This window comes from Geodermatophilus sp. DF01-2, assembly GCF_004571065.1.
Lineage (GTDB): Bacteria > Actinomycetota > Actinomycetes > Mycobacteriales > Geodermatophilaceae > Geodermatophilus.
Genome location: NZ_SPQN01000031.1, coordinates 1 through 40,739, shown reverse-complemented (window position 1 = coordinate 40,739; position 40,739 = coordinate 1). Strand labels below are relative to the sequence as shown.

Here is a 40,739-nt window from a genome sequence, read left to right as displayed (position 1 = left end):
GCCAGCTGCCGTCCCCGACGACGCGGAGCCCACCCGACCGCTCGTCGGGGACCCTCCGGGCCCCACTCCTCCCGACCACCCCCCGCCAGCTGCCGTCCCCGACGACGCGGAGCCCACCCGACCGCTCGTCGGGGACCCTCCGGGCCCCACTCCTCCCGACCACCCCCCGCCAGCTGCCGTCCCCGACGACGCGGAGCCCACCCGACCGCTCGTCGGGGACCCTCCGGGCCCACTCCTCCCGACCATCGCCCCGGGGCGCGCGCCCGGTGATCATGAGGCACGATTCCTCCCGGTGGGTCCGCTCGTGCCGGGCGGCCCGACAGCCGCCCGTCGACCCCAGGAGGTCCCCCTCGTGGCCCACAGCGCACCGTCGAGCCCGTCCGGGGCACGGAGCACCACCCGTGTGGAGGAACCCTCCGTCGGCGCCCTGGTGCAGAGCGCCATGGCCGACGTCTCGACGCTGATCCGCAGCGAGATCGAGCTGGCCAAGGCCGAGGTCGGGAAGTCGGCGAAGAAGGCCGGCATCGGTGCCGGCGCCTTCGGTGCCGCGGGCGCCCTGCTCTTCTTCTCCGGGATCTTCCTCTTCGTCACCATCGCCGAGTTCCTCACCTGGCTGGGGCTGATCCGCTGGATCTCCTACCTGCTGGTCTGGCTGCTCCTGGTCCTCCTCGCCGGCATCGCCGCGTTGGTGGGCCGGCGGATGATCAAGAAGATCGAGAAGCCCGAGCGCACGATGGAGACCCTGCGCGACCTGCCCGAGGTCATGCACCGCGAGGCCCCGGGCCAGCGCCGCCGCGAGGTGCCGACCGTCACCGACGGCCGGGTGCAGCTGCGCGGCAGCGAGAACTACCGCGTCTGAGCGGCGCGCCGCGCGCGGACCGGTGAGCAGCCCCGAGGAGGAGCCGCCGGACGCCACCAGCGTCCTGCTGCCCGGCCCCTGGACCCACCGCGACCTGTCCGCCAACGGGGTCCGATTGCACGTCGCCGAGGCCGGGGAGGGCCCGCTGGTCCTGCTGCTGCACGGCTTCCCCGAGTTCTGGTGGGCCTGGCGGGCGCAGCTTCCCGCGCTGGCCGCGGCCGGCTTCCGCGCCGTCGCGCCCGACCTGCGGGGCTACGGCGGCAGCGACAAGCCGCCGCGCGGCTACGACCTGCCGACGGCGGCCGCCGACGTCGCCGCGCTGGTGCGGGCGCTGGGCGAGCGGGACGCCGCCGTCATCGGGCACGACTGGGGCGGGCTGGTGGCCTGGACGATGGCCGCGCTGCACCCGCGCAGCGTCCGCCGGCTGGCGGTGCTGTCCATGGCGCACCCGCGGCAGCTGCGCGCCGCGCTGGCCGACCGCGCCCAGCGGAAGGCCCTGCGGCACGTCCTGGGCTTCCAGCTGCCGCGGCTGCCGGAGCGGCGGCTGACCCGGGCCGACGACGACCCGGTGGCCGAGCTGATGCGCCGCTGGGCCGGGCCCGCCTGGACCTCCACGGCCGGCTTCGCCGAGGCGGTGTCCCGGTACCGCTCAGCCGCGCGCATCCCGCAGGCCGCCTACGGCTCGATGGAGTACTTCCGCTGGGCCGGCCGCTCCCAGCTGCGCCCCGACGGGCTGCGCTACGCCCGCCGGATGGCCGCGCCGGTGACCGCGCCGACGCTGCAGCTGCACGGCGGCCTGGACGCCTGCGTGCTCCCGTCGTCAGCCCGCGGCTCGGGGCGCTACGTGGCCGGCGCCTACGACTGGCGCGAGCTGCCCGCCGTCGGGCACTTCCCCCACGAGGAGGTCCCGGAGGAGGTCAACCGGGCGCTGATCGGCTGGGCCCGGTGACGTGCTGGAACGGCCACCCTTCAGGGTCCCGCCGGCCCCGTCCAGGGCACCGCCCCGAGCGTGCGAGGGGTGGGGAGGACGGGGTCCTTCTCCGAGGCGTGGGGGGAAGGCAGTCCTTCTACTCGCAGACGCCCGTCAGCACCGGAGCCGACGAGGCCAGGCCGGCCAGCGCCGCGTCCTCGACCTCCTCGTAGGTGAGGGCGTAGCCGGTCAGCGGGTCGTCGATCGCCGAGGCGAAGACGACGCCCAGCACCTGGCCCTGCGGGTCGAACAGCGGACCGCCGGAGTTGCCGGCGCGGACCTCGCCGCGGAGCGCGTAGACGTCACGGACGACGGTCTGCTCGTTGCGGAAGTCCGGGCCGCTGATGTCGGTACGGTCGCGCACCCGGGCCGGCCCGACGAACAGCTCACCGCCGCCGGGGTAGCCCATGATGATCGCGTCGTCCCCCGACTCGGCCGGCTCCGCGGCGAAGCTCAGCGGAAGCTGCGGCAGCCCGGGGACGGCGAGCACCGCCACGTCGGTCTCCTCGTCCACGTACACCGGGACGGCGTCGTACTCCACGCCCTCCGCGGTCACCACCGGATCGGTGACGCCGGCGAGCACGTGCGCGTTGGTCATCACCCGCTCGTCGGCGTACACGAAGCCGGAGCCGTCGATCTGCCGCGAGCAGGACAGCGCGACCCCGCTGATCTGCACCACCGAGCCCGCCACGTCGTCGACGACCGGGCTGCTCAGCAGGGCCTGGTCCGGCGCGGAGACGTCGGGCACCTGCGTGGGGGTCAGCGGGTCGAGGACGTCGGGCAGCCCTCGCCGGTCGATCGCCTCCCGCAGCGAGTCGTAGACCGCCCGGACGCCGGCCGGGACGCTGCGGTCGACCGCCTGCACCAGCGCCGACTGCCGCACCTGGCCGGCGACCTCGGGGAACGGCGCGGTGGCCAGCGGCGTGGCCACCATCCACGCGACGAGGAGAACCGCGACCGCCGAGAGCACCGCCCCGGCCACCGAGTCGACGACCTTGACCGGCTCCCAGGTGACCCGTTTGCGCACCGCTCGGCCGATCGCCCCGGTCAACAGCTGACCGAGCAACGCCCCGGCGAGGACGACGACCAGCGCGGCGAAGACCCGGGTGCTCGCCGTTCCGTCGAGGCGGTCGGCGATCGGGCCGGACAGCTGCGCGCCGAGGACCGCGCCGCCGAAGAAGCCGAAGAAGGAGGTGGCCGAGACGATGACGCCCTGACGGAACCCGGAGAAGGCGAAGAGGAGCGCCAGCCCGATGAGGACGAGATCGACGAACGACATGGCGGCGCTCAACCGCTGACCGTCATGGTGCCGTACTGCTGCAGCTGGGTGTGGAAGCTGCACTCGAAGGTGTACTCGCCGGGCGCGGTCACGGTGAACTCGATCGTGTCGCTCTCCCCAGGCGCCAGCAGCGAGATCTCGGCGTCGATCGGCTCGGGACCGGCGCCCGGGGTGAAGCGGAGGTTGTGCGCCATCTGCTCGGCGACGTTGACCACGGTCAGCCGCACCCGGCCGGGCGCGACGGTGAACGTGTCGGGGGTGAAGACGTAGTCGTCCTGGGTCTGCAGGGTGACCTCCTGGACGCCGTCGGGCGCCGTGGTCACCGTGCCGAGCGCCGGGCCGGACGACGGCGCCGCCGCCTGCCCGGCCGTCTCCCCGCCGCCCCCGCAACCGACCAGCAGGATCACTGCGGCAGCGGCCACCGCGGCCTTCTTGCAGAGGCCCCGGCTCCGTCCCGGGTCCCGCCCCGAGCGGCCCCGTCCCGAGGCTCCGGCCCCGTCCCGAGGCTCGGGCCCCGTCCCGAGGCTCGCGCCGAGCGTGCGAGGCGTGAGGAGGACGGGGTCCTTCCCCGAGGCGTGAGGAGGACGGGGTCCTTCCCCGAGTGGTGAGGAGGACGGGGTCCTTCCCCTTCTGCCGTTCATCGCGGGGGAACCGTACGCGTCGCGAGGCCGTCGGGCGCGGGGTCGGCCACCGTCGGCGCGGCGGCGTCCTCGTCCTCGGCCGGGTCGAGGGTGCCGGGCAGCTGGGGGCGCCGTGCCCCGAGCGCGGGCAGCGGCCGCACGTCGGTCGCATCCCAGGGGCGGGCGAGCCCCGCGGCCTCGAGGATGGCGTCGAGCAGGCCGGCGGTGAACCCCCAGACGACCATCCCGGCGACGCCGAACGCCGGACCGACGAAGCCCGACGGGTGGCGGGCGCGGAAGCGGTTGGCCGGATCGGCCAGGTCGGCCAGCGGCACCCGCGCCACGCGGGCCACCTCGCGGGGGTCGCCGACGGTGACGTCGCGCGGGTCCTCCCACCAGGCCACGACCGGCACCACGAGGTTGTCCGAGGGGCCGAGGAACAGCTCGGGCAACGTGGCCAGCACCCGCACGCCGTCCGGGTCGATCCCGGCCTCCTCCTCCGCCTCGCGCAGCGCGGTGCCCACGGGGTACTCGTCGCCGGGGTCGGCGCCGCCGCCGGGGAAGGCCGGCTGGCCGGCGTGGGTGCGCAGGTGCGCGGACTTCTCGATGAGCAGGACGTCGGCGCCGCGGGGGCCCTCGCCGAAGAGGATGAGCACCGCGGAGCGGCGGGCGGTCGCGGTCGGCCGGGGCATGCGGTGTCGCAGCGGCAGGTCGTCGCCCGCGTCGAGCAGCCGGCGGAGGTAGCCGGGCAGGTCGTCGTCGGCCGCGGGCGCCCCGGTCACAAGGTCACCCCGAGGTGCTCGGCCACCAGGCCCTCCAGCTGCTCGTACGAGGTCACCGGGCGCAGCTGCAGGTGTGCCACCGAGCCGTCGGCGCGGAGGAAGTAGGTGTAGGGCAGCCCGCGCAGGCCCTGCTCGATGGCCAGCTCGCCCTCGGCGTCGATGCCGGTGGGCATGGTGAGCCCCGCGTCCGCCGCGAAAGCGGCGCCGTTCTCGGCCGTGTCCTGGCTGACCAGTCCGACCACCCGCAGCCGGTCGCCGGCCTCGTCGGCCAGCTGCTGCACGATCGGCAGCTCCTCCCGGCACGGACCGCACCAGCTGGCCCACAGGTTGACCACCGTCGGCAGGCCCTGCGCCCTGCCGAGGGCCAGTCGCCCGCCGCCGAGGCAGTCCACGGTCACGTCGGCGAGCACCTCGCCACCCGAGGCCGCCTCGCCGGGCTGCTCGGGGCAGGGCGCGGTGGTGTTCTCCACCTCCGGTGCCGTGGGAGCGGCCGCGTCGTCCGGGGCACCCACGGCGTCCGACGTGCACCCGGTCAGCACGAGCCCGAGCGCCAGCGCGCCGGCCGCCGTCCTGCTGTGCACGCTCATTCGGTGTCGGAGGCGGCCGGGGTCTTGACCAGCTTCGTGGCGACCTCCGGATCGGTCGGGCCGATGCCGTACGAGGGGCACCAGCGGGCCAGGCCGCACGCGCCGCAGGCCGCCTTCTTGGCGTGGCAGACCCGCCGACCGTGGAAGATCACCCGGTGGCTGAACATGGTCCACTCCCGCTTGGGTACCAGCTCGGCGACCTCGGTCTCGACCTTGACCGGATCCTCCTCCGTCGTCCAGCCGAACCGTCGGACCAGCCGGCCGAAGTGGGTGTCGACGGTGAGCCCGGGGACGCCGAATGCGTTGCCCAGGACGACGTTGGCGGTCTTGCGGCCCACGCCGGGGAGGGTGACCAGGTCGGCCATCCGCGCAGGGACCTCGCCGTCGAAGCGCTCGACCAGCGCCTGCGCCAGCCCGAGCACCGAGTTGGCCTTGGCCCGGAAGAAGCCGGTGGGCTTGAGGATCTCCTCCAGGTCGGCGCGGTCGGCCCCGGCCAGCGTCGCGGCGTCGGGATACTTCGCGAACAGCGTCGGGGTGACCCGGTTGACCATCTTGTCGGTGGTCTGCGCCGAGAGCACGGTGGCGACCAGCAGCTCGAAGGCGTTGGCGAAGTCGAGCTCGCAGTGGGCGTCCGGGTGGATCAGCGCCAGCTCGCGGGCCATCCGCCGGGCCCGCCGGGTGCGTGCCAGCGGCGTCTCCTGCGGGTCGAACGGGGAGCCGCCCCGGGCAGCGGCGCGGCGGGCGCGCGGCGGGACGGGCCGGGCGTAGGCGGGCGAGGACACGCGGTCGAGGGTAGGCGGATCCGCTGACGTTCCAGGGCCCGTGCCATCATCGCAGCCGCCGTCGCCGGCTTTCCGTGCGACGACCCGGGGTACACAGGAGTGCACGCGCGGAGCCGGCCGGCCCGGCCCGCGTCCTGCGACGAGGAGAGAGGAGGAACGGTGGTCGCCCTCAGCGTCATCCTGTTCCCACCCCTGGTCATCGCCTTCCTGCTGGTGATGGAGCGCGTCGAGGAGCCGCTGCGCCGGCCGACCGGACCCCGCGAGGTGGCCGAGTTCCTCTCCACCGCGAGCCCTGGCGAGGTCGACACACTGGCCAACTCCGGCATCCGCCGCGCCATGGCGCGCTGGCGACGCCGCCGCGCCTCCCGTGTCCGTCGTGAGGCCGAGCCGCCCATCGTCTGATCGAGGACCCCCTTGCCCCCCACCACCCGCAAGCTCGCGGCGGGAGGCTGCAAGGGGGCCACCGTCCTGCCCACCCCTTCGCGGGCTCGGGGCGGTGCCGTGGACGGGCCGGCCTCATCCCTTGGAGTCGCGTCGTGTCTCGCCGATCGGGTGATGATCCGCACAGCCCCCTAGACTCATTCCGGACGGCGCCGCGAGGGGCGGATGCCGACCGGGCCCGGTCGCCTGCCGGCCCTCAGGTGGTGTGTGTGCGAGAGGACGCGTAGTGGACGAGGTGCTGGCCCAGTCCGGGCTCTTCCAGGGGCTGTCGGAAGAGGCGGTGGACCCGGTCGCCAGCCGCCTGGAGACCGTGACGCTCCCCCGCGGCCGGGTGGTGTTCAACGAGGGCGAGCCGGGTGAGAGTCTCTACATCGTCATCTCCGGCAAGATCAAGCTCTCCCGCCGCTCTCCGGACGGCCGCGAGAACGTCCTGGCCGTGATGGGTCCCTCGGACCAGTTCGGTGAGCTGTCGGTGTTCGACCCCGGGCCGCGCACCGCGACCGCGACGGCCGTCACCGACGTCAAGCTGGCCCGCATGCCGCAGTCGGTGCTCCGCCCGTGGATCGAGGCCCACCCGGAGGTCGGCGAGCGGCTGTTGCACGTGCTGGCCCGCCGGCTGCGCCGTACCAACGACTCGGTCGCGGACCTGATCTTCACCGACGTCCCGGGCCGGGTCGCCAAGGCGCTGCTGCAGATGGCCGACCGGTTCGGCAGCCGCGAGGGCGAGGGACTGCGGGTCAAGCACGACCTCACCCAGGAGGAGCTGGCCCAGCTGGTCGGCGCCTCTCGCGAGACGGTCAACAAGGCGCTGGCCGACTTCGTGCACCGCGGCTGGATCCAGCTGCAGGGCAAGTCGGTCGTCGTCCTCGACGAGGAGCGTCTGCGCCGCCGCGCACGCTGACACGTCGGCCTACCGGCCGTGGTCGTCCACCGATCGAACGTCAGAGGCCCGGAACCGGTCAGGTTCTGGGCCTCTCGCGTCCGACGCTCACGAAGGGAGTGGCACGACCAACCGGATGCGGGTGCCGTCGGGCAGCACCGCCCAGCGGCCGTCGGGCTCGTCGGCGAAGCTCGGGCTGATCGGGTGCAGCGGCTCGGGCGGCGACCCGGCCAGCGCCGCCGCCACGTCGGCGAACGGCTCGAGCTGGCCCAGCGTGTGGATCGTCGGAGGCAGCATGGGCCGGGCGCCCGCGGTCAGCTCGGCCAGGGCGGCGGTCGGCGTCAGCCAGGCCGCCTCGTCGGCCTCCCCGGTGACGTGCCGAGCCTCCTGCCCGACCGGGAGGGCCGCCGCGAAGAACTTGGTGTCGTACCGCCGCGGCTCGACCGGCGGGGTGATCCAGTGCGCGAAGGGCCGCAGCAGGTCCGACCGCAACGCCAGGCCGCGGTCGGCGAGCAGCTCGGCCAGCGAGAGCTCCCGGGTCAGCAACGCCTGACGTTGGGCCTCCCAGTCATCGCCGGAGACGTCCGGAACGACGTCGCTGCCGTCGGCGGACCCCGCGAGCAGGACGCCGGCCTCCTCGAACGTCTCCCGGACCGCGGCGCAGACCAGTTCCCGCGCCGTGCGCTCGTCGCAGCCGAACGCCTGCGCCCAGCGGTCCGGTGACGGGCCGGCCCAGGCCGTCTGCACGTCGCCGTCCCGCGGGTCGACGCCGCCGCCCGGGTACGCGGTCATCCCGCCGGCGAACGGCATCCCGCGGGTGCGCCGGAGCAGGTAGACCTCGAGCCCGGGGACGCCGTCCCGCAGCAGGAGCACGGTGGCTGCCTGGCGCGGTTCCGCGCTCACCTCAGCTCGACCGTCAGTTCGACCTCGACGGGAGCGCCCAGCGGGAGTTCGGCCACGCCGACCGCGCTGCGGGCGTGTCGGCCGGCTTCACCGAAGACGCGGCCCAGCAGCTCGCTGGCCCCGTTCACCACGCGCGGCTGACCGGTGAACCCCTCGGCGCTGGCCACGTAGCCGACCACCCGGACCACGCGGGCCACCGAGTCCAGGCCGACCAGGTCGTCGATGGCAGCCAGGGCGTTGAGGGCGCACAGCTTGGCGTCGTGCGCGGCGTCCTCCGGATCGACCGAGCCGCCGACCTTGCCGGTGCGGCGCAGCCCGCCGTCGACGAAGGGCAGCTGGCCGGAGGTGTGGACCAGCTGGCCCGTGCGCACCGCCGGGACGTAGGCGGCGACCGGCGCGGCCACCGCCGGCAGCCGGATGCCGAGCTCGGCCAGCCGGGCGTGCCAGCTCTGGGTCTGCGGACCGGTCATGACCGGGTCAGCCGACCGGGCGCTTGAGGTACGCGACGGGCTGGTCGGCACCGCCCGGGCCGGGCAGCACGGTGACCAGCTCCCACCCGTCGACACCCCACGAGTCGAGGATCGCCTTGGTGTTGTGGATCAGCAGCGGGATCGTGGCGTACTCCCACCTCGTGCGGGCCGTTTCGCTCATGGGCGCGACGCTAGCGCAGCCACGTCGCGGCGTGTCGGGGCGCACACGCTCGCGGGAGGCCCAGGTGGCGCGCTGCTCCTACGCTCGATCTCGTGAGCCCCGACCCGTCCTCCGTGCGCTGTCACGTCGTCACCGGCAAGGGCGGGACCGGCAAGACCACCGTCGCCGCGGCCCTCGCGCTCGCCCTCGCCGCCGACGGCCGTCAGGTGCTGCTCGTCGAGACCGAGGGCCGCCAGGGCATCGCGCAGCTGTTCGACACCCCTCCACTGCCCTACGAGGAGCGGCGCGTCGCGGTCACCCGCGGCGGCGGCGAGGTGAAGGCCCTGGCGATCGACGTCGAGGAGGCTCTCCTCGAGTACCTCGAGATGTTCTACAACCTGCGGCGGGCCGGCCGGGCGCTGCGCCGGGTGGGCGCCGTCGACTTCGCCACGACGATCGCCCCGGGCCTGCGCGACGTGCTGCTCACCGGGAAGGTCAAGGAGGCGGTGACCCGTCGCCGCGACGGCCGGCTCGTCTACGACGCCGTCGTCGTCGACGCCCCGCCGACCGGCCGGATCACCCGCTTCCTCAACGTCACCGGCGAGATGGCCGGGCTGACCCGTTCCGGCCCGATCAAGACCCAGAGCGACGGCGTCATGGCCGTGCTGAAGTCGCCGCAGACGGCGGTGCACCTGGTCACCCTGCTCGAGGACATGCCGGTGCAGGAGACCGCCGACGCCATGGCCGAGCTCACCGCGGTCGGGCTGCCGCTGGGCTCGGTGGTCGTCAACATGGCCACCGAGCCGGTGCTGCCCGAGCACGACCTGACCCGCGCCGCCGAAGGCCGGCTGACCGGTGCCGACCTGGCTCCGGCCCTGGCGGCCGCCCAACTGCACGAGGTCCCGGCGCTGGCCGACGCGCTCGCCGCCCAGGCCGTCGAGCACGCCCGGCGCTGGGCCGCCCAGGACGAGCTGCGCGACGAGGTCGAGGCGCTCGACCGGCCGACCGTGGAGCTGCCGCTGCTGCCGGGACCGATGGACCTCGGCGCCCTCTTCGAGCTCGCCGGCCGACTGGAGGAGCACCTGCGGAGCGAGGTGGCGGCATGACGCAGACGGTCGAGCGCTCGCGCCGGCCCGCCCGCCCGGCCGCGCCGCCCGCCCCCGAGGCGCTTCCCCTCGAGCTCGCCGAGCTGGTCACCGATCCGGACACCCGGATCGTGGTGTGCTGCGGCGCCGGCGGTGTGGGCAAGACGACGACGTCGGCCGCCCTGGCGCTGGCCGCGGCGGAGGTCGGCCGCACCGTCGTCGTCCTCACCATCGACCCGGCGCGCCGGCTGGCCCAGTCGCTCGGCCTGCGGGAGCTCGACAACGAGCCCCGGCGGGTCGACGTCCCGGGGGCCGAGGGCGAGCTGCACGCGATGATGCTGGACATGAAGCGCACCTTCGACGACGTCGTCGTGGCGCACTCGACGCCCGAGCGGGCCGAGCAGATCTTCGAGAACCCCTTCTACCAGGCGCTGTCCTCGTCCTTCTCCGGCACGCAGGAGTACATGGCCATGGAGAAGCTGGGCCAGCTGCGGGCCGGCGAGAAGTGGGACCTGATCGTCGTCGACACCCCGCCGTCGCGGTCGGCGCTGGACTTCCTCGACGCCCCCAACCGGCTGGGCCGCTTCCTGGACGGCACGATGATCCGGTTGCTGGTGGCGCCGAGCCGGGCCGGGTTCAAGTTCGCCAGCGCCGGCTTCCTGTTCTTCAGCCGGATCATCTCGAAGATCCTCGGCGGGCAGCTGCTGCGCGACATCTCCTCGTTCGTGGCTGCGCTGGACACCATGTTCGGCGGGTTCCGGGAGCGGGCGAACGCCACCTACGAGCTGCTGCGCCGGCCGGGCACCTGGTTCGTCGTCGTCGCCACCCCCGAGCCGGACGCGCTGCGGGAGGCCTCCTACTTCGTCGACCGGCTCTCTACCGAGCAGATGCCGCTGGCCGGGCTGGTCCTCAACCGCACCCATCCGCCGACCACGACGGCGCTCTCCGCGACCCGCGCCGACGGCGCCGCCGAGGAGGTCCTCGAGGCCGGCGGCGAGGGGGCCGAGCTCGTCGCCGGGGCGCTGCGGGTGCACGCCGAGCGGATGGCGCTGGCCACCCGGGAGCAGCACCTGGCCGACCGGTTCACCAGCGCCCATCCGGAGGTCGCCGTCCGCACCGTGCCGGCCGCCGCCGGCGACGTGCACGACCTCGACGGGCTGCGCGGCATGGCCGACGCGCTGACCGGCCCCGACGCCGACACGCCGACGGCAGTGCCGCGGCGGCGCATCCTGCCCGCGCGCCGTCGCTGAGCGCGACGCGGGAGGCCCGACGCCACGTACATTGGCCCGCGATGTCTGCCGACGCCCCCGCCCGCCCCCGGGTCCTCGCGAAGCTCGCCGCGACGATCGTCCTCGCCGGAGCCCTGGTCGCCGGCCTGCTGCTGCCCTTCGTGGGGGGCACCGGCGTGGTCGCGCGCAACTCCGCGTCCCTGCTCGGCACCTTGCCGACGGAGCTCACCGACGAGACACCGGCGGGCAGCACCCGGGTGCTGGCGGCCGACGGGTCCCTGATCACGATGTTCTACCGGCACAACCGGGCGCCGGTGGCCTCCGACCGGATCGCCGACGTCATGAAGCAGGCGCTGGTCGCCATCGAGGACTCCCGCTTCGAGGAGCACAACGGCCTCGACGTCCAGGGCACGTTGCGGGCGCTGGCGACCAACGTGGCGGCCGGCTCGGTGCAGGAGGGTGGCTCCACGCTGACCCAGCAGCTGGTCAAGCAGACCCTCGCGCAGACCGCCGACACCCCGGAGGAGCGGCTGGCGGCCACCGAGGAGAGCCTGGGCCGCAAGCTGCGGGAGGCGCGGATGGCCCTCGCCCTCGAGGAGGAGTACTCCAAGGACGAGATCCTCACCCGCTACCTGAACCTCGTGTACTTCGGCCAAGGGGCCTACGGCGTCCAGGCCGCGGCACAGCGCTACTTCAGCGTGGACGCAGCCGACCTCACGCTGCCGCAGGCGGCGATGCTGGCCGGTCTGGTGCAGAGCCCGTCCCTCGACGACCCGATCAACAACCCCGAGAACGCGCTGGAGCGCCGCAACCTCGTCCTGCAGCGGATGCTCGACCTCGGGATGATCGACCAGGCCCAGTTCGCCGAGGTCTCGGCCCAGCCGGTGCAGGTGGCGCCCGGCGGCACCCCGCCCAACGGCTGCGTCGACGCGGCGATCGGTGGCTTCTTCTGCGCCTTCGTGCAGCAGTACCTGACCCAGGACCTGGGCATTTCGCAGACCCTGCTGGAAAACGGCGGGTTGACGGTCCAGACGACGCTGCGGCCGGACGTGCAGGCGGCCGGTGACCAGGCCGTGCTCGGCACCCTGGCGATGGGTGACCCCCTGGTCGGTGTCTACACCGTCGTCGAGCCGGGCACCGGCCACGTGCTGGCCATGGCGAGCAACCGCCGCTTCGGCTGCGACGGCCCCGAGTGCGAGTCGGTCAACTTCAACGTCGTCCCCAGCAAGGGCGCCGGGTCGACGTTCAAGGTGTTCACCGCCGCCGCCGCGCTCGAGGCCGGGTTCGCGCCGTCCCACACCATCACGACACCCGAGCCGTACCTCTCGCGCGTCTACCAGGACTGGGACCCCGACCTGGGTCGCCCGAAGCCCTACTCGGTCCAGAACGTCGGGACCAACTACCCCAGCACCCTGACCCTGGAGGAGGCCCTGTACTGGTCGTCCAACACCTACTTCCTGGCACTGGAGGACCAGCTGGGCTCGGTCGAGGGCCCGGTGCGGATGGCCCAGCGGCTGGGGATGCACTTCGATGCCGCCAACCAGTTCCCCGCGGAGACGATCATCTCCGAGAACCGCGGCTCGTTCACCTTCGGCACCGACGCGACCAGTCCCCTCGACCTGGCCAACGCCTTCGCCACGCTGGCCGCCAGCGGCACCCGATGCGAGCCCACCCCGGTCACCGCGGTGCTCGACCGGAACGGGCAGCCGCTGACCGGCGCGGACGGTCAGCCGCTCGCCACCGGGGACCGGTGCACGGAGGCGGCCGTGCCGCCCGCGGTGGCCGACACGATGACGTCGATGCTGCGCAAGGACGTCGAGCCCGGCTTCCGTGGGCAGACCGGCGCACGGGCCTACGTCCCCGGCCACCAGATCGCCGGCAAGACCGGAACCAACCAGGGTCGGGACTCGGTCAGCTTCGTCGGCTACACCCCGCAGTACGCGGCGAGCGTGATGGTGTTCAACCCGCTGGCCAATCGGGACGTCGGGGCGTACGGCGGCGCCCTGGGCGCCGGCATCTGGGGGGACGCGATGACCCCCATCCTGACGGCACAGGCGCCGGTGCCCTTCCCCGCGGCTCCGGTTCCCGCGCCCGCTCCGTCACCGGCCGCGCCCGCCGCGGCGCCGGCCCCGGAGGCGGCTCCGGCGCCCACGCCGGCTCCCGCCGACCCGGCCGCCAGGCAGATGCCGGCCGAGGAGCCGACCCCGGCCGACGGCACCGACGCCGACACCGGTGGTGGGGACGGCACCGGCTGGATCAACTACAACGGCGGCCAGACGCCGTGGAACGGCGGCGGGTGAACCGACCGCCGCAGGAGGCGGTACCCGCGCTGACGGCTACCGACGGCGCTCAGCCGAGCTGGCGACGCACCTCGGCGGCGACGCGGCCACCCTCGGCCCGGCCGGCGACCTCGGCCTGGACCGCGCCCATCACGCGGCCCATGTCCTTCATGCCGCCGGCCCCGGTACGAGTGATGACGTCGGCGACCAGCGCAGCCAGGTCGGCGTCCTCCAGCTGGGCGGGCAGGTAGGCCGAGACCACGCCGCCCTCGGCCCGTTCGCGGTCGGCCTGTTCGGTGCGACCGGCGGTGGCGAACGCCTCCGCGGCCTCCCGGCGCTTCTTCGCCTCCCGGCGCAGCACCGCCTGCACCTCGTCGTCGGTGAGCTCGCGGGCCTCCTTGCCGGCCACCTCCTCGGCGCTGACAGCGGCCAGCACCATCCGCAGCGTCGCGGTGCGCAGCTCGTCGCGGGACTTCATCGCGGTGGTCAGGTCGGCGCGCAGCTGTTCCTTGAGGTCCGGCACGGGTCCAGCCTGGCACGTGCCCCGAACGCGTGCGCCCGTACCCTGGGCTGTCGTGCGCGCGACCACAGCCCTTCCCATCGCCGTCCTCGCCTCGGCGACCGCGGGGATCGCCTACGCCTCGCTCTACGAGCGCAACCGCTGGACGCTGCGCCGCTTCGACGTCCCGGTGCTCGCCCCCGGCTCGGCGCCGCTGCGGGTGCTGCACCTGTCCGACCTGCACATGACCGCCGGGCAGCGGTCGAAGCAGGAGTGGGTGGCCTCGCTCGCTGCGTTGGAGCCGGACCTGGTGGTCGACACCGGTGACAACCTGGCCGGCATGGACGCCGTCCCGGGGACGCTCCGGGCGATGGGGCCGCTGCTGGACCTGCCCGGCGCCTTCGTCCTGGCCAGCAACGACTACTACGCGCCCCGGCCGAAGAACCCGCTCAAGTACTTCTGGCCCGACCACAAGCGGGTGCACGGGGCCGAGCTGCCCTGGCGGGATCTGCGCGACGGGCTCACCCGCCGCGGCTGGCTCGACCTCACCAACGACCGGGGCGAGCTGACCGTCGGCGGACGGCGGATCGTGTTCGCCGGCGTCGACGACTCGCATGCGGGTCGCGACCGCTACGACCGGGTGGCCGGTCCCGCCGACCCGGGCGCGGATCTGCGGATCGGGCTGGCGCACTCCCCCGAGCCGCGGGTGCTCGACCGGTTCGCCGCCGACGGGCACGACCTGCTGCTGAGCGGGCACACGCACGGCGGGCAGCTGCGGGTGCCCTTCTACGGGGCGCTGGTGACCAACTGCGGCATCGACCGCGACCGGGTCCGCTGGCTGCACCGCTGGGCCGAGCCCTCGGCCGGCAACCCGCACGGCACCTGGCTGCACGTATCCGCCGGGCTGGGCACCAGCCCCTACGCTCCGGCCCGGTTCGCCTGCCCGCCGGAGGCGACGCTGCTCAGGCTGACCGCCCGTCAGGACTGAGCCAGGCGTCGGCTAGACTCGGTCCGTACCTCGGGGTGTGGCGCAGCTTGGTAGCGCGCGTCGTTCGGGACGACGAGGTCGCAGGTTCAAATCCTGTCACCCCGACGCTGCTCAGGGGCCGCCGCGAGGCGGCCCCTGAGTCGTTCCGCGGGTCGGGGAGGATGGACGGGTGAGTGCAGAGCCCGCCGCCCCCGGTTCCGCCCCGGACGCCGGAGCGGCCACGCCGCCGGCCCGGTCGCCCGCAACCGCTCTGCCGCCCGAGGTCACCGCCCGCTGGCAGGCTCGCTTCCGCGCGCCCAGGGTGAGCCTGCCCGACTGGGCGCTGGAGGCCCCGCACCGCAGCCTGTACGCCTCCGACGTCAGCGGCGTCGTCGAGCAGTACGCGTGGGACCGTACGACCGACGTCCACCGGCAGGCCACCGACCGGGCCAACGGCACGCTGATCGGCACGCTCAGCCCGGACGGCGAGACGATCTGGTGGTTCGCCGACACCGACGGCGACGAGTTCGGCGTCTGGATGGTGCAGCCCTTCGCCGGCGGGGACGACCGCGTCGCCGTCCCGGAGGTCGGCCCGGCCTATCCGGCGGGGCTGGAGATCGGCACGCGGATGGTGGCGGTCGGCCGCTCCACCGACGACGGCTCCGAGCTGTGGCTGGCCCCGGCCGGCGGCAGCCCGCGCGTGGTCTACCGGCACGAGGACCCGGCGTCGGTCGACGCCCTGACCCACGACGAGGACCTGCTGGCCATCTCGCACTCCGAGCACGGCGACCCGCGCTACCCGGCGCTGCGGGTGCTGCGGACCGAGGACGATGCGGTGGTCGCCGACAAGTGGGACGGCGAGGGCCGGGGACTCCACGCGCTGGAGTTCGCGCCCCTGCCCGGCGACCGGCGGCTGCTGGTCGGCCACGAGCGCCGCGGCCGCGAGGAGCTGCTCATCTGGGACGTCGGGACCGACACCGAGACCGAGGTCGTGCTCGACCTGCCCGGCGACGTCACCGCCGGCTGGTACCCCGACGGCTCGGCGCTGCTGGTCGGGCACGACCACGCCGCCCGCAGCGAGCTCTACCGCTACGACCTGGCCAGCGGCGGGCTGGAGCGGCTGGACACCCCGCGCGGCGTCGTCCGCGGCGCCACCGCCCGCCCGGACGGCACCGTGGAGCTGGCCTGGTCGAACTCGGAGCGGCCGCCGGTGATCCGGCGGGCCGACGGCCCGGTCGTGCTCGCCGCGCCCGGGGAGGAGCCGCCGGCCGCGTACCCGGTGGAGGACCGCTGGGTACCCGGCCCGGGCGGCGACATCCACGCCCTCGTGGTCCGCCCGGCCGGGGAACCGCCGTATGCGACGGCGTTCCTGGTGCACGGCGGCCCGGAGGCGGCCGACGACGACTCCTACCGCGCCCGCCGGGCGGCCTACGTCGACGCCGGATACGCGGTCGTGCACGTCAACTACCGCGGGTCGACCGGCTACGGCAGCGCCTGGCGGGATGCGCTCACCGGCCGCCCGGGGCTCACCGAGCTCGAGGACGTCGCCGCGGTGTACGACGCGCTCGTCGCCGAGGGCCTCGTCGACCCGGGCCGTGCCCTGCTGACCGGGGGCTCCTGGGGCGGTTTCCTCACCCTGCTCGGCCTCGGCACCCAGCCGGAGCGCTGGACGGCCGGGATCGCCGAGGTGCCGGTGGCCGACTACCTGGCCGCCTACGAGGACGAGATGGAGGGCCTGCGGGCCTACGACCGGGCGCTGTTCGGCGGCTCACCGGAGGAGGTGCACGACGTGTACGTGCGCTCCTCGCCGATCACCTACGTCGACGCCGTCGCCGCGCCCGTGCTCGTCGTCGCCGGCGCCAACGACCCCCGCTGCCCGATCCGGCAGATCGACAACTACCTGATCCGCCTGGAGGAACTCGACAAGCCGCACGAGGTGTACCGCTTCGACGCCGGCCACGGCTCGCTGGTCATCGAGGAGACCATCCGCCAGGTCGAGGCGGCCTTGAACTTCGCTCTACGACACGTGAAGCCGTGACACTGTCGGTCTACCGGCCGACACCGCGGCCAGGTGCCGTCCCCGACGTGCGCTGAGCCGGAACCCGCCCGACCTCGGGGGACCTCCGGGCCTCCGCTCGGCCGGACCCGGCTACACCGGTCCGCACCCGTAGGTGGTCGGCTCTCAGGCCTTCCGGCCCGCTGCCACCAACTCCGCGATCTGGATGGTGTTCAACGCCGCGCCCTTGCGCAGGTTGTCGTTGCTCACGAACAGCGCCAGGCCGCGACCGCCCTCCACGCCCGGATCCTGCCGGATGCGGCCGACGTAGCTCGGGTCGCGCCCGGCCGCCTGCTGCGGGGTCGGGACGGCGGACAGCTCCACCCCCGGCGCGGTGGACAGCAGCTCGGTGGCCCGCTCGACAGTGAGCTCACGCTCGAATTCCAGGTTCAGCGAGAGCGAGTGCCCGGTGAAGACCGGCACGCGCACGCAGGTGCCCGACACCCGCAGGTCGGGGATGCCGAGGATCTTGCGGCTCTCGTTGCGGAGCTTCTGCTCCTCGTCGGTCTCGGACGAGCCGTCGTCGACCAGCGAGCCGGCCATGGGCAGCACGTTGAAGGCGATCGGCCGCACGTACTTCGCCGGCTCGGGGAAGGTCACCGCCGACCCGTCCTGGGTGAGCTCGGCGGCCTTGTCGACGACCGCCTTGACCTGGGTGTCGAGCTCCTCGACGCCGGCCAGCCCGCTGCCGGACACCGCCTGGTAGGTGCTGGCGACGATGCGCACCAGCTGGGCCTCGGCGTGCAACGGCGCCAGGACCGGCATCGCGGCCATCGTGGTGCAGTTGGGGTTGGCGATGATGCCCTTGCGCGTCTCGCCGAGGGCGTGCGGGTTCACCTCGGCCACGATCAGCGGGACGTCGGGGTCGCGGCGCCAGGCCGAGCTGTTGTCGATGACGGTCACGCCGGCCTCGGCGAACCGCGGCGCCTGCACCCGCGAGGTGGAGGCACCGGCGGAGAACAGCGCGACGTCCAGGCCGGCCGGGTCGGCGGTCGCGGCGTCCTCGACGGGGATCTCACCGTCCCCCCACGGCAGCGTGCTGCCGGCAGAGCGGGCGGAGGCGAAGAAGCGCAGCTCGCTGATCGGGAAACGACGCTCGGCGAGGATCTGCCGCATGACGCCGCCGACCTGGCCGGTGGCGCCGACGACACCGACCCGCAGCCCGTCGGTCGGAGACGTGGCTCCCTGAGACGTCATCGTCCGGTCCCTCCGTAGACGACCGCCTGCGCCTCCTCGGTGCCGAGGTCGAAGGCGTCGTGCACCGCGCGGACGGCGAGGTCCACGTCGGTGTCCCGGCACACCACGGAGATGCGGATCTCCGAGGTGCTGATCAGCTCCAGGTTGACACCGGCGTCGGCCAGCGCACCGAAGAACCGCGCCGACACGCCGGGGTGCGACCGCATGCCCGCCCCGACCAGCGACACCTTGCCGATGTGCTGGTCGAAGGTGACGTCGGTGTAGCCGACGGTGTGCTTGACCTTCTCCAGCGCGGCGATCGCCGCCGGACCGTCGCTCTTGGGCAGCGTGAAGGAGATGTCGGCGAGCTTGCTGGCCGCGGCCGACACGTTCTGCACGATCATGTCGATGTTGATCTCGGCCTCGGCGAGCACGCGGAAGATCTGCGCGGCCTCGCCGGGCCGGTCGGGCACGCCGTAGACGGTGATCTTGCCTTCGGAGCGGTCGTGCGCGACGCCGGTGATGATGGCCTGTTCCACCGTGAGGTCCTCCATCGAGCCGGTCACGACTGTGCCGGGGAGCTGGGAGTAGGAGCTGCGGACGTGCACCGGGATGCCGTAGCGGCGGGCGTACTCGACGCAGCGCAGCATGAGCACCTTCGCCCCCGAGGCGGCGAGCTCGAGCATCTCCTCGTACGTCACGGTGTCCAGCCGCCGGGCGTTCGGCACGATCCGCGGGTCGGCGGTGAAGACGCCGTCGACGTCGGTGTAGATCTCGCAGACGTCGGCCCGGAGCGCAGCGGCGACAGCGACGGCCGTCGTGTCGGAGCCGCCGCGCCCCAGGGTGGTGACGTCCTTGGTGTCCTGGCTGACGCCCTGGAAACCGGCGACGATGACGATCGAGCCGTCGTCGAGCGCGCTGCGCAGCCGGCCGGGCGTGACGTCGATGATCCGCGCCTTGCCGTGGCTGGAGGTGGTGATCACCCCGGCCTGCGACCCGGTGAACGACCGCGCCTCGTAGCCGTGGGTGTTGATCGCGATGGCCAGCAGGGCCATGGAGATGCGCTCGCCCGCGGTGAGCAGCATGTCGAGCTCGCGGCCGGGCGGGGTATCGGTGATCTGCGCCGCCTGGTCGAGCAGCTCGTCGGTCGTGTCGCCCATCGCGGAGACCACGACGACGACGTCGTCGCCGTCCTTCTTGGCCGCCACGATCCGCTCGGCGACGCGCTTGATGTGCGCGGCGGAGGCGACGGACGAACCGCCGTACTTCTGGACGACGAGGGCCACGGGTCCACAGGCTACCGACGTCCGCGCGGCCGGCGTGGTTGCGTCCCCCGGCACGGCGAGATGTGATCACCCGGTGGACGACCCGGAGCGGTGGCTGCTCAGCGCCGAGGAGCGCGGTAACCCCGCGACGACGCTGCCCGCCTGGACCGCGGGCAACCTCGCCGTCCCGCTCGTGCACGGGGCGGCCTACTTCGACCGCCTGGTGGAGGCCGTGCAGGCCCTGGACGAGGGCGACCACCTCTTCTTCACCGACTGGCGGGGCGACCCGGACGAACAGCTCCGCCCGGGCGGGCCCACGGTCGCGCAGCTGTTCACCGACGCGGTGCGCCGCGGCGTCTGCGTCCGCGGGCTGGTGTGGCGCTCGCACTTCGACTGGCTGTCGTTCAGCAAGGAGGCGAACCGGGCCCTCGACGCCGAGATCGAGGACGGCGGCGGCGAGGTGATCCTCGACCAGCGGGTGCACCGCCTCGGCAGCCACCACCAGAAGTGCGTCGTCCTGCGGCACGACCAGGACCCGACCAGGGACGTCGCCTTCGTCGGCGGCATCGACCTGTGCCACGGCCGCCGGGACGACGCCCGCCACGCCGGCGACCCGCAGCCGCTGGCGATGGCGTCGGCCTACGGGCCCAACCCGCCCTGGCACGACGTGCAGCTCATGGTTCGCGGACCGGCCGTGGGCGTGCTGGACACCGTCTTCCGGGAACGGTGGGACGACCCCACGAGCCCGGACTCGCACAACCCGCTGGCCTACGTGCGCGACCGGTTCCGGCGCGCCGACCTGGTGGCCGCGCCCCTGCCGCCGCAGCTCCCCCCGCCGCCGCCGTGCGGACCGCACCTGGTGCAGAACCTGCGCACCTACCCGGCGATCCGGCCCGGATACGAGTTCGCACCCCGCGGCGAGCGATCCATCGCCCGCGGCTACTCGAAGGCCATCCAGCGGGCCCGCCGGTTGGTCTACCTGGAGGACCAGTACATGTGGTCGGCCGACGTGGCGCGCCTGTTCGCCGAGGCGCTGACTGACCACCCCGAGCTGCACCTGGTCGTCGTCGTCCCGCGGGTGCCCGACCAGGAGACCGCCTTCTCCTCGCGGCCCCAGTACGTCGGCCGCTGGCAGGCGCTGGAGATGTGCCAGCGGGCGGGGCGCGACCGGGTGCACGTGTTCGACGTCGAGAACCACGAGGGGACGCCGGTCTACGTGCACGCCAAGGTCTGCGTCGTCGACGACGTCTGGGCCAGCGTCGGGAGCGACAACTTCAACCGCCGCTCCTGGACCCACGACAGCGAGCTGTCCTGCGTCGTCCTCGACACCGCCCGCGACCCCCGCGAGCCGCGGGACCCCGCCGGCACCGGCGACGGGGCGCGGGTGTTCGCCCGCGACCTGCGGCTGGAACTGGCCCGCGAGCACCTGGACCGTGCCACCGACGGCAGCGAGGACGACGGGCTAGTCGACCCCGAGGAGTTCGTCGCCGCCCTCGAGGAGAGCGCAGCGACGCTGGACGCCTGGCACGCCGGCGGCCGCGGCGGCCCTCGTCCGCCCGGCCGGCTGCGCCCGCACCGCGCCGAGCGGCTCCCGCTGTCCACCCGGCTGTGGGCGACACCGGTCTACCGTCTGATCGACGACCCCGACGGCCGCCCCTGGCGGATGCGCCAGACCCGCAGCTTCTGACCCGCCCGCGCCACTCGGCCCCAGACACCTCCTCCCCGCACGCTCGTGCTCTGCCCAGGACCGTGGGCAGAGCACGACGGCGAGCGGGGCAGTGTCCCCTCTCGGAGAGTTGTGCTCTGCCCAGCACTGTGGGCAGAGCACGAGCTTCCACAGGTGCACATGCCGGGCCCGCGGTGGCCGGCGTCGGCGGGACCCTCGACCCCGTGACCGACCCCGCGCACAGCGGCATGCTGCGCCGCATCCGCCGAGTCGCCGACCTGTCCCAACGGGAACTGGCCGCGCGCATCGGGGTCTCGAAGTCCGCGGTGGCGGCGGCCGAGAGCGGCAGGTCCGGCCTGGACGTCAGGGTGCTCGGGCGAGCGGCCGAGCTGGCCGGCTTGCGGCTGGCGCTGGTGGACGCCGGCGGCCGGGAGGTGCCCGGGATGGACCCGGAGGCGGTCCGGGACAGGGCGGGCCGGTACTACCCGGCCCACCTCGACACCCGCTACGGCGACGAGGAGTGGTGGTACTCGCACCAGGGTCACGGCCACGACCGCGAGCAGCCCTGGTACACCTTCGACCGCGCCCGCTGGGTGCGCGACTGGCACCGGGCGCGGGACGGCACGCCGGACGACCATCAGCTCCCGCAGCCCGGCGACTCGCCGAAGGCCCGCGCCCACGCGCGCCGGGACACGCACTGGCGCGCCGTCGCCGAGGAACGGCAGCGACGGTTCCTCGCCGGCGAGTTCGCGCACGTCGACCCCGGCCTGACCTGCAGCTGTCCGCCGGAGTGCGACGAGGTCGACGACGGCTCGGGTCCGGCCCGGCACGCCACCGTTTGCGCGTGTGGCTGCGACCTGGGCTGACCCGCTGCTACCGTGGTCCTGTGCGCGGCAGCCTCCTGCTTACCCGCCGCGGCGAGGCCCTCTCCTAGGTCGGCCCCCTCGCCGCGGAGATCCTGCCGTGGCCGAGCGCGTCCCCGGCGCCTGCTGACCGCCCCACCGGAGCTGAGTCCAGCCCGCGCCAGAGGAGCGAACCCCCCGTGAGCAGGAACATGAGCGAGAACCACCCGCACGTCCGGAACCCCCAGCAGCCGTCGGGGATGCCGATCCACCGCTACGTCCCCTTCACCCCCGTGGTGCTGCCCGACCGCACCTGGCCGGAGAAGGTCACGACCCAGGCCCCGCGCTGGTGCGCCGTCGACCTGCGCGACGGCAACCAGGCGCTGATCGACCCGATGACGCCCGACCGCAAGCGGCGGATGTTCGAGCTGCTGGTCCGCATGGGCTACAAGGAGATCGAGGTCGGCTTCCCGGCGGCCAGCCAGACCGACTTCGACTTCGTCCGCCAGCTCATCGAGGACGACCTGGTACCCGACGACGTCACCATCCAGGTGCTCACGCAGGCCCGTGACGAGCTGATCGAGCGCACCTTCGAGTCGCTGCGCGGAGCCGACCAGGCCATCGTCCACCTCTACAACTCGACGTCCACCCTGCAGCGGCGGGTCGTGTTCGACTCCGACCGGGCCGGCATCGTCGACATCGCCGTCCACGGCGCGCAGCTGGTCCGCAAGCTGGCCGAGCAGATGCCCGAGACCGAGATCCGGTACCAGTACTCGCCGGAGTCCTTCACCGGCACCGAGCTCGACTTCGCCGTCGAGATCTGCAACGCCGTCACCGACGTGTGGGAGCCGACCCCGGACCGGCCGACGATCGTCAACCTGCCGGCGACCGTCGAGATGGCCGAGCCGACGGTCTACGCCGACCAGATCGAGTGGATGAACCGGAACCTGGGCCGCCGGGACTCCGTCGTCCTGTCCCTGCACCCGCACAACGACCGCGGCACCGCCGTCGCCGCCGCCGAACTGGGCTTCCGGGCCGGGGCCGACCGCATCGAGGGCTGCCTGTTCGGCAACGGCGAGCGCACCGGCAACGTCGACCTGGTGACCCTGGGGCTGAACCTGTTCAGCCAGGGCATCGACCCGCAGGTCGACTTCTCCGACATCGACGAGATCCGCCGCACCGTCGAGTACTGCAACCAGCTGGGTGTGCACGAGCGGCACCCCTACGGCGGTGACCTCGTCTACACCGCCTTCTCCGGCTCGCACCAGGACGCGATCAACAAGGGATTCACGGCTCTCGAGGCCGACGCCGCGGCGGCGGGCAAGCAGGTCGACGAGATGCCGTGGGCGGTCCCGTACCTGCCGATCGACCCCAAGGACGTCGGCCGCAGCTACGAGGCCGTGATCCGGGTGAACAGCCAGTCCGGCAAGGGCGGCGTCGCCTACATCATGAAGACCGAGAACCACCTGGACCTGCCGCGCCGGCTGCAGATCGAGTTCAGCGCGGTCATCCAGCGGCACACCGACGACGAGGGTGGCGAGGTGACCGCCCAGCAGATGTGGGCGGCCTTCTCCAGCGAGTACCTGCCCGACCCGGACGCGCCGTGGGGACGGTTCGCGCTCGCCGGCCACCGGCACCGGGCGCACGGCGACCAGCTCGACGAGATGGTGGTCGAGCTGACCGACGGCGGCGTCCCGGTCACCGTCGAGGGCCGCGGCAATGGCCCGATCGCAGCCTTCGTCGACGCGCTCAGGGGCCTCGACGTCGACGTCCGCGTCCTCGACTACGCCGAGCACGCCATGTCCGCCGGCGGAGACGCGCGCGCCGCGGCCTACGTCGAGTGCGCCGTCGGCGACCGCGTGCTGTGGGGCGTCGGCATCGACCCCAACATCGTGAGCGCGTCGCTGCGCGCGGTCGTCTCGGCGGTGAATCGGGCCCAGCGCTGAGGACCGGACCGTGGGCGGAGCGCCGGACGACGCCCCGCTCACGATCCGGTCGCGACATCATCGGCGCAGGTCCGCCGTACCGCGTCCGCCGGTGCGGCCGGGTGACGCGGTGTCCCTCACCCTCCGGGTGCCCGACGGTGCCCGTGCCCGCGACTGCTACGAGTCGGTGCTGGGCTGGTCGGCGGCTCCGGGCCGCCGACCCGACGGCTGGCAGGTCGAGGGGCCGGTGCCGATGGGCGGCAGAGCCGGCGAGCCCGGCATCGTCCCGATGTACGCGGTCGACGACCTCGAGGTGGCCGTCGCCGGTCCGGACGGCGGGCGGCGAGGCCGGCGAGGTGGAACGGAACAGCAGTCCTCCGGCCGGTCGGCGCTGTGCCGCGACGACCAGGGGCTGCCGTTCCGGCTGGCTCAGCCGGGCTGAAGAAGGACCCCGTCCTCCTCACCCTTCGCGAGCTCGGGGCGAGCCTCGGGACGGGGCCGCGTCGGCGGGCTCGTCACCGCGCGCCTCGCCGGGGCTGCGCGGCGCCACGCCCAGCTCGTCGACCACCATCCGGTCGCGGCGCACGTGTCGGCGACGGTAGGCCACCCGGCTCACCATGTGCGCGCTGATCGGCGCCGTGAGCGTCTGGAAGACCGCGACCAGCAACAGCATCCAGGTGGCCGACCAGCCCTGCAGCCGGATCGCACCGCCGACCATGATCAGCAGGATGCCCAGGACCTGCGGCTTGGTGCCGGCGTGCATGCGGGTGAGCACGTCGGGGAAGCGCACCAGGCCCAGCCCGGCGGTCAGGCACAGCAGCGACCCGAGCAGCAGGCAGGTCGCGGCCACGACGTCGGCGACAACCCCCATCATCCCGCTCACGGGGTACCCCCGGTTCGCTGCTCGGCCGCGTCGGGCAGGCCGGCGTCCTGCCCGCTCCCGCTGGAGTGGACCATCATGCCGCCGATGTAGCGGGCCACGGAGACCGAGCCGACGAAGGCCAGCAGCGAGACGACGACCAGCACCGGCACCAGCGTCGGGTCCCGCGCCAGCGTCGCATGTACGGCCAGGCCGGCGGCAATGATGATCAGCAGCGTGTCGGTGGCCACCACCCGGTCCAGCAGCGACGGTCCGCGCGCGAGCCGGACGAGGGTGAGCAGCGCCCCTCCGCCGAGCAGGACGTTCGCCAGCCAGTAGACGACCGTCACGACGGCCTCCCCGCGGGCTCCGGCGCACGCTGCAACGCGGCGATCTCCTCGGCCGTGCCGAACGCTCGCACCACCCGCTCCTCGGTGAGGAGGACCGACCGCCGCTGCCGGTCGAGGTCCTCGTCGGTGTCCACGCTGAGCACGTGCAGGCCGATCACCCGCGTCTCGCGGTCGATCTCGATGACCATCGAGCCGGGGACCAGGGTCACCGCCTCGGTCACGATGGTCAGCAGCAGGTCGGAGTCGGTGCGCAGCTGGACGCGGAGGATCGCGCTGGACGAGATGCCCCGGCGCCGCACGGTCTGCCAGGCGACCAGCGCGCCGGCGCGGACGAGGTCGACCAGGAAGGTGCCCACGAACACCAGGACGGCGACCGGGCGCACCCGCACTCCCCCGACGACCGCCGGCAGAGGGAGGACGAGGGTGACCACCAGCGCCACGACCACCCCGGAGATCAGGTTCGCCCACGACCAGGTGCCCCACAGCAGGTTCCAGACGGCGACCAGCCAGAGCAGCAGTGGCAGCTGGTGACGCAGCCGGCCCACCGCGCCCGCATCGGCGACGGTGCCGCTCACGGCGTCTCCCCCACATCGCCGAAGACGGCCTCCAGGTACGGGCCACGGCCCCGGAGGTCCTCCGCGGCACGGTCGGCGATCTCGTAGAGCGGACCGGCGAGGGCGGTGAGGGCCACCGTGACCGCGACCATGGCCGCTGTCGAGGCCACCATGACGCTCGGCAGCGGTCTCAGGGGAGGCTCGACCCGGGGGTCACCCATCTGGTCGGCGGGCGGCGTGCTGGCCGTGGCCACCGCCGTGTGCCGGGCCCAGGCCGCGCGCCGGGCCGCAGCGCGGCTCCCGGCGTCGTCAGCGGCCGTGGCCCCGTTCGGCAGCCGGCCGTCGCCGCCGGTCGCCCCGTCCCCGGAGGCCGGGGCACCGACGGGCTCGGGGACGAGGTCGGGCCCGGCCTCGTCGGCCGCGGCCTGGTCGGTGTCCAGCACCGGGGACTGCGTCGGGGGACGCCAGAACGCCCGGGTCCACACCCGGGACACCGCGAGCAGGGTGAGCAGGCTGGTCACCGCCCCGGCCGCGACCAGGGTGAGCGGCAGCCACCCGCCGCCCTGGACACCGGCCTGCAGCAGCCCCAGCTTGCCGATGAACCCGGAGAACGGCGGGATGCCGGCGAGGTTCATCGCGGGCACGAAGAAGAGCACCGCCAGGAGTGGCGAGGCCTTCGCCAGCCCGCCCAGCCGGTCGATCGCCGTCGAGCCGCCCTGCCGTTCCACCAGACCGGCCACGAGGAACAGGGTCGTCTGGATGGCGATGTGGTGGACGACGTAGAAGATGGCACCCGCGAGGCCGGCCGCCGTCGCCAGGGCGATGCCGAACACCATGTAGCCGATGTGGCTGACCAGGGTGAAGGACAGGATCCGGCGGATGTCGGTCTGCGCGATCGCGCCCAGGATGCCGATGAGCATCGTCGCCAGCGCCGCCCACATGAGCACGTCGTCGAGCGCTCCGGTGGGGAACAGCAGCGTCTGCGTGCGGATGATGGCGTAGACGCCCACCTTCGTGAGGAGCCCGGCGAACACGGCGGTCACCGGGGCGGGCGCGGTCGGGTAGCTGTCGGGCAGCCACGCGGACAGCGGGAAGATCGCCGCCTTGATCGCGAAGGCGATGAGCAGCATCGACTGCAGCAGCACCTGGATGCCGGCCGGCAGCTCGGCCAGCCGGCCGGCCAGCTGAGCCATGTTCACCGTGCCGGTGGCCGCGTACACCAGGCCGATCGCGGCCAGGAAGATCAGCGAGCTCATCAGGCTCACCACGATGTAGGTGATCCCCGCTCGGATCCGCGGGGCCGAGCCGCCGAGGGTCAGCAGGACGTAGCTGGCGGTCAGCAGGATCTCGAAGCCGACGTAGAGGTTGAACAGGTCGCCGGCGAGGAAGGCGTTGGCCACACCGGCCATGAGGACCAGGAACGTCGGGTGGAAGATCGACAGCGGGGTCTCCTCGTCGCCGTCGGCCGAGCCCTGCCCCACGGCGAAGACGAGTACGCCCAGCCCGACCGTCGTGGCGACGACGAGCATGAGCGCGGAGAGCCGGTCCACGACCAGCACGATCCCGAGCGGCACCGGCCAGCCCCCGACCGAGATCGCGGCGGCCCCGCCAGCGTCGGCGAGCAGGAGCAGCAGCACCGAGACGGTGAGCACCGCGCTGAGCACCAGGATGCTGAGCGTCCGCTGGGTCCACGGGTGCCGGCCGACCAGCAGCGCGCCGGCCGCGCCCAGGAGAGGCAGCAGCACCGGCAGCGGGGTGAGGACGCTGATCACCGGGCGGCCCCGCGGGTCGGCGGGAGGTCGACGTCGTCCGAGGGGATGCCCGCGTACCGCTCGGCGAGCGCGTGCTCGGCCGCCCGGTCCCCCTCCAGCGAGCTGCTGTGCAGGCTGTCGGCGTGCGCCGCGGAACGGTCCTCGGGCGCGAGGTCGTCGGGGTCGAGCTCGTCGGCGTGGATGCCCTCGCGCCGCGCGACGCGGCGGTCCTCCTCGTCGACGCCGACGACCTCCTGCCGGACCAGGCGCCACGACCGGTAGATCATCGCGAGCAGGAACGCGGCGATGCCGAAGGTGATCACGATCGCGGTCAGCACCAGGGCCTGGGTCAGCGGATCGCTCATCTCCCCGGGCTCGGTGACCCCGATGATCGGCGGTCCACCCGCCGGGCCGCCCGAGGACAGCACCAGCAGATTGGTGGCGTTGCCCAGGAGCAGGAAGCCCAGCAGCACCCGGGTGAGGCTGCGGTCGAGCAGCAGGTACACACCGGCCGCGTAGAGCCCACCGATGATCACGGGCAGGACGACGGTCGGGGTCATCGCAGGACCACCTCCCCGGGTGCCAGGTCGATGGCGTCGTGCTCGTCCTCCTGGCGGTCCAGCTCCGCGCCGAGGCTGCGCAGCACGTCGAGGACCAGCCCGACGACGATCAGGTAGACGCCCATGTCGAAGAACAGCGAGGTCACCAGGTGGATGTCGCCGAGCACCGGCAGGGTGAAGTCGAAGATCGCCGACTGCAGCACCTCGGCACCGAGGATCAGACCGCCCACGCCGGTGGTGCCGGCGACCAGCAGGCCCGCGCCGAGCAGCAGCCCCGGGTCGACCGGCGCCGCCTCGCCCAGCTCGTACCGCCCCCCGGCGAGGTAGCGGAGCACGAGGGCGAGGCCGGCCACCAGGCCGCCGGCGAAGCCGCCCCCGGGCTGGTTGTGCCCGCTGAACAGCAGGAACAGCGAGAAGACGATGATGCTGTGGAACAGGATGCGGGTCAGCACCTCGAGCACGACCGAGCGACGCTCCGGGGCGAGCGCCACGCTGCCGGCCAGCCAGCGCCGCCGCGGCGCCCGCCGCGACCAGCGTTCGGCCCGGACCGCCCGCTGCTCCTGCGCCAGCCGCGCGATCACGCCGGTCCGCCGCCGGAGGAAGACCAGGCTGGCGATGCCGGTCGCGGCCACCACCAGCAGGGAGATCTCGCCGAGGGTGTCCCACGCCCGGATGTCGACCAGCGTGACGTTGACGACGTTCTTCCCACCGCCGAACTCGTAGGCCTGCTCGGGGTAGGCCACCGAGACCGGCGTCGCGGTACGGGCGGCCAGTGCCACGGCGCCCACGCCGGCCATCAGCAGCCCGACGGCCACGGCGATCACCCCGCGGACGGCGCGCTCCCGCGGTCGGTGGCGCTCGGTGATGTCCTTGGGCAGCTTGCGCAGCACCAGCACGAACACGACCAGCGTGAGCGTCTCGACGAGGAACTGGGTGAGCGCGAGGTCGGGGGCGCCCTGCAGCGCGAAGAGGACCGCCAGGCCGTATCCGGTGACGCCGACGACCAGGACGGCGGACAGCCGCTGGTGGATCCGCAGCGCCAGGGCGGCGGCGATGAGCACGACCGCGCCGACCAGCGCCTGCACCGGGGTGTCCCAGGCCCGCCATTCCCCCGGCCACGGCGCGCGGAACACCAGCACGGAGCCCGGCAGGGCCAGGACCACGACGAGTATCGTGCCGAGGTAGGCCGGCAGCGAGCCGCGCTGGGTGGTGCCGGTGACCAGGACGGCGAGCCGGTCGACGGCCTGCAGCGTGTTCCAGTAGCCCTCGTCGGCCGAGGCCCCGACCGCCCACCGGCGCTGCAGCCGGTGCACCGGGCGCCGGGCGGCGAAGATCGCGGCCCCGCCGAGCAGCGTCAGCAGCGACAACGCCAGGGCCGGCTGCCACCCGTGCCAGAGCGCCAGGGGGACGACCTCGGGGGCGAGCAGCGGCAGCGTGTCGGCGTACCCGGCGACCAACGGCTCGAGCAGCGGGCTGGCCGGGCCCAGGACCAGGCCGGTCAGGGTGAGGACGACGGGTGCGGCGAGGAACAGCGCGGTCGGCGGGTGCGCCAGCTCGGCGGGAGCCGTGGGAGGTGACGCCGGCTTGCGGGCGAAGGCCCCCCACACGAAGCGGAGGGTGTACGCGACGGTGAGGACCGAGCCCAGCACCAGGCCGGCGAGGACGACGACGGCGGCGGTCCGGTCGGGCAGCCCGCCGTCCCACAGCGCGGTGAAGGCCGCCTCCTTGCCGACGAACCCCAGCAGCGGAGGCAGGCCGGCCATCGACGCCGCGGCGAGGCCTGCGGCGCCGGCCAGCGCCGGCAGCCGCCGCCCGAGCCCGGAGAGCTCCCGCAGGTCGCGGGTGCCGGTGGCGTGGTCGATGACGCCGACGCCGAGGAAGAGCGTGGACTTGAACAGGGCGTGGGCCAGCGTCATCACCAGCCCGGCAGCCGCCAGCTCGCGGCTGCCGGCCCCGACCAGCGTCATGAGGAAGCCGAGCTGGCTGACCGTGCCGAAGGCCAGCAGCAGCTTGAGGTCGTTCTGCCGCAGCGCCCGGTACCCGCCGACCAGCATCGTGGCCACGCCCAGGCCCAGCACGATCGGGCGCCAGCCGGGCACGTCGGCGAAGCCGGGGGCCAGCCGGGCGACGAGGTAGATGCCGGCCTTCACCATCGCCGCCGCGTGCAGGTAGGCGCTGACCGGCGTCGGCGCCTCCATCGCGGCGGGCAGCCAGAAGTGAAAGGGCACCAGGGCGGACTTGGTCACCGCCCCGGCGAGGACCAGCACGGTGCCGGCCGTCAGCAGCGGCCCGCTGCCGGGGTCGGCGACGACCTCGGAGAGCAGGTAGCTGCCGCTCGCCTCCGCGATCATGATCAGGCCGACGAGCATCGCCAGCCCGCCGGCCGTGGTGAGCACCAGCGCCTGGCTGGCCGCCCGCCGCGCCGCCACCCGCGCTCCGGAGCCCCCGATCAGGAGGAAGGAGAAGACGGTGGTGAGCTCCCAGAACACGTAGAGGAGCAGCAGGTCGTCGGCGAGGACCAGACCGAGCATGGAGCCGGCGAACGCGGTCAGGTTGCCGGCGAACCGGCCGACGCCCTCCTCGTCGGGCTCGAAGTAGCGGGCGCAGTAGACGAGGACGAGCGCGCCCACCCCGGTGACCAGGGCGGCGAACAGCAGGGCCAGGGAATCGAGCCGCAGGGTGACGGCCAGGTCGAGGGCGGGAACCCATGGGACGGCCTCGCGAACCTCGTCACCGCCCACGACGGCGTCCAGCTGGGCCATCGTCCACGCGAAGCCGGCGGCGGGCACCAGGGCGAGCGCGAGGAACGCCTGCCGTCCCCACCACCGCACGAGCACGGGCGCCAGCACGCCGGCGAGCAGGTGGAGGAGCAGCAGTACGAGCATGTGTCTCCGGGAGTCGAGGGGCAGCTCGGGGACACCAGGAACGTCGGTCGACGACGGCCAGCGGTGACTTCCAGCTTACCTGCCGGGCCTGACCAGCCCCCTCTCGTAGGCGAAGGCCACCGCCTGGACCCGGTCCCGCAGGCCCAGTTTGAGCAGTACCCGGCTCACGTGCGTCTTGACCGTCGCCTCGCCCAGGTAGAGCCGGGCGGCGATCTCGGCGTTGGACAGCCCGGCGGCGACCAGCGCCAGCACGTCGGTCTCCCGTTCCGTCAGCTGCGCCAGCGCCCCGGCTCGCTGCGGGCCCGGCGCGGGAGTCGCGGCGAAGGTCTCGATGACCCGCAGCGTCACCGCCGGGTCGAGCAGGCCCTGCCCGGCCGCGACGGTCCGCACCGCGGCGACGAGGTCCTCGGGTGGGGCGACCTTGAGCAGGAAGCCGCTGACCCCGGCGCGCAGCGCCGCGGCCACGTACTCGTCCTCGTCGAAGGTGGTCAGGACGACGACCTTCGTGGGCAGCTCCGCGGCGACGATCCGGCGGGCCGCCTCGAGCCCGTCCACGCCCGGCATGCGGACGTCGAGCAGGACGACGTCCGGACGCTGCTCGGTGACCACCCGGACACCGGCCACCCCGTCGGCCGCCTCGCCGACCACCTCGATGTCGGGCTCGGCGGCGAGCACCATGCGCAGCCCGGTGCGCACCATCGCCTGGTCGTCGACGAGCACCACGCGGATGCTCATGCCGGCACGCCCGTGACCGGGGTGGGGACCCCGACCGGGAAGGTGGCGCGGACCCGGTAGCCGCCCCCGCGGACCGGGCCGACCTCCAGCCGGCCCCCGGCGACGGCGACCCGCTCACGCATGTGCAGCTGCCCGTGCCCGCCTGCGCCGACCGGCGGCTCGCCGGGCACCCGTGGCCGGCCGTCGTCGGTGACCGTGACGGTGACGGCGTCCGGCGCGTACCCGACCGTCACCCGGGTGGCCGCGGCGCCGGCGTGCCGGACGACGTTGGACAGCGCCTCCTGCACCACCCGGACGGCGGAGACGTCGACCAGCTGCGGCAGCTCGACCGGCTGGCCGGTGACGACCAGCTCGACCGGCATGCCGGCGACGCGCAGCTCGCCGAGGACGGCGTCGAGCCGGGACAGCGAGGGCCGGGGCGCGGGCGCGGAAGCAGCCTCCCCGCCCGGCCCCTCGCGCAGGATCCCGACGACCCGGCGCATCTCGTCGACCGACTCCCGGCCCAGCCGCTCCAGGCCGAGCAGCACCTCCTGGGCCTCCGGGTGGTCGGGCAGCAGCCGGCGCAGGCCGCCCATCTGCAGCACCATGACGCTCACCGAGTGGGCGACCGAGTCGTGCACCTCACGGGCGATGCGAGCCCGCTCGGCCACGACCGCCGCGCCGGCGACCGCCTGCTGCTGCTCGGCCAGCAGGTCGACGGCCGGCCAGACGAGGCGGGCGCGGCCGGGCGGTGACCAGGGCATGGCGCGACGCTAGGGCCCGCCGGGCTCGAGGGGGATCCCCCTCACGGCCGAACGCCGGGGGTACCGCCCTCCGTCGCACGACGGAGGCAGGTCGGTGCGCCGCGACGGACGCGCAGGTCCCGGCACCGTTCCTAGCGTTCCGAGCCATGACGACCGACCTCCGCACTCACCCCGCTCCTCCCACCTCCGCCGCCCGCAGCGCCGGCTCGCTCATGCTGCCGATCGCCGGCGGCGCGCTGATCGCCGGCTCGCTGCTCTTCGCCGCCGGCATGGCCCACCGCGCCACCGCAGGACTCCCTCGCCCCGGCCGACTACATCGCCGCGCTGGCCCGCGACGAGGGGCAGACCACGCTGTCGGCGATGCTGCTGCACTACGGCAACCTGGCCCTCGCGCTGGGCTGGCTGGCCGCCCCGGCGCTCGTGCGCGGCCGGCGCGGCCGGATCCCGACCACCGTCGGTGCGCTCCTGGCCGCCGTCGGGCTGGTCACCGTGGCCGGGTCCGTGCTCTACGACCACTGGACCGCCGCGATCGGCCGGGAACTCGACCCGGGCACGGCCGTGGCCCTCTTCGAGAGCGTCGCCGCCAACCCAGGCGTGGCCGTGGTCGGCATGCTCACGCTGTTCGGGATCCTCGGTCCGCTGGTGGTCTACGCCGGGCTGGCCCGGGCCGGGGTGGCCGGCTGGTGATTGCTCGCCCCCGCGGTGGTCGGCCTCGCGGCGTCGATGCTGCTGACCTTCTCCCCGCTGCCCTACGCCGGCTTCGCGCTGATCAGTGCCGTGCCGGCGGTCGTGGTCGGCCTGCGGATGATCGCCCGCCACCGTGCGGAGTCCGCCGTCCCCGCCGCGGTCGCCTGACCCTCAACCCGGCCCACCCGGAGGGACCCCGCGCCACCACGGTGGCGCGGGGTCCCTCGTCGTGACGTCCGGCCCGGCCGGGTCAGCCTTCGGCGACCTCCGCGGCGACCAGCCAATCCGTCTCGACCTGCTCCTTCTCGGCGAGGACGACGCGCAGCCGCTCGTCGAGCTCCAGCACCCGGGTGTGGTCGGTCGCGGCGGTGGCGAGCTCGCCGTGCAGCCGCTCCTCCTCCGCGGTGAGCTTCTCCAGCCGCCGCTCCAGCCGGGCGGCCTCCTTGCGGGCGGCCCGCACCTCCCCGCCCGACCGGACCGGGGCATCCGCCGGAGCCGCCGCCGGTGCCGCGGACGTCGCCGAGGGCAGCGCCGCCTCCCCCGCCGCACGGCGGGCCAGGTACTCCTCGACCCCGCCGGGGAGGGCGGCCAGCGAGCCGTCGCCCATCAGGGCGACGACCGAGTCGCACACGCGGTCGACGAAGTACCGGTCGTGGCTGACCACGAGCACGGTGCCGGGGAAGCCGTCGAGCAGGTCCTCGAGCGCGGTCAGCGTGTCGATGTCGAGGTCGTTGGTCGGCTCGTCGAGCAGCAGCACGTTCGGCTCGCCCATGAGCAGCCGCAGCAGTTGCAGCCGCCGCCGCTCGCCGCCGGAGAGGTCGCCGACCGGCGTCCACTGCCGGGACGCCGGGAAGCCGAACCGCTCGGCCAGGGACGACGCCGAGATCTCCTGGTTGCCGATGCGGGCGATGCGGGCGATCTCCTGGACCGCCTCGAGCACCCGCAGCCGGCCGGGCAGCTCGGTGACGTGCTGGGACAGGCAGGCCGGCGCGACGGTCTGCCCGCGCACCACCCGGCCGCGGTCGGGCTCGGTCTCGCCCAGCAGGAGGCGCAACAGCGTCGTCTTGCCGGCGCCGTTGACGCCGACGACGCCGATGCGGTCGCCCGGGCCGACGTGCCAGGTGAGGTCGCGGAACAGGGGGCGCGGCGCGTCGTCTCCCGGCACCGCGTAGTCGACGTCCTCGACGTCGTAGACCGTCCTGCCGAGCCGCCGGCTGGCGAAGCCCTTCAGCGCCAGGGAGTCGCGCGGTGGCGGCTCGTCCTCGATCAGCGCCTGGGCCGCCTCGATGCGGAACCGGGGCTTGCTCGTGCGTGCGGGCGGCCCGCGGCGCAGCCACGCCAGCTCCTTGCGGACCAGGTTCAGCCGGCGTTCCTCGGTGGCCGCCGCGATGCGGGCCCGCTCGGCCCGGGCGAGGGTGTAGGCCGCGTAGCCGCCCTCGTAGGCGTGCACCCGGCCGTCGGCGACCTCCCAGGTCCGACTGCAGACCTCGTCGAGGAACCACCGGTCGTGGGTGACGACGACCAGCGCGCCGACCCGATTCTTCACGTAGTCGGCCAGCCAGGCCACGCCCTCGACGTCGAGGTGGTTGGTCGGCTCGTCGAGCACCAGCAGGTCCAGCGGCCGGACCAGCCCTGCTGCCAGCGCCACCCGCCGGCGCTCCCCGCCGGACATCGGGGCGACCGGGGAGTCCAGGCCCAGCCGGTCGAGCTCCAGGCCGGTCAGCACGCTGCGCACCGCCGGGTCGGCGGCCCACTCGTGCTCGGCGGCGAACAGGCTCTCGGGGAGGACGACGTCGCGGACCGTCGCACCGGGCGGCAGCGTGCCCGACTGGTCGAGGACGCCGACGGCGAGGTCGCCGCGGCGGGTGACCCGGCCGGAGTCGGGCTCCTCCCGGCCGGTGAGGACGCCGAGCAGCGTGGACTTGCCGCTGCCGTTGCGGCCGACCACGCCGATCCGCTCACCGGCGGCGATGCCGAGCGAGACGTCGTCGAGCAGGACGGTGGTGCCGTGTGCCTTGTGCACCCGCTCGAGGTTGACCAGGTTGAGGGGCGCGCTCATCACCCGCCAGTATCCGCGCGGCCGACCGCGGGTCGGGAGGCGACCGCCGTCCGCACGAACGCGCCGGGGTCGTCGAGCCAGGGGAAGTGCCCGGCGCCCGGCTGCACCACCAGCTCGGCGATCGGGAAGAGCGCGGCGTAGTCGGCGGCGCGGGACGGCGGCAGGGCCACGTCGACCTCACCGGCGACGAGACGGACCGGCGCCGCCAGGCGGGTGAGGGCCGACCGGACGGCGGTCGGGTCGAACACGCCGTCGGCGTAGTAGCGGGCCGCCGCATCCGCGTTGCGCTGCGCCTCCGCCCGGGCGTCGCCGGTCCGGGCGACGTCGTCCCACCGCCCGTACGTGAACGGGGTGATCGCCGCCCAGTCGCCCTCGGTGGCCGCGCCCGCCCAGATCCGCTCGAAGGCGGCGAAGGCCTCGGCGAACCACGGCTCCCCACGGCGAAGCTCGGCGACCTCCCGACGGTCGGCGTCGGAGACCTCGAGGCCGACCACCCGCGGGCTCGGCGTGACCAGCACGAGGCCGGCGACCCGGTCGGGGTGTCGGGTGGCGTACAGCAGCGCCAGGGCCGCGCCGGCCGAGTGCGCGAGCAGGTCGAGCCGGTCCAGCCCGAGGTGGACGCGCAGCGCCTCGACGTCGTCCACCTGGCGGTCGCACCGGTAGGTCGACGGATCCGCCGGGACGGCGGAGTTCCCGGTGCCGCGCAGGTCCAGCAGCACCAGCGCGCGGTGTGCGGACAACCCGCCCAGGTCGCCGAGGTAGGCCGAGGCCTGCATCGGCCCGCCAGGAAGGCAGACGAGTGGGCGGCCCTCCCCCTCCCGGTGGCAGGCGAGCCGGGTGCCGTCGGTGCTTTCGAACGTGTCCACGAACCGCAGCCTGGCAGCCGCGGCTCGGGCCGGCGGGGCGACCGGTAGCCGTACGAGGTCGGCGATCTCGCCGGTCTGGGAGGGAAGGAACACGGCACGGACGGCGCTACGCCAGACGCTAGTCGAGCCCTCGACCGAGGAGGCAGGCATGCCCGCCGTGACCGTCGAGGACACCACCGCACTCCCCCGCGTGCCGCTGCCCGCACCGGGCACGGTCCGCCGCCGCAGCCGTTCGGTCACGACCGCGCCGCCCGGCTTCGAGGGCGAGGGCTTCCCGGTGCGCCGCGCGTTCGCCGGCGTCGACCTGCGCGCGCCGGACCCGTTCCTCCGCCTGGACCAGATGGGCGAGGTCGAGTACGGCGCTCGCCTGGACGGCGGGCACAACCGGCACGCGCCGGGCGAGCCGAAGGGCACCTCCTGGCACCCGCACCGCGGCTCCGAGACCGTCACCTACATCCTCGACGGCACCTTCGAGCACGCCGACTCGCACGGTGGCGGCGGGGTGCTGCACGTCGAGCGGCCGCCGGAGCACCTGGTGGTCAGCGGCGGGCTCTTCCACGGTCTGCAGCTGTGGGCGAACCTGCCGCAGGCGCCGAAGTGGGTCGGGCCGCGCTACCAGGACCTGCGGGCGAACGAGTCCGTGCTGCTGGCCAGTGCGGCCGCCGGCGCCCTGGTGCGCGTCATCGCCGGGGACGTCGCCCGCTCGCCGTACCACACGCTGCCGTCCGCGGCGAGACCGGCCAGACTGGAAGTGCCTGACGCCCTCCGGGAGGGACCATGAGCAACCTCGACCGCCGCCCACCCGCCCGCGAGCTCGGCGGCCTCGCAGATACTCCCGCCGGCCCGGTGCTCGACCTGCTCCCGGGCAAGGAGGTGCTGCTCGGCGAGAGCACCCGGGTGCGCCGGCTGTTGCCCACGCTGGGCCGCCGGCTGGTCGGCGCCTGGGCGTTCGTCGACCACTACGGCCCCGACGACATCGCCTCCTCCCCCGGCATGCAGGTGCCGCCGCACCCGCACACCGGCCTGCAGACCGTCTCCTGGCTGCTGGAAGGCGAGGTGCACCACCGTGACTCGCTCGGCAGCGACGCGGTCATCCGGCCCGGCGAGCTCGCGCTCATGACCGCCGGACACGGCATCGCGCACTCCGAGCAGTCCCCGGCGGCGCACCCGCGGTTCCTGCACGGCGCCCAGCTGTGGGTGGCGCTGCCCGATGCCGCCCGCGACACCGCGCCGGCCTTCGCCCACCACACCGAGCTGCCCGGCTTCGCCTCCGACGGACTGACCGCGACCGTGCTCATGGGCGAGCTGGGCGGCGCCGGCTCGCCGGGCACCGCGCACACGCCGCTGGTCGGCGCCGACCTCGACCTGGCCGCCGGTGCGGACGTCGAGCTGCCGCTGGAGCCGGACTTCGAGTACGCCCTGCTGGCCTCGTCCGGCTCGGCGGAGGTCGAGGACGCGCTGCTCGAGCGCGGCGCGATGCTGTACCTCGGCACCGGACGCCGCTCGGTGCGCATGCGTGCTGGCGAGGCCGCCCGGCTGCTGTTGCTCGGCGGCGAACCGTTCGAGGAGCGGATCGTGATGTGGTGGAACTTCGTCGGCCGGAGCGGTGAGGAGATCGCCGAGTACGCCGAGCGGTGGGACGCCGAGGACGAGCGCTTCGGCGCCGTCGTGGGCTACGACGGCGACCGGCTGCCGGCCCCGCCGCTGCCCCCGGTGCCGCTCAAGGCCCGTGGCAGGGTCCGCTGATGCGGATGATGCCGCGCCTTTGACAGGAGTTTGGGGGGACTGACGGAGTGTCACTCGCCTCAAACTCCGCCCCGAAGGACGGTCATGCAGGACGTCAGCAAAGTTCTCCAGTCCATCTGGAGGGGCACCCGCTCCGCCGCCAGCCTCGAGGGTCAGCCGCTCGACTTCAAGGTCGAGAAGAACAGTGACAGGGAGACCGCACAAGACCTTGCCGAGGCTGCGATCTGCTTCGCCAACGCCACCGGAGGGACCCTGATCGTCGGGGTCACGCCTTGATCCATGGCGATTACCGCGAGCGGCGCCCTGTCCAAGTCGAGCATTCGCCAGAGGTTCTATCCGTCACCTCGCCGGGTCCCTTGGTATCCGGCATCACGCCACAGAACATCCTTACCAGTGGTAGCAAGGCCCGATTCCCCCCTCTGTCCACAGCCTTTCGCATCCTTGGCTTGGCCGAGGAGCCGGGACAAGGGGTCGACCGCATGTTCCGCGAGATGATTCGAACTGGCCGAAATCTTCCCGAAGTGCAAGAAGAAGCAATCGGCCTTGGCACCCGAGTTACGTTCCGGGGTGGGCCGCCCAATGCGCGCATCACCCGATTCATTGCCGACCTTCCCATCGCTGAACGGGAAGACACTGACGCGCTATTGATCGTTCGTGTGCTCTGCGAGCAGAAGACGCTCACCGCCAGCCGGGCAGCAACGATGATTCAACGCAACACGGATGCAACCGAGGGAGTGCTGCGGCGACTCAGCTCATGCGAGGCAGAGATCCTCGAGCCGACCGCCGGAACTGCCAACAGTCGCCATCCTACATATCGCTTACGAAGCGGCGCCCTGGCCGCACTTGGCCCGGCCGTCAAGTATCACCGGCGCGCCACTACCGATATAGATAGAAAGGTGATCGAACACGTTCGGGATTGCGGAATCATCAATAACGCGACCGTACAGCGCGTGTTCGATGTCGACGTCTATCAAGCGCGGGACATTCTGCGTGACTACGTTGGCCGAGAAATTCTAGTTCGCGTGTCTCAGCAACAGCATGGGGTTGCGGTCAAGTACGGCCCAGGGCCTAGCTTTCCGGAGAAGCGCACGCGGAAGAAGCAATCGGAGAGCGGGCGACCACTCAAGACGCCATCCGTGGCCAGATGACAAGGATCGATTATGGTTGCAAGCGTGGACTCCCGGATGCTCGCCTTCGTCGCCGGGAACCGCCGGGGTGTGCTCGCCACTCTCAAGCGTGACGGCCGGCCGCAGCTGTCCAACCTCTTCTACGCCTGGGACGACGAGCAGCAGCTGGCCCGCATCTCGGTGACCGCCGACCGCGCCAAGACCCGCAACCTGCAGGCCGACCCCCGGGCGACGCTGCACGTCACGTCCGGCGACTTCTGGACGTGGGTCGCCGTCGAGGGCACCGCGGAGCTCAGCCCGGTCGCGGCCGATCCGCACGACGCCACGGTCGAGGAGCTGGTCAGCTACTACCGCGCCCTCAGCGGCGAGCACGAGGACTGGGGCGCCTACCGCGCGGCCATGGTCGCCGACCGCCGGCTGGTCGTCCGCCTGCGCCCGGAGCACGCCTACGGCCAGGTGCGCGGCTGAGCCCGATGCCCGGCTGAGCCGGCGCGCCCCTGACGCGCCGGCCCGGCTCACTCGTCGGCATCCCCGAGCGGTCCCCTCCGCATCCCCGATGCATGCGGGGGCTCCAGGAGGGGTCCTCTTTCAGCTCCCCGGGACCTGCATGCCCTCGGGCACCTGCATGACGGAGAACGGCGCGGCCCACGGGTCCTCCACCACGGCGAAGCGGCCGTACTCGGTGTCCATCGGCGCCATCGTCACCTTGCCGCCGCCGGCCTCGACCGTGGCGACGGCGTCGCCGGTGGAGGCCACCGCGAAGCACGCCGTCCAGCCCTTCGGGGACCCCGGCTGGTGGCCGCCCAGGCCGCCGAGCGGGTCGCCACCGAGCGCGAAGGTCGTGTAGCCCTCGGCGCCGGGGACCTCGGCGAAGAAGAACCCGAAGACCGCCGCGTAGAAGTTCCGCGCCGCCGCCGGGTCGTCGACGGCGGCCTCGCTCCAGACCAGCGACCCGGGCTCGTTGAAGACGCGGTACCCGGTGTGCTGCCCGGACTGCCACAGCCCGAAGGCGTTGCCCTGCGGGTCGGCGGCGATGACCATCGTGCCGAACGGCCCGACCTCCATGGGCTCCACGACGACGGTTCCGCCGGCCTCCCGGATGCGGGCGGCCGTGGCGGCGGCGTCGTCGGTCGCGAAGTACGTCGTCCAGCCCGGGGCGTCGCCCGGGTTCATCAGCGGGCCCAGGCCCGCGGCCTGCTCGCCGTTGCGGGTGGCGTTGAGGTACCCGCCGTACTCGGGGTCACCGCCGGTGAACTGCCAGTCGAACAGGCGGCCGTAGAAGTCCTTGGCGGCGTCGATCTCCGCTGCGCCGTAGTCGATCCAGCACGGGGTGCCGGCCGGCCACGGGGTGTTCCGAGTGGGCATCGCTCCTCCTCGTGGGGTGGGGAGGACACCCTGGCACCGGGGGCCGACAGTTCCCAGGGGGTCGCGCGGGGAGGGTCAGAAACGCCCGCCGCCGGAGCGGCCACGGCTGCGCGAGCCACCGAAACGTCCCGAGCGGCGCCCGCCGCCGTAGCCCCCGCCGCCGTAGCCTCCGCCGTAGCCTCCCGCGCCGCCGCCGCCGCCGCCGAAGAGGATGCCGCCCAGGACGAGGCTGCCCAGGTCCACGCCGCCGCGGCTCCCGCCGTAACCGCCGCCGAAGCCGCCGGGCCCGTAGCCGCCCGGCCCGTACCCGCCGGATCCGTAGCCCCCACCGAAGCCACCGCCCCAGCTCGCGACGTCGGACTGCGCCCGCTGCAGTGCCAGCCGGGCCAGCGCGTCGGCCTGCTGGGCCTCTCGCAGCGCGGCCACCGGGTCGTCGCGGCCCTGGACGACCGCGAGGTCCAGGTGCCGCTGCGCCTCGGCCAGGCGGGTCCGCGCCTCCGGGCCGACGGCGCCGCGGCGGGTGCCGATGAAGTCGCCGGCGGCCGCGATGCCGGAGCGGGCGGTCAGCAGCGCCTGGTCGAGCGCCGCCGCGGCCCGCCGGGTCCGCTCCTGCGCGTCCCGGGCCACGCCCAGCGCCTGCTCGAGCGCGATGCCGGCCTCCTCGAGCTGCCGCAGCGCGGCCAGGGGGTCGGGCAGGCCGCCGTCCGCGGGGCGTAGCGCGGCGTCGGCT

General features: G+C 74.0%; 42 protein-coding genes, 1 tRNA gene and 1 pseudogene. 21 read left to right on the top strand and 23 right to left on the bottom strand.

Features of this window, described 5'->3' with window-relative positions; genetic code table 11:
- Positions 1 to 403: 403 nt before the first annotated feature.
- Positions 404 to 859 carry a phage holin family protein gene (locus E4P41_RS10515; protein WP_245177255.1) on the top strand — a complete coding sequence of 152 codons (456 nt, stop codon included), beginning with the start codon at positions 404 to 406 and terminating at the stop codon, positions 857 to 859.
- Between the two features lie 22 nt (positions 860 to 881).
- On the top strand, positions 882 to 1,808 hold the full coding sequence (locus E4P41_RS10510; RefSeq protein ID WP_135141200.1) for an alpha/beta hydrolase: 927 nt from the start codon (positions 882 to 884) through the stop codon (positions 1,806 to 1,808).
- 118 nt (positions 1,809 to 1,926) lie between these two features.
- On the opposite strand, the gene E4P41_RS10505 is transcribed toward E4P41_RS10510, so the two are convergent.
- The 5 genes from E4P41_RS10505 to nth all read right to left on the bottom strand — a co-directional run bounded on the left by E4P41_RS10505 (position 1,927) and on the right by nth (position 5,879).
- Entirely contained in the window at positions 1,927 to 3,120 is a 1,194-nt protein-coding gene (locus E4P41_RS10505; protein WP_245177254.1) for a MarP family serine protease, read from the bottom strand.
- Positions 3,117 to 3,530: a plastocyanin/azurin family copper-binding protein gene (locus E4P41_RS10500; protein WP_135141199.1), complete on the bottom strand. Its 414-nt coding sequence runs from the start codon at positions 3,528 to 3,530 to the stop codon at positions 3,117 to 3,119. The genes E4P41_RS10505 and E4P41_RS10500 overlap by 4 nt, the downstream gene beginning before the upstream one ends.
- A gap of 215 nt (positions 3,531 to 3,745) precedes the next feature.
- Positions 3,746 to 4,510: a CoA pyrophosphatase gene (locus tag E4P41_RS10495; RefSeq protein ID WP_135141198.1), complete on the bottom strand. Its 765-nt coding sequence runs from the start codon at positions 4,508 to 4,510 to the stop codon at positions 3,746 to 3,748.
- Positions 4,507 to 5,097, bottom strand: a complete 591-nt coding sequence (locus E4P41_RS10490; protein WP_135141197.1) for a TlpA disulfide reductase family protein — start codon at positions 5,095 to 5,097, stop codon at positions 4,507 to 4,509. The genes E4P41_RS10495 and E4P41_RS10490 overlap by 4 nt, the downstream gene beginning before the upstream one ends.
- Positions 5,094 to 5,879: an endonuclease III gene (nth, locus tag E4P41_RS10485; protein ID WP_209307645.1), complete on the bottom strand. Its 786-nt coding sequence runs from the start codon at positions 5,877 to 5,879 to the stop codon at positions 5,094 to 5,096. Before nth ends, E4P41_RS10490 begins: the two co-directional genes overlap by 4 nt.
- Before the next feature lie 159 nt (positions 5,880 to 6,038).
- On the opposite strand from nth, the gene E4P41_RS10480 reads away from it, so the two are divergent.
- Entirely contained in the window at positions 6,039 to 6,281 is a 243-nt protein-coding gene (locus E4P41_RS10480) for a hypothetical protein (RefSeq protein WP_135141196.1), read from the top strand.
- Positions 6,282 to 6,546: 265 nt separating this feature from the next.
- A complete protein-coding gene (locus E4P41_RS10475; RefSeq protein ID WP_135141195.1) occupies positions 6,547 to 7,221 on the top strand; it encodes a Crp/Fnr family transcriptional regulator in 675 nt (224 codons plus the stop codon).
- An 87-nt stretch (positions 7,222 to 7,308) separates the two neighbouring features.
- On the opposite strand, the gene E4P41_RS10470 is transcribed toward E4P41_RS10475, so the two are convergent.
- The 3 genes from E4P41_RS10470 to E4P41_RS22085 are packed head-to-tail and all read right to left on the bottom strand — an operon-like array spanning position 7,309 to position 8,754.
- Complete coding sequence (locus E4P41_RS10470; protein ID WP_135141194.1) at positions 7,309 to 8,103, bottom strand: NUDIX domain-containing protein; 795 nt, start codon at positions 8,101 to 8,103, stop codon at positions 7,309 to 7,311.
- Complete coding sequence (locus tag E4P41_RS10465) at positions 8,100 to 8,573, bottom strand: RidA family protein (RefSeq protein ID WP_135141193.1); 474 nt, start codon at positions 8,571 to 8,573, stop codon at positions 8,100 to 8,102. The genes E4P41_RS10470 and E4P41_RS10465 overlap by 4 nt, the downstream gene beginning before the upstream one ends.
- A 7-nt stretch (positions 8,574 to 8,580) precedes the next feature.
- On the bottom strand, positions 8,581 to 8,754 hold the full coding sequence (locus E4P41_RS22085) for a hypothetical protein (RefSeq protein WP_167761022.1): 174 nt from the start codon (positions 8,752 to 8,754) through the stop codon (positions 8,581 to 8,583).
- A 92-nt stretch (positions 8,755 to 8,846) separates the two neighbouring features.
- On the opposite strand from E4P41_RS22085, the gene E4P41_RS10460 reads away from it, so the two are divergent.
- Genes E4P41_RS10460 through E4P41_RS10450 form a run of 3 tightly spaced genes read left to right on the top strand, consistent with a single transcriptional unit; the run spans position 8,847 to position 13,347 of the window.
- Complete coding sequence (locus E4P41_RS10460) at positions 8,847 to 9,839, top strand: ArsA-related P-loop ATPase (protein ID WP_135141192.1); 993 nt, start codon at positions 8,847 to 8,849, stop codon at positions 9,837 to 9,839.
- Positions 9,836 to 11,068 carry an ArsA family ATPase gene (locus tag E4P41_RS10455; RefSeq protein ID WP_209307644.1) on the top strand — a complete coding sequence of 411 codons (1,233 nt, stop codon included), beginning with the start codon at positions 9,836 to 9,838 and terminating at the stop codon, positions 11,066 to 11,068. Before E4P41_RS10460 ends, E4P41_RS10455 begins: the two co-directional genes overlap by 4 nt.
- A gap of 41 nt (positions 11,069 to 11,109) precedes the next feature.
- A complete protein-coding gene (locus E4P41_RS10450; RefSeq protein ID WP_135141191.1) occupies positions 11,110 to 13,347 on the top strand; it encodes a transglycosylase domain-containing protein in 2,238 nt (745 codons plus the stop codon).
- A 49-nt stretch (positions 13,348 to 13,396) separates the two neighbouring features.
- On the opposite strand, the gene E4P41_RS10445 is transcribed toward E4P41_RS10450, so the two are convergent.
- Positions 13,397 to 13,849: a GatB/YqeY domain-containing protein gene (locus E4P41_RS10445; protein ID WP_135141190.1), complete on the bottom strand. Its 453-nt coding sequence runs from the start codon at positions 13,847 to 13,849 to the stop codon at positions 13,397 to 13,399.
- Between the two features lie 52 nt (positions 13,850 to 13,901).
- On the opposite strand from E4P41_RS10445, the gene E4P41_RS10440 reads away from it, so the two are divergent.
- The 3 genes from E4P41_RS10440 (at position 13,902) to E4P41_RS10430 (ending at position 16,830) form a co-directional block, all read left to right on the top strand.
- Positions 13,902 to 14,813, top strand: a complete 912-nt coding sequence (locus tag E4P41_RS10440) for a metallophosphoesterase (protein WP_135141189.1) — start codon at positions 13,902 to 13,904, stop codon at positions 14,811 to 14,813.
- A gap of 31 nt (positions 14,814 to 14,844) precedes the next feature.
- Positions 14,845 to 14,918, top strand: a tRNA-Pro gene (locus E4P41_RS10435).
- Positions 14,919 to 14,982: 64 nt separating this feature from the next.
- Positions 14,983 to 16,830, top strand: coding sequence for a prolyl oligopeptidase family serine peptidase (locus tag E4P41_RS10430; protein ID WP_245177253.1), 1,848 nt, complete (start codon positions 14,983 to 14,985; stop codon positions 16,828 to 16,830).
- Positions 16,831 to 16,974: 144 nt separating this feature from the next.
- Here E4P41_RS10430 and E4P41_RS10425 read toward each other — a convergent pair whose 3' ends face one another.
- Entirely contained in the window at positions 16,975 to 18,045 is a 1,071-nt protein-coding gene (locus E4P41_RS10425; protein WP_135141188.1) for an aspartate-semialdehyde dehydrogenase, read from the bottom strand.
- On the bottom strand, positions 18,042 to 19,310 hold the full coding sequence (locus E4P41_RS10420) for an aspartate kinase (RefSeq protein ID WP_135141187.1): 1,269 nt from the start codon (positions 19,308 to 19,310) through the stop codon (positions 18,042 to 18,044). Before E4P41_RS10420 ends, E4P41_RS10425 begins: the two co-directional genes overlap by 4 nt.
- Before the next feature lie 73 nt (positions 19,311 to 19,383).
- Here E4P41_RS10420 and E4P41_RS10415 point away from each other — a divergent pair, with 73 nt between their 5' ends.
- The 4 genes from E4P41_RS10415 (at position 19,384) to E4P41_RS10400 (ending at position 24,164) form a co-directional block, all read left to right on the top strand.
- Complete coding sequence (locus E4P41_RS10415) at positions 19,384 to 20,976, top strand: phospholipase D-like domain-containing protein (RefSeq protein WP_209307643.1); 1,593 nt, start codon at positions 19,384 to 19,386, stop codon at positions 20,974 to 20,976.
- Between the two features lie 203 nt (positions 20,977 to 21,179).
- Complete coding sequence (locus tag E4P41_RS10410) at positions 21,180 to 21,821, top strand: helix-turn-helix transcriptional regulator (protein ID WP_135141185.1); 642 nt, start codon at positions 21,180 to 21,182, stop codon at positions 21,819 to 21,821.
- 236 nt (positions 21,822 to 22,057) lie between these two features.
- A complete protein-coding gene (gene leuA, locus E4P41_RS10405) occupies positions 22,058 to 23,743 on the top strand; it encodes a 2-isopropylmalate synthase (RefSeq protein ID WP_348536479.1) in 1,686 nt (561 codons plus the stop codon).
- Between the two features lie 109 nt (positions 23,744 to 23,852).
- Positions 23,853 to 24,164, top strand: a complete 312-nt coding sequence (locus tag E4P41_RS10400) for a hypothetical protein (RefSeq protein WP_135141184.1) — start codon at positions 23,853 to 23,855, stop codon at positions 24,162 to 24,164.
- Between the two features lie 18 nt (positions 24,165 to 24,182).
- Here the strand turns inward: E4P41_RS10400 and mnhG are convergent, their stop codons facing one another.
- The 8 genes from mnhG to E4P41_RS10360 form a co-directional block, all read right to left on the bottom strand.
- Positions 24,183 to 24,596 carry a monovalent cation/H(+) antiporter subunit G gene (mnhG, locus tag E4P41_RS10395; protein ID WP_245177257.1) on the bottom strand — a complete coding sequence of 138 codons (414 nt, stop codon included), beginning with the start codon at positions 24,594 to 24,596 and terminating at the stop codon, positions 24,183 to 24,185.
- Positions 24,597 to 24,601: 5 nt separating this feature from the next.
- The gene (locus E4P41_RS10390) at positions 24,602 to 24,931 is read right to left on the bottom strand and encodes a monovalent cation/H+ antiporter complex subunit F (RefSeq protein WP_135141183.1); all 330 of its coding nucleotides are present in this window, start codon (positions 24,929 to 24,931) and stop codon (positions 24,602 to 24,604) included.
- Positions 24,928 to 25,506: a Na+/H+ antiporter subunit E gene (locus tag E4P41_RS10385; RefSeq protein WP_135141182.1), complete on the bottom strand. Its 579-nt coding sequence runs from the start codon at positions 25,504 to 25,506 to the stop codon at positions 24,928 to 24,930. Before E4P41_RS10385 ends, E4P41_RS10390 begins: the two co-directional genes overlap by 4 nt.
- On the bottom strand, positions 25,503 to 27,257 hold the full coding sequence (locus E4P41_RS10380) for a Na+/H+ antiporter subunit D (RefSeq protein WP_209307642.1): 1,755 nt from the start codon (positions 27,255 to 27,257) through the stop codon (positions 25,503 to 25,505). The genes E4P41_RS10385 and E4P41_RS10380 overlap by 4 nt, the downstream gene beginning before the upstream one ends.
- Positions 27,254 to 27,796: a Na(+)/H(+) antiporter subunit C gene (locus tag E4P41_RS10375; RefSeq protein WP_135141181.1), complete on the bottom strand. Its 543-nt coding sequence runs from the start codon at positions 27,794 to 27,796 to the stop codon at positions 27,254 to 27,256. The genes E4P41_RS10380 and E4P41_RS10375 overlap by 4 nt, the downstream gene beginning before the upstream one ends.
- Entirely contained in the window at positions 27,793 to 30,681 is a 2,889-nt protein-coding gene (locus tag E4P41_RS10370; protein WP_135141180.1) for a Na+/H+ antiporter subunit A, read from the bottom strand. Before E4P41_RS10370 ends, E4P41_RS10375 begins: the two co-directional genes overlap by 4 nt.
- Before the next feature lie 75 nt (positions 30,682 to 30,756).
- Positions 30,757 to 31,416 (bottom strand): response regulator transcription factor, encoded by a 660-nt coding sequence (locus tag E4P41_RS10365; protein WP_135141179.1) that lies wholly within the window; start codon positions 31,414 to 31,416, stop codon positions 30,757 to 30,759.
- Positions 31,413 to 32,159, bottom strand: a complete 747-nt coding sequence (locus E4P41_RS10360; RefSeq protein WP_135141178.1) for a histidine kinase — start codon at positions 32,157 to 32,159, stop codon at positions 31,413 to 31,415. Before E4P41_RS10360 ends, E4P41_RS10365 begins: the two co-directional genes overlap by 4 nt.
- Positions 32,160 to 32,519: 360 nt before the next feature.
- Between E4P41_RS10360 and E4P41_RS10355 the strand changes: the two genes are divergently transcribed.
- Together E4P41_RS10355 and E4P41_RS22080 are read left to right on the top strand one after the other, a co-directional pair.
- Positions 32,520 to 32,846, top strand: a complete 327-nt coding sequence (locus E4P41_RS10355; protein WP_135141177.1) for a hypothetical protein — start codon at positions 32,520 to 32,522, stop codon at positions 32,844 to 32,846.
- Entirely contained in the window at positions 32,847 to 33,014 is a 168-nt protein-coding gene (locus E4P41_RS22080) for a hypothetical protein (RefSeq protein ID WP_167761021.1), read from the top strand.
- Positions 33,015 to 33,096: 82 nt separating this feature from the next.
- Here the strand turns inward: E4P41_RS22080 and E4P41_RS10350 are convergent, their stop codons facing one another.
- Entirely contained in the window at positions 33,097 to 34,905 is a 1,809-nt protein-coding gene (locus tag E4P41_RS10350) for an ABC-F family ATP-binding cassette domain-containing protein (RefSeq protein ID WP_135141176.1), read from the bottom strand.
- On the bottom strand, positions 34,905 to 35,771 hold the full coding sequence (locus tag E4P41_RS10345; RefSeq protein ID WP_209307641.1) for an alpha/beta hydrolase: 867 nt from the start codon (positions 35,769 to 35,771) through the stop codon (positions 34,905 to 34,907). Before E4P41_RS10345 ends, E4P41_RS10350 begins: the two co-directional genes overlap by 1 nt.
- A 148-nt stretch (positions 35,772 to 35,919) precedes the next feature.
- Here E4P41_RS10345 and E4P41_RS10340 point away from each other — a divergent pair, with 148 nt between their 5' ends.
- The 5 genes from E4P41_RS10340 (at position 35,920) to E4P41_RS10320 (ending at position 39,112) form a co-directional block, all read left to right on the top strand.
- Positions 35,920 to 36,552, top strand: a complete 633-nt coding sequence (locus tag E4P41_RS10340) for a pirin family protein (protein ID WP_245177251.1) — start codon at positions 35,920 to 35,922, stop codon at positions 36,550 to 36,552.
- Positions 36,549 to 37,517 (top strand): pirin family protein, encoded by a 969-nt coding sequence (locus E4P41_RS10335; protein WP_135141174.1) that lies wholly within the window; start codon positions 36,549 to 36,551, stop codon positions 37,515 to 37,517. The genes E4P41_RS10340 and E4P41_RS10335 overlap by 4 nt, the downstream gene beginning before the upstream one ends.
- Before the next feature lie 84 nt (positions 37,518 to 37,601).
- On the top strand, positions 37,602 to 37,793 hold the full coding sequence (locus tag E4P41_RS10330) for an ATP-binding protein (RefSeq protein ID WP_135141173.1): 192 nt from the start codon (positions 37,602 to 37,604) through the stop codon (positions 37,791 to 37,793).
- Positions 37,790 to 38,665: an ATP-binding protein gene (locus E4P41_RS10325; RefSeq protein WP_209307640.1), complete on the top strand. Its 876-nt coding sequence runs from the start codon at positions 37,790 to 37,792 to the stop codon at positions 38,663 to 38,665. The genes E4P41_RS10330 and E4P41_RS10325 overlap by 4 nt, the downstream gene beginning before the upstream one ends.
- Positions 38,666 to 38,689: 24 nt before the next feature.
- Positions 38,690 to 39,112: a PPOX class F420-dependent oxidoreductase gene (locus E4P41_RS10320; protein WP_245177250.1), complete on the top strand. Its 423-nt coding sequence runs from the start codon at positions 38,690 to 38,692 to the stop codon at positions 39,110 to 39,112.
- 120 nt (positions 39,113 to 39,232) lie between these two features.
- Here E4P41_RS10320 and E4P41_RS10315 read toward each other — a convergent pair whose 3' ends face one another.
- Together E4P41_RS10315 and E4P41_RS22075 are read right to left on the bottom strand one after the other, a co-directional pair.
- The gene (locus E4P41_RS10315; RefSeq protein ID WP_135141170.1) at positions 39,233 to 40,009 is read right to left on the bottom strand and encodes a VOC family protein; all 777 of its coding nucleotides are present in this window, start codon (positions 40,007 to 40,009) and stop codon (positions 39,233 to 39,235) included.
- Between the two features lie 75 nt (positions 40,010 to 40,084).
- Positions 40,085 to 40,739: pseudogene (locus E4P41_RS22075) on the bottom strand (TPM domain-containing protein); the annotation flags it as partial.

Bases quoted from the DNA above. Each gene is read 5' to 3' on its own strand.
- E4P41_RS10490 (WP_135141197.1), bottom strand. From the start codon at position 5,097: ATGAGCGTGCACAGCAGGACGGCGGCCGGCGCGCTGGCGCTCGGGCTC.
- E4P41_RS10465 (WP_135141193.1), bottom strand. From the start codon at position 8,573: ATGACCGGTCCGCAGACCCAGAGCTGGCACGCCCGGCTGGCCGAGCTC.
- E4P41_RS22085 (WP_167761022.1), bottom strand. From the start codon at position 8,754: ATGAGCGAAACGGCCCGCACGAGGTGGGAGTACGCCACGATCCCGCTG.
- E4P41_RS10455 (WP_209307644.1), top strand. From the start codon at position 9,836: ATGACGCAGACGGTCGAGCGCTCGCGCCGGCCCGCCCGCCCGGCCGCG.
- E4P41_RS10450 (WP_135141191.1), top strand. From the start codon at position 11,110: ATGTCTGCCGACGCCCCCGCCCGCCCCCGGGTCCTCGCGAAGCTCGCC.
- E4P41_RS10425 (WP_135141188.1), bottom strand. From the start codon at position 18,045: ATGACGTCTCAGGGAGCCACGTCTCCGACCGACGGGCTGCGGGTCGGT.
- leuA (WP_348536479.1), top strand. From the start codon at position 22,058: ATGCCGATCCACCGCTACGTCCCCTTCACCCCCGTGGTGCTGCCCGAC.
- mnhG (WP_245177257.1), bottom strand. From the start codon at position 24,596: ATGATGGGGGTTGTCGCCGACGTCGTGGCCGCGACCTGCCTGCTGCTC.
- E4P41_RS10375 (WP_135141181.1), bottom strand. From the start codon at position 27,796: ATGACCCCGACCGTCGTCCTGCCCGTGATCATCGGTGGGCTCTACGCG.
- E4P41_RS10370 (WP_135141180.1), bottom strand. From the start codon at position 30,681: ATGCTCGTACTGCTGCTCCTCCACCTGCTCGCCGGCGTGCTGGCGCCC.
- E4P41_RS10365 (WP_135141179.1), bottom strand. From the start codon at position 31,416: ATGAGCATCCGCGTGGTGCTCGTCGACGACCAGGCGATGGTGCGCACC.
- E4P41_RS10360 (WP_135141178.1), bottom strand. From the start codon at position 32,159: ATGCCCTGGTCACCGCCCGGCCGCGCCCGCCTCGTCTGGCCGGCCGTC.
- E4P41_RS10355 (WP_135141177.1), top strand. From the start codon at position 32,520: ATGCTGCTGCACTACGGCAACCTGGCCCTCGCGCTGGGCTGGCTGGCC.
- E4P41_RS10350 (WP_135141176.1), bottom strand. From the start codon at position 34,905: ATGAGCGCGCCCCTCAACCTGGTCAACCTCGAGCGGGTGCACAAGGCA.
- E4P41_RS10340 (WP_245177251.1), top strand. From the start codon at position 35,920: ATGCCCGCCGTGACCGTCGAGGACACCACCGCACTCCCCCGCGTGCCG.
- E4P41_RS10335 (WP_135141174.1), top strand. From the start codon at position 36,549: ATGAGCAACCTCGACCGCCGCCCACCCGCCCGCGAGCTCGGCGGCCTC.
- E4P41_RS10330 (WP_135141173.1), top strand. From the start codon at position 37,602: ATGCAGGACGTCAGCAAAGTTCTCCAGTCCATCTGGAGGGGCACCCGC.
- E4P41_RS10315 (WP_135141170.1), bottom strand. From the start codon at position 40,009: ATGCCCACTCGGAACACCCCGTGGCCGGCCGGCACCCCGTGCTGGATC.